Origin of the sequence: Halomonas urmiana (assembly GCF_005780185.1) — a bacterium.
Taxonomy (GTDB): Bacteria; Pseudomonadota; Gammaproteobacteria; order Pseudomonadales; family Halomonadaceae; genus Halomonas; species Halomonas urmiana.
Genome location: NZ_VBUI01000012.1, coordinates 56,571 through 113,725, shown reverse-complemented (window position 1 = coordinate 113,725; position 57,155 = coordinate 56,571). Strand labels below are relative to the sequence as shown.

The following is a 57,155-nucleotide window of genomic DNA, read 5'->3' as shown; positions in this document are numbered from 1 at the left end:
CCGACCAGCAGGACGCTACCGCTGCAGGGCCGCATGCCGATCGATGCCACTACGGCCAGGGCGCTGCGCCAGTCTTCGGCCTGCTGGGGCGTCAGGTGATGGGCGCAGTCACACTCGTGGTGGTCATGCTCATGGTCATGGGCCGCCGCCTGCCAAGGAAGACGCGAGCGGGCCAGCGCGCGCCAGCACAGCCAGAGCCCCAGCATCGCGACCAGCAGATAGCTGGCCTGCTCCAGCCAGACCACCGACCCCATGGCCTGGCGTGTCAGCCAGCCCAGGCCATGGACCAGCACCGTGACCAGGGCGATGGCCACCAGGGCCTGCAGCAGCGAGGCCAGGCAGGAGAGCAGCAGGGCCCGGCGCAGGGCGCCGCCCTGGCTGAGCAGATAGGTGCCGAGCACCGCCTTGCCGTGCCCGGGGCCGGCGGCATGGAAGACGCCGTAGCCGAAGCTGAGGCCGAGTAGGCTCAGCCAGGCGGTCGCGCTCGGAACGGCGGCGAGGGTGGTGACCGCCTCCGTCAGGGCGCGGTGGAGATCTCGCTGCCAGGCCACTAATTGCAGGCCTAAGCCCTGGCCGGATGCGATCCAGGCCAGGCCGAGCACCGCCAGCGATAGCAGGCCGAGCCCGATCAGCCAACGCCAGCGGGGACGGTGCGGGCTCGGGCTCCGGGACGCGGCGCTCCCGGAGGGCGTCAGGGGGACTCGCATCGCACCTCTCCGGTTTCGGCAAAGAAGCGTCCCAACCCTTCCGGCGCTTGCGCCTCGCGGTCTAGGCTCGCTGCCTCGGCGACCTTCGCCGGGTCGGGATCGGCGGCGATGATACGCGTATCGCAGTCGGCCCCGGTCACGCCAAGCGCGTCCGGCCGGGGCGTGTCGCCCTCTGCCTCATGCAGCACCTCGAGATAGTAGGTCGGGTCATAGATCCGGTAGCGCATCGGAGCCTGGCCGAGTGGCAGGGGCTCGGCCAGGGGAAGCCGGAACATGAGTTCGACGCGGCCGTCCCGCGCCAGGGTGGTGAAATGCTCCACCTCACCGAGCTCGACCGCTTCGCCGTCCTGGGTGACGTGGGTGAAATAGTGTTGCGGGGCGAGGTTGTGGCGGATCTCCACGCCGAGCTGGTCGAGGCGAGCCTCCATCGGGGCCTCGCCCTCGGCGGATTGCAGCTCCTCCAGCAGCAGGAGGCTGTAGAAGGGGTCCAGGCGCCAGCGTTGCTGCAGGGCCTCGACCCGGCCCTGCTCATCCATCAGCACGCGCACCGTGACATCCACCCAGCCGTGAGGATGGGCCGGGGCCAGCAGGGGCCAGAGTGACAGGGCGAAGGCGAGGCCGAGAGCAAGGAGGCGTCGCCCGGCCCGGCCCGTTGATGAGCGTGGAGACGGCATGGTCGCCATCCTATGGCAGCGGCGAAGGGGCGGCAATGCCGGGCGGAGGGTTTTCGGCTCGGCATCGTTCACAGTCGCCGCAGCCCCCACATGAAGTAGGCGCCGCCGAGCAGCGAGGCCACCAGGCCGGCGGGGATCTCCTCGGGGAACAGCAGCTGGCGGCCCAGCCCGTCGGCCAGCACCATCAGCAGGGCGCCGGTAAGCGCCGCCCCGGCAAGGTGCGCCCGGGCCCGGGTGAAGCCCATCAGTCGCGCCATGTGCGGGGCCAGCAGGCCGACGAAGGAGAGCGGCCCCACCACCAGGGTGGCCCCGGCGGTGAGCAGCGCCACCATCAGCAGCAGCACCAGCCGCGAACGCGCCAGGGGCAGCCCCAAGGCCGTGGCGGTGGCGCCGCCCAGCGGCAGGATGTCCAGCCAGCGAGCCAGCGGCGCGGCGACCAGGGCCAGCAACAGGGACAGCGTGGCGACCACCAGGGCGCTGGTCGGGTCGACGTAGTAGGTGGAGCCGGACAACCAGGCGATGACCTGCTGGCCGCGGGGATCGCCCCCGGCGAGCACCACGCCCTTGACCGCCTCGAACAGCGCGGTGATCGCCACGCCGGTCAGCAGCAGGCGTTCCGGCTGGAAGCCGCTACCGCGGTTGAGGCCCACCAGCACCGCCAGGCTGGCCAGCGCCCCCAGGGTGCCGGCGGCCACCAGGGTCAGGTTGCCGGGGGCAGGCAGCAGGAAGATGGCGCCCATCAGAGCGATGGCGCTGCCGCCGCTGATGCCCAGCACCTCGGGGCTGGCCATGGGGTTGGCGGTCAGGCGCTGGATCAGGGTGCCGGCGATGGCGAGCATGACCCCGCAGCTGGCGGCGGCCAGCGCTCGGGGGGCGCGCCACTGCAGCAGCGTCCAGTCGCCGGGCGAGGCCCACTGCCAGCCGTCGGGCCCCTGGCCGGCCAGCACCGCGACGGCGCCCACGCCCAGCAGGGCGAGGGCGAGCCCACCGGCCAGCCGCTCCGGGGCCGGATGGCGCCGGCCCAGGGCGCGGGCCTCGCGCGGGGGCGTCTCGCCGGTGAGGCGCAGCCGCGGAATCAACCACAGCAGCAGCGGCGCGCCCAGGGCGGCGGTGGTGGCGCCGGTGGGAATCAGGGTCGGCAGGTGGCCCGAGACGCGCTGCAGCGCCAGGTCGGTGGCGACCAGTAGCAGCGCACCGAGCAGCGTCGACCAGGCGAGCCGCGCACCCAGGCGCCGTGCGCCGACCAGGCGCACGATATTCGGCGCGGCCAGGCCGATGAAGCCGATGATCCCCACCACGCTCACCACGCAGCCGGTAAGAAAGACCGCGAGCCCCAGGCCGGCGAAGCGTAGATGCTTGAGCGAGACGCCGAGGCTCCTGGCCCCGGCCTCGTCGAGGGCGAGGACCGCCAGGGGGCGCAGCAGCAGCCAGGCGAGCAGGCCGCCGATCGCCAGACGCGGCGCCAGGAAGGCGACGTCCTGCCAGCCGTTCTGGGCCAGCGACCCGGCTCCCCAGATCAGCAGCCCCTTGAGCTCCTCCTGGTGGAAGAGCAGCAGCACCATGGAGAGCGCTCCGAAGTAGAGGTTGACCACCAGCCCGCCGAGCACTACCACCACCGGCGCCAGGCCGCGTCGCCAGGCCAGGGCGAAGACCAGGCCCATGGCCAGGCCACCGCCGGCCAGCGCCACCCACTCCCGTCCCAGCCCCAGCAGGCCCGGGGCCATCAGCGAGGCGGCCATCAGCGCCAGGTTGGCGCCGCTCGCCACGCCCAGGGTGGTGGGGGCCGCCAGCGGGTTGCGCAGCACCTGCTGCATCAGCACGCCGGCCAGCGCCAGGCCGCCGCCGGCGAGCAGCGCCATGGCGAGTCGCGGCCACCAGGCGTAGTGCAGCACCAGACTCGAGGTCGCATCGATCGGCGCCGCGGGGGCAAACAGCGCGGCCAGGCCTTCCCACAGGCCGGGGCCGTCAAGCAGGTGGCCAAGGGCGAGGGCCAGCACGCCGAGGGCGAGCGGCAGGCAGAGTGCGACCGGCGTCAGCCGGGGGCGCCAGGGATGGCGGGAGGCGAGGACGTCAGGCGGCATCGTCGGGCTCCAGGGCACTCACCAGCTGTTCGGCGAAACGCTCGGCCGAGGGCAGGGCGCCGAAGCTCCAGATCGGCGGCAGCACGAGGGGCGCCCCGCGGCTCGCCTCGACCAGGTGGCCCCAGAGGCCGGCGTCGTCCAGGCGCTCGCGGACCCCGGCGGGATAGGGCTCCACCACCACCAGGCGGGCGTCGAGGCCGGCCAGTGCCTCGATGCCCACCAGCGAGAAGCCCCAGGCGTTGGTGGGCCCGCGCCAGGCGTTCTCGAGCCCCAGGCGATCGAGCACCGCCTGGAAGAGCCCGTTGTCGCCGAAGACCCGCACGTGGCGGCGATCCATAAACTGCACCACCAACAGGGGAGGCACAGCGTCATTCAGCCGCCCCCGCAGGGCGTCGAGCCGTGCCTCGGTCTCCTCGATCAGTCGCGTCGCCGCCTCGGGACGCTCGACCAGGCGGCCGAGCGAGCGGGTCAGCTCGCGCATCTCGCGCCAGGTGTCGCGGTCGGGGGTGTAGAGCGGCAGGGACGCGACCGGGGCGATGCGCTCGAGACGCGGTGTCAGGTTGGCGAACATCGGCGAGATCAGGATGCGCTCCGGTGCCAGGCTCGCCAGCAGCTCGAGGTTGGGCTGGCTGCGCAGCCCCAGGTCGATCGTTGCGCCCGGCAGGGCCGGCTCGCCCACCCAGGCATGGTAGGCCTCGACCTGGGCGACCGCGGCGGGGGGCGCATCGAGCGCGACCAGTGTCTCGGCCAGGGTCCAGTCGAGGGTGGCCAGCCGCGGCGGGCTGGTCGCGGTCGAGGCGGCGACGGCCGAGGCGGCGACGGCCGAGGCGGCGACGGCCGAGGCGGCCACCAGGCCGGTCAGCAGGGCGACGAGCCAGCGCAGGCAGGGCCAACGATGAGCCGATCGGCGGGGCGATCCGAGAAACACGGCGAGCTCCAGGGTCGGATGAGAGCGATCAGTGGGCGATGGCGACGCGGTGCTCGCCGGAGGGGTGGGCCATGACGTGCATGGGGATGCCGTAGATGGCCTTCAGGGTGTCGCCGTTCATCATCTCCTCGGGCGTGCCCTGGGCCAGCAGCCGGCCGCCGTGCAGGGCCACCAGACGGTCACAGTAGCGCGCCGCCATGTTGATGTCGTGAAGCACGATGATCACGCCGAGGCCCAGCTCCCGGCACAGCCGGCGCGTGAGGGCCAGCACCTCCACCTGGTGGGCGACGTCGAGGGCCGCCAGGGGCTCGTCGAGCAGCAGGAAACGGCTGCCCTGGGCGAGCAGCATGGCTAGCCAGACGCGCTGGCGCTCACCGCCGGAGAGGGTATCCACCTGGCGGTCGGCGAAGGGCTCGGTGTGGGTCAGTGCCAGGGCCCGGTCGATGGCCGCCTCGTCGTCGCGTCCATGGCGGCCCAGCAGGCCGCGCCAGGGGTAGCGGCCGAAGCTCACCAGCTCGCGGCCCGTGAGGTTGTCGGCGGCGGGCAGGTGCTGGGACAGGTAGGCGACCCGACGAGCGAAGTCGCGATGGCCCCAGCTCGTCAGCGGCTCGCCGTCCAGCCTGAGCTCGCCCCGGCTGGCGACTTGCTGGCGGGCCAGCAGCTTGAGCAGGGTCGACTTGCCCGAGCCATTGTGGCCGATCAGGCCGTGGACCCGGCCCTCCGCGAAGGTCAGGTCGAGGGGGTGCAGCAGGCACTGGCCGTTGACCTCGAAGGAGGCGGCGCGCGTTTCGATCATGGGGGGCTCCGCTCGCGGAAGGCCGCCCCTGGGGGCGGTGGGAGTTTGCGCAAAGCGTAAGTCAAATAATAATACTTATCAATGCTATCGGTTGGTTCGCACGCCGTCATGGCGTAGGCTTGGCCTCCCGTTTGCCAGGACCCTCCCGATGTCTTCCACCGCTTCCAGCTTCCAGGCCCTGGGGCGCCTCTTGCGCTATGCCCGGGGCTATCGGCGTCGCATCATCGCCGCCACGCTCTGCTCGATCCTCAACAAGCTCTTCGATATCGCTCCGGAGATCCTCATCGGCGTGGCCATCGACGTGGTGGTCAACCAGGAGGAGAGCTTCGTCGCCGGGCTAGGCTTCACCACCGCCGAGCAGCAGATCCTGGTGCTCGGCGCGCTGACCTTCTTCATCTGGGCCGGCGAGTCGCTGTTCGAGTACCTCTTCCAGGTCCTGTGGCGCAACCTGGCCCAGCGACTGCAATCCGACCTGCGACAGGACGCCTACGAGCACGCTCAGCGTCTGGACATGGGCTTCTTCGAGTCGAAGAGCTCGGGGCAGCTGGTGGCGACCATGAACGATGACGTCAACCAGCTCGAGCGCTTCCTCGACGGCGGCGCCAACGCGATGATCCAGGTCGGCGTTACCGTGGTAGCGGTGGGCGCGGTATTCTTCGTGCTCTCGCCGCTGATCGCCCTGCTGGCCTTCACGCCGATCCCGCTGATCATCTGGGGCGCCTTCTACTTCCAGCGCCAGGCCGGACCGCTCTACGCCGATGTCCGCGAGCGAGTGGGTGAGCTCTCGAGCCGGCTGGCCAACAACCTGGCCGGCATCGCCACCATCAAGAGTTTCACCGCCGAGGCCCGCGAGGCCGAACGTCTCAGGGCCGCCAGCGAGGCCTACGTGGAGGCCAATCGGCGGGCGATTCGCTTGAGCTCCGCCTTCATCCCGGTGATCCGCATGGCGATCCTCGCCGGCTTCCTGGCGACCTTCACCGTGGGCGGCATGATGGCGCTGAAGGGGGAGCTGAACGTGGGCGCCTACGGCGTGCTGGTGTTCCTCACCCAGCGGCTGCTGTGGCCGCTCACCGGCCTGGCCCAGGTGATCGATCTCTTCGAGCGGGCCATGGCCAGCACAAGGCGCATCCTCGATCTGCTGGCCACGCCCATCCGGGTGCGTGACGACGCCGGCCAGGCGCTGGTCGCGCCGGTGCGCGGTGCGGTGCGCTTCGAGGGCGTGAGCTTCCAGTACGATGAGGGGGGCGCCGGCGTCCAGGGCATCGACCTGGCGGTGCCGGCGGGGCACACCCTGGCACTGGTCGGGGCCACCGGCTCCGGCAAGTCGACGCTGATCAAGCTGCTGCTGCGTTTCCATGACCCGGCCGCGGGACGGGTACTGATCGACGATCAGCCGATCCGCGAGGTCTCCCTGGCCTCATTGCGCGGGGCCATCGGCCTGGTCAGCCAGGACGTCTACCTGTTCGAGGGCTCGGTGCGTGACAACATCGCCTACGGCAAGCCGGACGCCCCCGAGGCCGAGATCGTCGAGGCGGCGCGCACCGCCGAGGCCTGGGACTTCATCCAGGCGCTGCCCCGGGGGCTCGATACCGCGGTGGGCGAGCGCGGCGTGCGCCTCTCCGGCGGCCAGCGCCAGCGCCTGTCGCTTGCCCGGGCGCTGCTCAAGGATCCGTCGATCCTGGTGCTCGACGAGGCCACCAGCGCCGTGGACAACGAGACCGAGGCGGCCATCCAGCGCTCGCTCAGACGCATCGGCCATGGCCGCACCGTGATCATGATCGCCCACCGGCTCTCGACCATCGTTCACGCCGACGAGATCGCCGTCGTCGAGGCCGGTCGCGTGGTCGAGCGGGGCAGCCACACCGAACTGCTCGCCCGGGATGGCCGCTACGCCGCTCAGTGGCGGGTACAGACCGGCGAGGTCGAGACCTCGACGATGCCACTGAGCTGACCGGCTGACCCGAGCCTCTTCATGTTTTCCCAGGCGGCGACCGCAGAGCCGCCGCCGCGGTGTCGACTGGCCGGCGTGGCACCGCACGACTCGCCAAACAAGAATAAGTTCCAATGCGGGTTGTTGTTATCAATGCGAGTCATTATCATGCGCGTTCCCGTGCATAAGACCCAGAGGCTTGCTCCCCCATGTTCCCAGCCGCTTCCCGACGCGTCGGGGTCGCCCCCCTCGCCCAGGCCGTGCGCCGTGCCCTCGGCCTGGCCACCGCCGGCTCGCTCGCGCTGATGTCCCCCGTTCTGCTGGCCGAAGAGGCCGAGTCCACCGAGGCCCTCGAGACGGTGACCGTCGAGGCCGAGGCGCTGTCGATCGTCACCGAGGGCTCCGACGACTATCGCGTCTCGCGCACCAGCACCGCGACCAAGCTCGACCTGGCGCCCCGCGAGACCCCGCAATCCGTCTCCACGGTGACTCGCGCCCAGATTGAGGACTTCAACCTCGATACCCTCAACGATGTGCTGGAAAGTACCCCGGGCGTGACGGTAGAGCGCGTCGAGACGGACCGCACCTACTACTCGTCCCGTGGCTTCGAGATCTCCAACCTGCAGGTCGACGGACTGCGCCTGCCCATGCCCTATAACAATGTGCATGGCGATATCGACACCGCCGTCTACGATCGTGTCGAGGTGGTCCGTGGCGCGACCGGCCTGATGTCCGGCTCGGGCAACCCGGCGGCCACCGTCAACTTCGTCCGCAAGCGTCCCACCGCGACGCCGCAGGCGTCCGTCACGGGGACCCTGGGCAGCGATGACCACCGCCGCCTGGCGCTGGATGTCTCCGGCCCCCTTGACGATGAAGGTCGGGTGCGCGGCCGCCTGATAGCCGCGGTGCAGGACAGCGACTCCTACCTGGATCGGCTGCATCGCGAGCGCGGCGTGCTCTACGGCGTGCTGGAAGCCGATGTGACGGACAGCACCCAGCTGGCGCTGGGGCATACCCGGCAGCGCAACGATACCGACAGCAACATGTGGGGCGCGCTGCCGCTCTACGACTCGGCCGGCAACCCCACCGACTATGATCGCTCGACGTCCCCGGCCCCCGACTGGTCCTACTGGAACGGCGAGACGCAGCGCAGCTTCGTCGAGCTGACCCAGCGGCTCTCCGATGACTGGTCGCTCAAGGGCACGGTGACCCACCTGGACATGGTCTCCGACACCGAGTTGTTCTACATCGGCACCGTGCCGGATGCCGTCACCGGGCGGATTCCGAACAGCTTCTATCTGAGCAAGTACGATCGGCACCTGGAGCAGTGGGTGGCGGACGTGCATGCCAAGGGCGATGTCGAGGCGTTCGGACGCACCCATCAGCTGGTGCTGGGCTCGGACTGGAGCCAGAGCCGCAACCAGCAGAGCTCCCTCTACGCGGCCGCCACGGAGGACCTACCCCCCCTGGACGAGTGGGACGGCGACTACCCGGAGCCCGACTTCGGCGATCCCGACTTCGTCAACGACGCCACCATCAAGGAGCGCAGCGTCTACGGCACCGGCAAGCTGGACCTGGCCGATCGCTGGACGGCAGTGGTCGGCGCGCGGATGAGCTGGCTGGATACCGTGGGTAAGCAGTACGGCAGTTCCCAGGACACCACCCTCGACAACGAGCTGACGCCCTATGCCGGCCTGATCTACGATGTGACCGACCGGGCCTCGCTCTACGCCAGTTATACCGAGATTTTCAATCCGCAGACCGAGATGGACCGCAGCGGGCAGTATCTCGACCCCATCGAGGGGGCCAGCTATGAGCTGGGGCTCAAAGCCGATGTCTTCGACGGTGGCGCCGATGCGGCCTTGGCCGTGTTCCGCACCGAGCAGAACCACGTGGCCCAGCCGGACGGTCGAGTGAACGGGCGCGAGGCCTACAAGGCGGCCGACGGCATCACTAGCGAGGGCGTGGAGCTGACCCTGGCCGGTGAGCTGACCCCGGGCTGGCAGGCCAGCGCCGGCTATACCTACCTGGAGGTCGAGGACGCCGAGGGCGAGGCGACCAACACCTACATCCCGCGCCACTTGGTGCGGGCGACCACCAGCTATCGGCCGGCGTCCCTGGCTGCGCTCAAGGTCGGCGCCAGGCTGCGCTGGCAGGACGATATCGAGCGTGACCGTGATCGCGACGATGGCAAGACCCGTCAGGACGCTTACGCCCTGGTCGACCTGATGGCGAGTTACGACTTCAGCGACAGCCTGACTGGTTCGTTGAACGTCAACAACGTCACCGACGAGAAATACCTGACCAGCCTGAAGTGGGATCAGGGCTTCTATGGCGCCCCGCGCCACGTCATGGCCAACCTGACCTGGAGCTACTGAGGCATCAGCTCTCCCGATCAGGCCAACAAGGGCCCATCCCGGCGACGGGGTGGGCCCTTGGCGTTTCTGCGGGGAAGGCAGGCGCTGCGGTCCAATCAGCACGAGCCCATCCACTGGACCGGTCCAAGCTCTCGAGAAGGCCTTCGAAGGCTCTTTTCCGTGTCCCGAGGAATCACCGATTGCTACCGGACATGAAAAAACCGGCAGCCCGAAGGCTGCCGGTGATCGTCGAAAGGACGGGGGCGAGGGTCAGAAGGCGTAGCTGACCGTCGCCTTGACGCTGCGCTCGGCGCCGAAGTAGCAGAAGTTGATACTGCTGCAGCCGGCGACGTACTCCTCGCCGAGCAGGTTGCTGACATTGAGTCGAGCCGAGACGCCTTCGAGGCCGATCTCGGCCAGGTCGTAGCCCAGAGTGGCATCGACCAGGGTGTAGTCGGGTACCTTCTCGGTATTGGCCTCGTCGGCGTAGATATCGGCGTAGTAGCGCACGCCGAGGCCAGTATCCAGGCCGGCGAGCCCGCCCTGCTGGAAGTGGTACTGTCCCCACACCGAGGCCTGGTGGCGTGGCACCCAGTTATCGGTGTTGCCCTCGTTGGCATCGCCGGTCTTCTCGAGGGTCACATCGGTGTAAGTATAGCCGGCCTGCAGGCGCAGGTTCTCGGTCAGCTGGGTATGACTCTCCAGCTCGACGCCCCGGGATTCGATCTCCCCGGTGGCGCGGAAGAAGCTCTCGCTGGCGCGCTTGGTGGCCAGATTTTCCTGGGTGATATGGAAGAGCGCCACGCTGTAGCGGTCCTGGGTGCCGGCCGGCTGGAACTTCAGGCCCGTTTCCACCTGCTCGCCCTGGGAAGGCTCGATCAGGTCGCCGTTTTGGTCGGTGGCCGCGTTGGGGCTAAAGGAGGTGGTATAGCTGGCGTAAGGCGCCAGGCCATTGTCGAACAGATAGAGCACCCCGGCGCGGCCGCTGAACTGGGTATCGTCCAGTTCACTGGCGTCGCCGTTTGCCAGGTCCGTGTTGGTGATGTCGACCCAATCGTGACGGCCGCCCAGGTTCAGTCGCCAGTTCCCCAGTGCCAACTGGTCCTGGAGGTAGAGGCCGGTTTGTTCCAGTTCGCGCCGGCGGGGCGTTCCCGGGAAGAGGCCGGTGGGCTCGGCGCCGTATTCGGGATCGAAGGCATCGATGGCGGGGAAGGTGCCTCTGCCGTAGGCGACATCGTTGTCGCGCTGCTGGTAGTCGACGCCGGCCAGCAGGGTGTGCTCGGCAGCCCCGGTGGTAAGGCGGGCCTCGAGCTGGTTGTCCAGTGCCAGGGCCTCGAGGGACTCATCGCCGCTGGAGAAGTAGCGGTTGAGCTCGGTGTCGTTGGCCCAGCCGAAGGCATAGACCTGCTCGAGCTCCACGTCCGACTCCGTATAGCGCAGCTTCTGACGGCCGGTCAGGGCATCGTTGAAGCGGTGCTCCAGTTCGTAGCCGACCATGGTCTGTTCGCGCTCGAACTTGTCGAAGTCCTCTTCGCCCTCGAAGAAGGTGTTGGCGATGCGACGCCCGGCATGATCGACCGCCGTGCCCTCGAAGGGCAGCCCCGAGTGATAGCCGCCTTCCGGGTCCTTGTGCAGGTAGGCGTGCAGGGTGAGGCTGGTGGCGTCGGTGACGTCCCAGCTCAGCTGGGGGGCGAAGGCGTAGCGTTCCTCTTCCACCGGGCCGAACTGGGTGTCGGCGGCCCGAGCCAGGCCGGTTAGCCGGAAGGCCACGCGGCGTTCGTCGTCCAGCGGGCCGGTCAGGTCGAAGGCGGCGCTGCGCTGGGCGTTGTTGCCGGCGCCCAGGCGCAACTCGCCGCTGTGCTCGAACTCGGGGCGCTTGCTGGTCTGGGCCACCAGGCCGCCGGGAGAGGCGCGGCCATAGAGCACCGAGGCCGGCCCCTTGACCACCTCGATGCGCTCGAGGAACCAGGGATCGATGACCAGCGAGCTGAAGGAGCCGCCGTCGCTCATCACCTTGAGGCCGTCGAGGAAAGTATTATTGACGCTACCGTCGGTAAATCCGCGTAGCACCAAGTAGTCGTATCGGTTTGAGGCGCCTACCTGGTTAGTAAAGACACCGGGAGTGTAGTCGGCGGCGCGCTGCACGGTCTCGGCGCCTCGGGCCTCCCATTCCTCATTTTCGACGACTGAGACCGACTGTGGCGTCTCGTTAAAGGGCGTCTCGGTCTTGGTGGCCGCCTGGGCGGTGACGGTCAGGGTGGAGAGCTGTTCGGCCTCTTCGGCGTGGGCCGTCAGGGCGATGCTGGCGGCGGCGAGCGACACCGCCAACGCCAGCGGACGTGGAGTCGGCATGCAGGAGATCCTTTCTGAGATCGTATGGCTTTAGGAAATGATAATTATTCCTTTTTGATCGCCCTGTAGGGTATGCCGAATGCTCACAGGGCTATGCACGATGCTCAGGTCGCCGGTGGCAGGGAACTCGGCGCATAGCCGAAGCGACGCCGGAAGGCGGTGGTGAAGTTGCTGGCGTGTCGATAGCCCGAGAAGTGGGCGGCCTGCTGCACGCTATGGCCCTGGCGCAGGTAGTCATGGGCGAGGGTCAGTCGGCACTCGCGCAGGTAGTCGAAGACGCTCTGACCAAAAGCCGCCTGGAACTTGCGCCTCAGGCTGGCGGGGCTCATGGCGGCAAGCTCGGCCAGGGCGGCCAGGCGATGCTTGCCGGCGGGGTCGTGGTGGAGGGCGTCGCGTACCCGCTCCAGGCGTCGACACTCCTGGGGAGCCAGCCGGGCGGTAGACGACGCCGGCGAGACGTCGAGGTCGGCGCCGTGGGCCAACAGCTGCAGGCTCAGCCCCTCGAGGAGCAAACGCTGGGCTGCCCCCGCAAGGGAGCCGGCGAGAGCCTGTTCGAGACCTTGGCTCAGCGCCTCGGGTAACCGCCAGGCCTGTAGCCGAGAGGCATCGGACACTGGCGACCGCATCCCGAGCCCGGCCAGGCACGTTTCGTCGAGGCTGAGGGTCAGGGCCCGCAGGCGTTGGCCTGCTGGTTGGCAAGCGGTGAGGCCACGGTGGCGCTCGAGCCTCACGCTCAACGCCATGCCGGGCGAGAGACGCAGGGGTGGCTCATCGCCCTGGGCGACCTCGGCCCGTCCCGCCAGCAGGACGATGATCGACAGCGGCGAGGCCGCCCGCGAGCGAGAGTCGTAGTCATGGATCACCTCCACGTCGGAGGCGACCAGCTGCATGCCCGGGCGCGGCGAGAACTCGCGCACCAGGCCGCGCATCACCGGGGTCTCGGCCCGGGACGAGAGGCCCGGGACCCGGTAGTCGAGGCCGTAGCGCCGGCCATAGGCGTGCAGATCCCGGGGCGTGTGCGGGCGCACCTGGACGCGTTGCGAGTTCATGTGCTCGCTTTCGCCACCCGCTTGCCCTTCGCCGTCGTGGCGCCGCGCCGACATTCCAGCGGGCAGTTGGCGCAGTAGCCCAGCTCGTCGATCAGGTAGCGGATACAGCACAGCCGGCGGATCCGGGTGGGGGCGTCGGCCTTTCCGGGGTCGACATAGCGCACCGGGCGGAAGAGCGGGTTGCGTCGGCCGTCGGGCAGGCTGCGGCTCTCCATCAGCGCCCGGGCGGGCTCGCCCACGTCCGGCCCGGCCATCGGGTGGTCGGCCAGGGCGCCGGCAAAGTACTCGAAGTAGTTGCCGGCATTGCTCCAGAACACCTTGGGCGAGGCCCCGGTGGCCATGGCCAGGGCCTCAACCAGCGGCACCAGGTGATCGTCGAGCAGGGTGGTGAACCGCGAGAGGGCGCCAAGCTCGCTCAGGGGGCGGCCGGCATGGCGAAGGACCAGGCCGGTGGTCTGTCCCTCGGGAGATTGCTGGAGGTGCAGGTCGTCGAGCCCCAGCGGCAGGTCGCGCTCGAGCAGCAGGTTGGCCGCCAGGCCGTGGGCCGCGAGCGCGCTGAAGTGCCACTTGGACCAGAGCGAGGCCACCGCCCGGCGGTCGCCGTGGCCGTACCGGGTACCGAAGCGCTCGAACAGCTCGGCGAGGTAGACCGGTTCGAGCAGGGTGCGGGCGGGCAGGGCGTCGGGGCCAGGCGTCGGCGTGACCCGGGGTGGCGCCAGACCCTCCAGGGGACCGATGTAGAGCGTCGACAGCGCTTGGGTCATGGGGCCTCCGCCGGGGATGTTGATGGCGAATGATAAGTAAAATGGGAATCGTTATCAAATTTGCCTTCTGCGTCAGGCGGCGCCCTCCAGCTGTGCTCGACACCGCTCGATGGCCTGGGTCACGTATCGCCCGGCCATGCGCTCGGAAACGTCGAGGCGGTGACCGATCTCCGCCTGGGTCAGCCCCTCTAGCCGGTGCCAGGTGAGCGCCTGCCGCAGTCGGTGCGGCAGGGCGTCCAGGGCCTCGCGCAGGCGCATCAGGCAGAGGCGGCGCTCGGTCGCCTCCTCGGGACAGGGGCGCGGACAGGCCAGGCACAGCGCAGGGTCGTCCAGGGGCTGGCTGGCGGGGCGTGAGCGGCAGCGTCGGTGATGGTCGATGACCAAGTTGCGGGCCATGCGGAACAGGTAGGCCCGGGGCTCCTCGAGCCGGCCGGGTGCGGGGTGTTGGCCAAAGCGCAGGAAGACCTCCTGGCAGAAGTCCTCGGCGAGGTGGGGGCACGGCAGCTGGCGCCGCAGGTAACCAGCGAGGTCCGTGGCGTGACGCTGGAAGAGGGCGTCGAGATCGGGATGGTCCGTCATGGGAGACTCCGTCCTGGGAATCGTAGCGTTGCGTTTCATGATCCTGAGGATCGTTATCACCGCTGGGGAGCCAGGCGCCGCCCGGGCGACGACGCCTGGCTCGTCGGCGTCAGGCCAGGGCGTCGTCGGTCGTCCTGGCTTCGACCGGGGTCGGCCGATAGGCGGCGATGGGGTTGACCAGGGTGCCGGCGAACTGGAGGTTCTTCGCCGGGTCGGCCAGGTCGATCATCTGCTGGTGGTCGTTGAGCTGCAGCCGGTTCAGGCAGGAACGGGTGAACTCCGGGGCGAAGAGGTCGTGCCGGGTGAACTTCTCGGCGAACTCGGGATGGTCCTGTTGGTAGTCGATGACGCAGTGGGCCACCCGCTCCCAGAACTCGCTCTCGGTGATGTCCCCCTGTTCGACGAGGATCGGGGCCATGAAACGCAGGAAGCAGTCGAAGACGTCGGTGAAGATCGACAGCACCTTGAGCGGCTCGGGCACCGCCACGGCGATGCGCGAGACGGCCTCGGGCAGTTCCACCTCGGTGTTCATGATGCCGATCTCCTCGGCGATGTCCTTCATGATGGCGCGCACCGGCACGCCGTCCTCGAGCTGCAGGATCAGGTTCTCGCCGTGGGGCATGAACACCAGGTCGTAGGCATAGAAGCAGTGCAGCAGCGGGCGGAAGTAGACCCGCAGGTAGCGGTCCAGCCAGTCGCGGGTGGCGAGCCCCGAGGCGGCGATGAGCCTGGGCAGCAGGGCGCGCTCCTCGGCGTCGACGTGGAGCAGGGCGGCCATGGTCATCAGTCGCTGACCGTCCTGCTGGTAGCGCACCGGGCTCTCCCGCCACAGGCAGGCCAGCATCTTCTTGTAGGCGCTGTAGCGGTCGAAGGCGGGCTCGATGGCGTCGCGGCGAAAGCCGATGGCCGCCTCCTCGCGCAGCACCGTGAAGCCCTGGGCACGCAACTCCGGGTCGTCGTCGACCAGGGCCTTGATCCAGTCGTTGATGGCCGGGGTGGCGCGCATGTAGTTGGGTGAGAGGCCGCGCATGAAGCCCATGTTGAGGATCGACAGCGCCGTCTTCACGTAGCGCCGGCTCGGCTGGCTGACGTTGAACCAGGTGCGGATCGACTGCTGGGCGCGGTACTGATCAAGGCCGTAGCCCAGGCAGACGATGCGGTTTCGGGCCACCTCGGCGGCGAAGGTGATGGCCAGCTTGTGGAACCACTGCCAGGGATGGGCGGGCATCAGCAGGTAGTCCGCGGGGTCGAGGCCGCGTGCCTCGAGCCGGCGGTGGAAGTCGGCGAGCGTCGCCGCGCCCAGCTCCTCATTCAGCAGCGCCGCGTAGTCCAGGCCCTCGATGGCGCTGAAGTGGGCGTCCTCGCGGTGCACGGCCAGCCATACCAGGGTGATGGGGGCGGCGGCCTCCGGCGCATAGGCGTGATAGTCCACGGCGTCGAACCCCATGCGACCGTTGTTGGCCACGAACACCGGGTGGCCCTCGGTCATGGCGGCCTCCAGGGTCTGGAAGTCGGCGTCGACCAGGCCATCGGCGTCGGGGCGGGTGCCGGCGAGCTTGTAGGTGCCGCCGAACAGGGTGCTGGCGACCTCCTCCAGGTAGACCGGCAGCATCTCGTCGCCGATGCCCAGGGGCCGGCGGAACTCGAGGATGAAGCGCTGGGCGTCGAGCGCCGCTGGAGCGCCGTCGACGCGCTTCTCCAGGGAGTCGAGGTCGATCACCCAGTGATCCAGGGCCAGGCGGCGGGCGCGGAAGCGGTACTCGGCCGCCTCGCCGGGGGCGACCAGCCGGTAGTCGCCAGGGCCGTTTGCGTCTACGGAGAGCGTCTCCGGTGTAAACAGCCGCTCGTGGCTGAACTCGGCGATGGCCTTGCGGATCAGCCAGCGGTTGGCCCGGGCCCAGCGCTCGGGCGTCAGGTGGGCGGCGGCGTCGGCTGGGTCGGCGGCCAGGGCCGGGTCCAGGCGCGGGTTCTCGGCGCTCACCGCCGCGGCGAAGGCCGCCCGATCGCAGAAGGCCAGGTGGGCGGTCTTCTCGAGAAGCGCGACCTCGCGGTCGTAGACGAAGCCGACCCGGCGGTTGAGCGGATGGATCTTGCGATTGTTGACGTCTGGCTCCACGACCACCCGTTGGGTGCCATCGTCTTCGAACATGAAGGCCAGGATGGTGGTGATCACCTGAGTGCTGAAGCCGGGCAGCGGCGTCTCGGCGGGGGCCACCAGGAAGTGCATGCCGCGGTCGCCCTCGGCCACAGCGTAGTGCTCGCCGATGGGATCATGGCGGGGGTCGTAGCACTCCACCAGGAAGGCCGGCTCGCCGTCGAACAGCCCCAGGTAGCCCTGGGCATTGTCGCTCTCCTGGAGGTCGCGGTAGAAGGCCTGGACGCGTTCTGGCGAGTGGCCCTGCATGCCCCAGAAACGGGCCCGGGGTGCACTCACCCAGGCGTGGATCCGTGCCAGATCCTCGGGCAGGTGCAGCGGGCGCAAGCTGAAGGTGCCCAGCCCCTGGGCATGGCGGCGGTAGGCGAGACGGGTGATCGGGGTCGGTTGGAAGAGGTTCATGGTCAGGTCCTTGCAGAAACGGGTTCGGTGGGTCGCGCCGGGGTCGCCTCGGCCGAGGCCAGCAGCAGGCGATGGGCCAGGGCGCAGAGCACGAAGCCCAGCGCGGCGACGAGGAAGGGGCTGGCCAGGCCCTGGGCGTCGACCAGGCCGCCGGCGCCCCAGGAGGCGACGAGCACGCCGAGCCCCTGGAAGACGTGGATCTTGCTGAAGTCGCTGGCGTAGCGCGCCGGCGTGCTCAACTGGAAGATGCGCACTTCCAGACGCACGGTGACTCGGAACAGCGCCCAGCCGAACAGCACCCGGCCGGCCAGGAGGGCGGCGATCTCGCCGCTGGCCTGCAGCAGCAGGCCGACCAGGCCGATGGCCAGTGGCAGGACGATGGCCTCGCCGCCCGAGCGGCGGCCCAGCAGGTCGAAGGCCAGCAGGGCCACGGCCACGCCACCGGGAATGGCGAAGACCGCGCCGGCCAGCACCTCGCCGGGCAGGCCCGAGGCCAGCTCCCAGAACCGGGCGAAGAAGGGCCGGGTCAGGGTGGCGCTGAAGGTGAACACCAGCATCACCACGCCCAGGCGCAGGATGGCGCCACTGGTGCCCGGGGCCGGCGGGGTGGTGGGGGCGGCGTGGGGCGCCCGGCCGCGCCGCAGGAGCAGCAGGCAGACCGCCACCTGCAGCGCGTCACTGACCGCCATCACCCGGAATACCTGGGCCGCCTGCCAGTGTTCCAGCACCAGGCCGCCGATCACGGCGCCGAGGATGCCGCCGGTATGCACCACCACCGAGAGGGTGCCGATCAGAGTGGCGTGGCGGTCCTGGGGTTCGAAGTGCATCAGGTAGGGATAGACCAGCAGGTAGCTGGCCTTGGCCACCAGCATGGCCATCGACAGGCCCCAGAACCACGGCAGCGAGGTGACCACTGCGCAGGACAGGCTCAGGCCGCCGGCCACCAGCTGGGTGCCGACCAGCAGGCGCAGGGTGCCGACCCGGCGCGCCAGGCGCGCCCAGACGGGCAGCGCCAGCATCACCACCAGGCAGCTCATGGCCAGGTAGCCGCCGATGTGCGACGGATCACTCACGGCGAAGCGTTCGGCGAAGAACTGCGGGTAGAAGGGCAGCAGCATGGCGTCGCTGACCACCGCCACGGCGGTTACGGCCACCAGCCAGGGGGTCGGGCTCATGCGGGCTCCGCATCCAGGGGTTCGAAGACGGCCTCGCTGGGGGCGCCGAAGCGCTGGTAGGCGATGCGCTCCTCGATGGGGTAGATCTCCCGGCCGGTCAGGGCACGGATGATGCAGGCGTTGCGGTAGGGGCCCATGCCGAGGTCCGGCGCCACCAGGCTGTGGGTATGCAGCTCGGCGTTCTGCACGAAGATCTCGCCGCGCCCGCCGTCGATGTCGTAGAAGCGGCCTACGGCGTAGCGCCCGGCGTCGTCGAAGGCGATCCGCGAGGTGATGGGCGCCAGGAATTCCGGCATGTGGTAGCGGTAGCCGGTGGCCATGATCAGCGCCGGGGTGCGGTGGCGGAAGTGACGCTGCTGCTCGGTGTGCCACAGGGTCAGCTCGTACTCGCCGCGCTCGACGTCATGGCGGCAGGTCTCGAGGCTCGCGTTGGTGAGCAGCTCGGAACGCACCTCGCCGCCGAGCTCCTTGGCATAGCGCAGGTCGTAGATGGCGTCGATCAGCTCCAGGTTAATGCCCTTGTAGAGGCTCTTCTGGCGCTGCATCAGAGTGTTGCGGGTGGCCTCCGGCAGGGCGTGGAAGTAGTCGATGTAGTCCGGCGAGGTCATCTCCAGGGTCAGCTTGCCGTACTCCAGGGGGAAGAAGCGCGGCGAGCGGGTGATCCAGTCGAGCCGGTAACCGAAGCGGTCGATGTCGACGAGCAGATCGTGGTAGATCTCGGCGGCGCTCTGGCCGCTGCCGATCAGGGTGATGGCCGCCTGGCGCTGCAGCTCGGCCTTGTGCTCCAGGTACTCGCTGGCGTGCAGCGGGCGCGGGTCCAGGTCGCGGCAGCCCTCCGGCAGGAAGGGCGTGGTGCCGGTGCCGAGCACCAGGTGCCGGGCCAGGTGGATCCGGGCCTCGCCGCTCACGGTGTCGCGGCAGCTCACCCGGTAGACGCCCGTGGCCTCGTCGTACTCCACCCGGGTCACCTCGGTGGCGAAGCGGATGCTGTCGAGCTGCGCCACCGCCCACTGGCAGTAGCGGTTGTACTCGTTGCGCAGCAGGAAGACGTTCTCGCGGATGTAGAAGTTATAGAGCCGGCCCTGCTGCTTCAGGTAGTTGAGCACGCTGAAGCGGCTGGTGGGGTCGGCCATGGTGACCAGGTCGGCCAGAAAAGGCGTCTGCAGGGTGGCGTCCTCCAGCAGCATGCCGGGATGCCAGTCGAAGCCGTCGCGGCGCTCCAGGAAGAGGCCGTCGAGTTCCTCGATGGGGTCGGTCAGGCAGGCCAGGCCGAGGTTAAACGGGCCCAGCCCGATGGCGATAAAGTCGTGGACGTGAACGTCGTGAAGGGGCGGTGTCATGGTCGTGTCTCGCAGGAATCAGGAAGCGGCGGCGCGGGTCGGGGCCTGGGCCTCGCACCAGGCACGGCCGTGGTGGACGATGCGCTCGACGATGGCGGTGAGGTCCTCGAGCCGGGTGTCGGGGTTGAGCAGGGTGAACTTGAGGTAGCGCTTGTCGTCGACCCTGGTGGCGGCGATCACCGCCTCGCCGTTGCGTGACAATGCCGCGCGCACGTAGGCGTTGAGCTCGTCGAGCTCGGTCTCACAGAGGTCCGCCGGGCGGTAGCGGAACACCAGGGTGCTCATCGGCGGGTCGAGCAGCACCTCGAACGCCGGGTGGCGGGCCAGCTCGTCGTGAGCCTCGCCGGCCAGGTCGATGACCCGCTCGAACATCTCGCCCAGGGCGTCGGCGCCCATGATGCGCAGGGTCAGCCACAGCTTGAGCGCGTCGAAGCGCTTGGTGGTCTGCAGGCTCTTGTTGACCTGGTCCGGGGTGCCGGCCTCGGCCTGGCACAGCGGGTTGAGGTAGTCGGCGTGGTGGGTGACGTGGCGCAGGTCACTGCGCCGGCGCACCAGGAAGGCGCTGCAGCTCACCGGCTGGAAGAAGGTCTTGTGGTAGTCGACGGTCACCGAGTCGGCGTGCTCGATGCCGGCCAGGCGGTGGCGATAGCGCCGCGAGCACAGCAGGCCCCCGCCGTAGGCGGCGTCCACGTGCAGCCAGATGCCGTGCGCCCGGCACAGCGCGGCGATCTCCTCGAGGGGGTCGATGCTGCCGAAGTCGGTGGTGCCGGCGGTGGCCACCACGGCGATGGGAATCAGGCTCATCGCCAGGCACTCTTCCAGGCGCGCCTTGAGCGCCGCGGGGTCCATGCGGAAGTGATCGTCACAGGCCACCGGCATCACCGCCTGGTAGCCGAGCCCGAGAATCGCCGCCGACTTCTGCAGGCTGAAGTGGCTGACCTCGGAGCCGAGGATGCGCAGCCGGCGATAGTCCGCGGGCAGGCCCTCGTGCTTGTTGTCGCCGTGATCCGCGAGAGCGGCGCCGTAATGGTCCCGGGCGATCATCAGCGCCATCAGGTTCGACTGGGTGCCACCGCTGGTGAAGACGCCGTCGGCGTCCTGGCCCAGGCCGATGCGGTTCGCCGTCCAGTCGATCAGCGACTGCTCGATGAAGGTGCCGCCGGCGCTCTGGTCGAAGGTGTCCAGCGAGGAGTTGATCGGCGCGAGGATCGCCTCGGCGAGGATGCCGGGCAGCACGATGGGGCAGTTGAGGTGTGCCACGTAGCGGGGATGATGGAAGTAGACGGCATCGTCCAGGTAGACCCGCTCCAGCTCCTCCAGGGCGGGGCGCAGCTCGCCGAGGGGCGCGTCCAGGTCGATGCCCTCGAAGAGCCTCTTGAGCTCCTCGGGGTGCGCCCCGGTGAAGGGGCGGTCGACGCTCGCCATCTTGCGCCGCACCAGGTCGATGCAGCGGGTCGCCTGCTGCCAGTAGTCCTCGGCATGCCGGGCATTCAAGAGGGGAGGGGCGTGGCGAGTGGGCCGCCCGAAGGCGCCGTCCGTCTGTATCATGATCTCTCCGATCGGGAGGGGGGGGGGGTGGGAATTTTATTGATAATCATTATCGATTATTATCTTGTCCTCATCACGACGGATTCGCCCTGCGGTTCTGAACCGGCGGAGCAAATTTTTCTCGGACACGCTGCGATGTTGACGGGCACACCTCGATGTTGAGGTGCATTGATAAGCATTCCCATTTGTGTCACTGTCTCGTCCCGTTCGAGATCTTTACCGGAGAGCCATCGTGAGGATGTTTCGCTTCCCCGCCGCGTTCGCTGTGGTCGTCGCCCTGTGGGGTGTCGGCCTGGCTCAGGCTCAGGAGTCGCTGATCGATCGATCGGCCGAGGCGCAGCGTCGCCAGGCCGAGCTGCAGACGCGCATCGACGCCGCCGATGACGAGACGCGCCGGCTGATCGGCGAGCTGCGCCAGGCCAGGGCCGAGGCGCAGCGGGTCGAGGCCTACAACGCCGAACTTGCGCGCGTGGTGGAGCGCCAGGACGAGACGTTGGCGCGCCGCGAGCGCGCCCTGGAGGGCGCCGTGACGACCCGCGAGGGGCTGCCGCCCCTGTTGCGCGGGATGGTCGAGCGCCTCGACGGGTGGATCGAGGCCGATTTGCCGTTTCTTGAAGACGAGCGCCGAGCTCGGGTCGCGAGCCTGGAGCGCGTGCTCTCCGATCCGGCGCTGTCGCCCGCCGAGCGGCTGGATCGCGTGCTCGCCGCCTGGCGCGGCGAGCTCGCCTACGGGCGCGAGCTGGATGCCTGGCGTGGCCTGCTGGACGGCGAGCGGGAGGTGGACTTCCTGCGGCTGGGGCGAGTCGGCTTCTACTACCTGACCCCGGACGGCCGCGAGGGTGGCGTGTGGAAGGTCGATGAGCAGGCCTGGCAGCCGCTCGGCAAGGCGTCGCGCCAGAGGCTCGAGAACGGCCTGCGCGTCGCCCGCGAGCAGCGCGCGCCCGAGCTGCTGACGCTGCCGGTCTCTCAGCCGATCTCCCAACAAGAGACGACTCACGAGAGCGGAGGAGAGGCCTCATGATGCTGTCACGCTGTGCAAGCCGCCTGCTGCTGTGCGGGGCCCTGGTGCTGCCGGCGGCGCTGCTTCAGGCCCAGACCGAAACACAAGCCCAGCAGGGCGCCGCCCCGGCCTCTTTCGCCGAGGCGCGCCAGGCCGAGCTCGAGCGGGACAGGGCGCGCCTGGCCGAGCTGGTCGACGATCGCGACGCCCTGCGTCGCGCCGTCGAGGCGGCCCGCGAACGCCGCGACGCGGCGGCCGAACGGCGCCGGGCCCTCGAGGCGCAGCGCGACGATCAGCAGGCCCGCCACGAGGCGCTGGCGGCGCGGCAGCAGGCGCAGGGCGGCGAGCTCTCGGCCGTCAAGCCGGTGCTGGAACGCCATGTCGGCGAGCTGCGCGACGCCCTCGGCCAGAGCTGGCTCACCCTCGACGGCCCCGAGCTGCCCGCGCGCGGCGACGCGGAGTCGCTGCCCGATCTCGCGCGGATCGAGTCGTTGGCCGATGCGTTGATGGCCTTCACCCGGGAGACCGGGCGCATCGAGCGGCTCACCCTGCCGGTGGCCTCGGTCGACGGCCGCGTCGTTCCCCGTGAGGTGCTGCGGCTGGGGGACCTGGCCATGATCGGCGACGGGCGCTGGCTGCGGCGCGACTCTCCGGACCTGCCGCCGGCGGCGCTGGCCGCGACGCCTGATGCGGCTGGCGAGACCCTGGCGGCCTTCGCGCGGGGCGAGAGCGACCGGGTCACCCTCGACCCCACCGGCGGCGAGCTGCTCAAGGCGCTGTCCCAGCGCCCCGATCTGCTGGCCCGCTTCCACCAGGGCGGCGCCGTGGGCTACGTGGTGGTGGCCCTTGGCGGGCTGGGGCTCTTGATCGCGCTGGGCCAGTACGGCTATCTGATGCTGGTGAGCGCGCGTCTGCGTCGCCAGCTTCGGGATGGTGCGAGCCTGCGCGACGACAACCCCCTGGGGCGCGTGCTGGCCAAGGTGCAGACGCTGCGCCAGGGCCTGGTGCCCGAGGCGCTGGAGGCGCGCCTCGACGAGGCCCTGCTCGCCGAGCTGCCGCGGCTCGAGCGTGGGCAGGCACTGGTCAAGCTGCTGGCGGCGGTGGCACCGCTGCTGGGGCTGCTCGGCACCGTGACCGGCATGATCGGCACCTTCCAGTCGATCACCGTGTTCGGCACCGGCGACCCGCAGCTGATGGCCGGCGGCATCAGCCAGGCGCTGGTCACCACGGTGCTGGGCCTGATCACGGCGGTGCCGCTGATGCTCGCCCACACCGCACTCGCAAGCCGCAGCCGCTGGCTCTCCGGGGTGATCGAGGGACGGGCCAGTGCCGAGCTGGCCGAGCACCTCGAGGCCCTGCCGGCCACCGCCCCGCATCGCGAGTCGCACCATGCCGCTGCCCTGGCCTGAGTTCATGGCGAGCGCCACCGCGCCGCTCGCCTGGCTGGGCCAGGCCGGGGGGCCGGTGCTGGTGGCCATCGGTGCGGTGGCCATGCTGCTCTTCTCCCTGGCGCTGGAGCGCTGGTGCTACTTCCGCTTCGTCTGGCGGCGTCAGCGTCAGGCCCTGGTGGCGCGCTGGGTACGGCGCGACGAGCATGCCAGTTGGAGTGCGCTGACGCTGCGCGAGGTCTGGACCCAGGAGCTGATCGCCCGGCTGCGCCGCCCGCTGCCATGGCTCAGGCTGCTGGTGGCGCTGTGCCCGCTGCTCGGCCTGCTGGGCACGGTGACCGGCATGATCACCGTCTTCGAGGGCCTGGCCGCTAGCGAGACCAGCCAGGCCCGCGCCATGGCCGACGGCGTTGCCCGGGCCACGCTGCCCACCCTCGCCGGCATGGCGGTGGCGGTGGCCGGGCTGCTGTTCACCACTCGTCTTGAACATATCATTCGGCGCGAGGATCAGCGGCTGCACGACCGCATGGCTCGCGCCGTGGAGGAGCACGATGCGTAGGCGTCGCCTGAGTGCCGACAGCGGCGAGTCCAGCGAGGTCAACCTGACTCCCATGCTGGATGTCGTCTTCATCATGCTGATCTTCTTCATCGTCACCACCAGCTTCGTCAAGGAGAGCGGCGTTGAGATCGAGCGTCCCTCGTCGAGCGGCGCGACGCCGCGGCCTGAGGCCCAGGTGATGGTGGCCCTGACCGCCGAGGGCGCTGTGTGGGTCGATGGTGAGCCGGTAGACGCGCATCGCGTCGGCGAGGCCGTGGCGCCGCTGGTGAGCGAGGCCGGTGGGGTGGTGATCCAAGCCGACCGTGCCTCCACCACCGGCCTGCTGGTCGAGGTGATGGATCGCCTGCGTGAGGCGGGCGTCGAGCAGATCGCGGTGGCGGCCTCGCGGGAGGGCGCGTGATTCGCTGGCCGCTGGCGGCGTTGGCCGGTGCGTCCCTGGCGCTGCTGCTGTTCTGGGGGCTGGCGCTGCTGGTGGCGCCGCCCGAGGCGGACATCGAGCGGCGCGAGATGGTCATGACGATGAGCATGGCCGACGCCATGGAGCGGCCGGCAGAAGCGGCCGAAGCGCCGGCGGCCGCCCCCCCCGTCAGCGCGCCGTTGGCGCCTCGGCCCGCTCCGCCTACTCCGCCGCCACCGGCGCCCATGCCTGATAGCACCTTGTCACTGCCGGAACCGACGCTTGCCGGTCCTCCGTCGGTGCAGCCCGAGGAGATCGCCGAGCTCGACACCGCGCTGCCCGAGCTGACGGAGGCGGCCCCCGAGCCCCCGCCTGAGCCGACGCCTGAGCCGGAACCCCAGCCGGCTCCGTCGACCGCGCCGCCGAGCCCGGCGCCTTCGGCTAACGAGGCGTCGGCGCAGGCCGCCGCCTCGGGGCAGGGCACGCCGAGCGCCGATGGCGAGGCCCGCCAGACGGTGCAGGATGTGGGGCAGGCGACGCCCACCCGTCGCGTGCCGCCGAGCTACCCGCGTCGCGCCCAGCGCCGCGGCCTCGAGGGGCACGTGGTGGTGGAGTTCCTGATCCGCCCCGACGGCCGGGTAAAGTCCGGCTCGGTCCAGGTGGTCGATGCCCGCCCGCGTCGCGTCTTCGACGAGGCGGCCACGCGTGCCGTGGCCGACTGGCGCTTCGCGGCCGATGGCCGACTGCGCCGCGCCCGACAACGACTCGAGTTTCAGCTGAGGTGAGCCCATGCCCCATGGTGTGATTCGATATCGCCCGAGCTTGAAAGGCCTGCTGACCGGCCTCTCGGTCTTGCTGCTGATGGCCTCTGCCTCGCTGCAGGCCCAGCCGGCCCTGCCCGGAAGCTTCATTCGCGATCTGAAGGGCCTCGAGGCCCGGCTCGAGCAGGCACCCGCCGAGGTGCTGGGCAAGGCGCGCCGCCAGGCTGAACGCCTGGCGGCGGGCAACGACGCCGATCGCTGGGCGCGGGCCCTCTACCTGCAGCTGGCGGCCGGTGCCGCGGCGCGTCAGGGGGAACACGGGCAAGCCGCCGAGTGGCTGGATGCCGCGGTGAAAAGCGAACCGGCCCCGGCGGCCTGGCGCCAGGCGCGCCGTCGCGAGGCGGCATTCCAGTATCGCGCCGCGGGGCGAACGCCCCTGGCCGTGGACCGCCTCGCCCGCTGGCTGGAGGCGACGTCGGCGCCTCCCGCCGACGAGTGCTGGCGGCTGATCGGCTGGCTGACCGAGCTGGAGCGCTGGGAGTCGGCCGCCACGCGGCTCGAGGCGCTGGATGAAGCGCCGCAGGGAGAGGATCGTCGGACACTGGCGCTCACTATCTATCGACAGGCGGGCCGCGACGGCGAGGCCCTGTCGCTGCTGCGCGAGGGCCTGGATCGCGAGGCGTCGCCCCAGGCGTGGCGCCGTGCCGCGGCGCTGGCGCAGCACCTGGGGGATCCGGCGCTCGCCGCGGCGCTCTGGGAGGCCGGCTGGCAGCGGGGAGCGCTGTCAGGCGAGGAGGACCTGCGCCGCATGGCGAGCCTGCATCTCGCCGGGGGTACCCCCGCACGGGCGGCCGAGCATCTGGAGAGAGGGCTTGAGGCCGGCGTGCTGGCGAGTGATGCGCGCCAGCGGCGACTGCTGGCCAGGGCCTGGGAGGCGGCCCGCGACCATGGCCGGGCGCTCTCGGCCTGGGAGGCGGTGGCCCGTGAAAGCGAGCAGGCGGATGACTGGCTGCGCCTGGGCCAGCTCGCCCACGGCTGGGGAGAGGCGGCGCTGGCGGGCCGCGCCCTGAGGCGGGCCCGCGCGCTGGGCGCCGAGGAGGCCGAGGCGTGGCTCGCCTCGCTGTCCGGTGGGGCGGAGCAGGGCGCCCCGCCGACGGGCGATCAGAGCGAGAGCTCGGTCCAGACCGGGGCGTGATCCGAGGGCTTCTCCATGGCGCGCAGCGCGTAGTCGATGCCGGCGTCCGCGACGCGCTCGGCGAGCGGCGCGCTGACCAGGATATGATCGATGCGTAGCCCGCGCCGTGGCTCGCGCTCGAAGCCGCGGGAGCGGTAGTCGAACCAGCTGAAGCGGTCGTCGACCTCCGGGTAGCGAATACGGTAGCTGTCGGTCAGGCCCCAGGCCTTGATGCCGGCCAGCCACTCGCGCTCCACCGGCTGGAAACTGGTCTTGCCCTCGCGCAGCCAGCGCTTGCGGTTGGCCTCGCCGATGCCGATGTCGAGGTCCTCGGGGGAGATGTTGAAGTCTCCCATCACCGCCAGGCGTTCTTCGGGGCGATGCTGTGTCTCCAGCAGGCGCTGGAGCTGGGCGTAGAACTCACGCTTGTGGGGAAACTTCACCGGGTGCTCGACGTTCTCGCCCTGGGGGAAGTAGCCGTTCCAGACCGTGATCGGCGTGCCGCCGCCCGGTGACAGCCGGGCGCCGATCATGCGGCTCTGGGCCTCGTCCCCGTCGTCGGGAAATCCCTTGAAGATTGCCTCGGGCTCGCCGCATTGGGCCGTGTCGATCATCAGGGCCACGCCGTAGTGGCCCTTCTGACCGTGAAACTCGACCCGGTAGCCCATCGCCTCCACGGCGGCCACGGGAAACTCGCTGTCCTGAACCTTGGTCTCCTGCAGGCCGATCACGGCCGGGCGATGCGCCTCGATCAAGGCCTCGAGCTGGTGCAGGCGGGCACGAATGCCGTTGATGTTGAATGACACCAGGCGCATCGGTCAGTCGTCCTTGTGCTCGGTCGTGTCGGGGTGAATCTCGATGGACGGCCCCGCTTCCTGGCGGGCCTGCTTGCGAGCCGCCTGCAGCTTGCGCTGCTGGCGCTTCTTCTGGGAAAAGCGGGTCGACGAGGTCACCTGATCGGGATTCTCGTGGCGCCACTTCTTGAAATCCTTGCGCTTGCCGGTGCGAATCTTCACCTTGTCGGCCAGCGAGCGGGTCTTCTTTTGGCGTGTCATGGTGCAACTCCTGCATGTCAGGGCGCCATTCTAGCAGCCGCGACCCACCTGCCGACAGCAATCAACCGCCGACAGGCGTCCGGGGGCGCCCTCGCCGCCGGAGGCTGTTACAATGCCGGTTTGCGTCACGCACCCCATCCACTGAAACGGACAAGACAGCACAGCCTATGAGCGAGTCGGAACAGACCCCAGCACCGGCCCAGAACCGCAAGCCCAAGCGTCGGCGGCGCAAGCCGCGGCGGCGTCAGTCGAACTGGGATCTGCGCCAGTTCCAGGTCCCTGCCGTGGCGGGCAAGTGGCGCTTCCACGACTTCGATCTGCCGCTGCCGCTGATGCGGGCGATCCATGCCCTGGGGTTTGAATACTGCACGCCGATCCAGGCCGAGGCCCTGGCTCAGACCCTGCTGGGCGGCGACGTGGTCGGCAAGGCCCAGACCGGCACCGGCAAGACCGCGGCCTTCCTGATCTCGATCCTGACCTACTTCCTCGAGGAGGAAGCGCCCAACGCCCAGAAGCCGGGCGCGCCGCGCGCGCTGATCGTGGCCCCGACCCGCGAGCTGGCGCTGCAGATCGAGAAGGACGCCAAGGCTCTGGCCCGCTTCACCGACCTCAAGGTGGCGAGCGTGGTGGGCGGCATGGACTACCAGAAGCAGCGCGAGGCGCTGGGCGACAAGCTCGACCTCCTGGTCGCCACTCCCGGCCGGCTGCTGGACTTCCATGAGAAGCGCGATGTCGACCTGACCCAGGTGGAAGTGCTGGTGCTCGATGAGGCCGACCGCATGCTGTCGATGGGCTTCATTCCCGACGTCAAGCGCATCATCCGCCATACGCCCAGCACCGAGCAGCGCCAGACCTTCCTGTTCTCGGCGACCTTCAGCCAGGACATCCTCAACCTGGCTAGCCAGTGGACCCATCAGCCGGCCCACGTGGAAATCGCGGTCACCGTCGACAACGCCGCCGATATCGACCAGCGCGTCTACCTGGTCGGCGACGAGGACAAGCAGCGTCTGCTGGTCAACCTGCTCAAGCAGGAGAGCTTCGATCGCGTGATGGTCTTCGGCAACCGCCGCGACCTGGTGCGCAAGCTCGACGACCTGCTCGAGAAGGCCGGCATCAACGCCGCCATGCTCTCCGGCGACGTGCCCCAGAACCAGCGCATCGAGACCCTCGAGAAGTTCCGCGAGGGCAAGATCCAGGTGCTGGTGGCCACCGACGTGGCGGGGCGCGGCATCCACATCGAGGATGTCAGCCACGTGATCAACTACACCCTGCCGGAGGATCCGGAGGACTACGTCCACCGCATCGGCCGCACCGGCCGTGCCGGCGCCAAGGGCGTATCGATCAGCTTCGTCGGCGAGGAGGACGCCTTCTCCCTGCCGGAGATCGAGCGCTACATCAACGACAAGCTGCCGTGCGAACACCCGCCGGAAGGGCTGCTTTAACGGCAGCTGTTAGCTATAAGCTGTAAGCCTTAAGTAATAAAGGGCTTGCAGCTTTGGCGGAGCCGCCCATAGAGCCAGGTTAGGCGCAGCTGGAATGTTTTTCTCTCACAGCTTACGGCTTAAGGTTTACCGCTAGGACGGATATGCTTGACGAGGCGCTGAAGGGCGAGATCCAGGAGGCCTATCGCCACGTGCTCGAGGGCCTGGGGCTCACCCCGCGCTACGGGCAGCGGCTGATGATCGCCGAGATCGCCCGCACCCTGGCGGGCATCGAGGCGGATGAGGCCGGCCGACGCCTAAGCGACGAACACGTCTGCGTGCTGGAGGCCGGCACCGGCACCGGCAAGACGCTGGCTTACCTGCTGGCCGCGCTGCCGGTGGCTAAGGCCCGCGGCAAGCGGCTCGTCATCGCCACCGCTACCGTGGCCCTGCAGGAGCAGGTGCTCCATCAGGACCTGCCCTCGCTCAAGGCCCACAGCGGGCTCTCCTTCGACTACGCCCTGGCCAAGGGGCGCGGCCGCTACGTCTGCGTGGCGCGCCTCGATCAGGCGCTGGACGGCGGCGAGGAGAACCCGACGCTGTCGCTCTTCGAGCAGTCGCTGGCCAGCGGCGGCGACGACTTCCAGGCGCTGGTCAAGGAGCTCGGTGATGCCTACGGCAACGGGCGCTGGGAGGGTGATCGTGACAGCTGGCCCGAGGCCATCGACGACGGCCACTGGCGCCGCCTGACCGTGGATCATCGCCAGTGCACCAATCGCCGCTGCGGCCACTTCGCCTCCTGCGCCTTCTTCCGCTCCCGCCGCCACCTCGACAGCGCCGACATCATCGTCGCCAACCACGACCTGGTGCTGGCCGACCTGGCGCTGGGCGGTGGCGTGGTGCTGCCCGACCCCGGCGACTGCATCCACGTCTTCGACGAGGGGCATCACCTTCCCGACAAGGCGCTGCAGCACTTCACCCATCGCATCGCCATCGGCGGGGCGCTGCGCTGGCTGCGCACCCTGAAGAGCTCGCTCACCGAGCTCAACCAGGCGCTGGCCGTGCAGCCGACCCTGGCCCGCCTGCTGGCCGGGCTGCCCGAGGCGATCAACGTGCTGGAGCCGCGCCTCGGTGAGGCGTTCGCGCTGGGTCACCAGCTCGCCGGCCGACCCCAGGGGCTTGGCGAGGGCGAGGAGAGCCGGCACCATCGCTTCGAGATGGGGCGCGTGCCGGACGCGCTGCGCGAGCATGCCGACGGCCTGGTGACGCTGTTCGCCGAACTCTCGCGGACCCTGGAGTCCATGGCGGACATCCTGCGCGAGAGCCTCGACCCGGAGAAGCACACCGGCCTGCCCCGAGAGCAGGCCGAGGCCTGGCTGCCGCTGGTGGCGCTGCTGCACGGTCGGGCCCTGGAGGCCCATGTCCTCTGGGTGGCCTTCGCCGAGACGGACCCCGAGGGCGAGCCGCCCCGGGCCCGCTGGCTGACCCTGGAGCGTTTCAATGGCGAGCCGGAGTTGAACTTTTCGGCGAGCCCGGTCTCGGCGGCGCACACCCTGGCGCGCAACCTCTGGGGCCGCACCTATGGCGCCGTGATCACCTCGGCGACCCTCACCGCACTGGGCCGCTTCGAGCGTCTCCAGGAGCGGGCCGGGCTGGCCAATCGCTATCGCTACCAGCGCCTGCCGAGCCCCTTCGACTACTCCCGGGCGGTACTCAGCGTGCCCCGCGAGGCGGTCGATCCCGCCAACCGCGAGGGTCATGAGCGGGCCATCGTCGACTTCGTCGAGGCCCTCGGCGAGCGGGAGGCGGTGTTGATGCTCTTCTCGTCCCGGGCGCAGCTGCGCGGCGTGGAGAAGGCGCTCTCCCGGGCGCGCCGCGAGCGGGTGCTGGCCCAGGACCGGCTGCCCAAGCGCGAGCTGATCACCCGCCATCGGGCGCGGGTCGATGCGGGGGAGGGCAGCATCATCTTCGGCCTGGCGAGCTTCGCCGAGGGCATCGACCTGCCCGGCGACTACCTGACCCACGTGGTGATCACTCGGCTGCCCTTCTCGGTGCCGGATGATCCGGTGGGGGCGACCCTGGCCGAGTGGATCGAGAGCCGGGGCGGCAACCCCTTCATGCGCATCAGCGTACCCGACGCCTCGATCAAGCTGGTGCAGGCCTGCGGTCGACTGATCCGCAAGGAGGCCGACCAGGGGCGCATTACCTTGCTCGACCGTCGGGTGCTGACGCGTCGCTACGGCCGTGCGCTGCTCGACGCCCTGCCGCCCTTCGTGCGCGAGATCGACGGGGTGGTGCAGGACGCCGGATGAAGCTGATCCTCAGCCGCAAGGGCTTCGACAGCGCCGCCGGTGGTGTGCCGAGCCCGATCCTGCCCGACGGGCGGCTGATCGTGCTGCCCATTCCCGACGACCACTCCCTCACGACCTACGGCGAGCTCGCCCAGGACGGCGAGCCGCTGGCCCCCCTGGTCAGTGACCTGACCCGGGGCCGGCTCACTGCTCGAGATCGGGTGCATCTCGACCCCGATCTGCTGGAAGCGAGCCTGTCTCGCCACCCGGGCTGGCGCCCGCTGTTCGGCCAGATGGGACAGGCCCAGGGCCACCTGCGCAATCAGGGTGTCGGGCCGGGGGATCTGTTCCTATTCTTCGGGCTCTTCCGCCGGGTCGCGCCAGGCCGCGACGGCTGGGCCTTCGTGCCGGAGGCGCGGCCTCGCCACCTGCTCTGGGGCTGGATGCAGGTGGAGCGCGTACTGTCCCTGGACGGTCCGCTGCCGGCGGAAATGGCGTGGGCGAGCGGCCATCCGCACTGCCAGCGTCGGGCGAGCAACAACGTGCTCTATGTCGCCCGCCGTCATCTGGCTCTCGACGGACTCGCCGACACCCTGCCGGGCGCCGGCGTCTTCTCCCATGACGCGCCGTCCCTGCGGCTCACCGCGCCGAGCGCCGCGAGGGTCTCCGACTGGTGGCTGCCGGCCTGGTGGTATCCGCGCCGCGGTCGTCCGCCGCTCTCCTACCACGCCGACCCCGGCCGCTGGCGGCAGCGGGCGGAGCACACCGAGCTCCGGGCCGTGGCTCGGGGCCAGGAGTTCGTGCTGGACGCCGCGGCCTATCCCGAGGCGCTGCCCTGGGCGGGCGAGCTGATCCGGGATCGTGCGGCGAGATAGGCCTGGTACGAGGCAGGTCGTTCCATGAGGCGGGGCTATCCCTGAGACGGGGCTATCCGCGAATTATCTCCGCCAACGAGACGGGCCCGCCATTTGGCGGGCCCGTCTCATGTCGTGACCGCGACTCACGCGGGGCAGGGCGCTCAGGCAGCCTGGCGACGCTTGGCCAGCACCGGGGCGAGCTTCTCGTTCATGCGCTTGAACGCCTCGACGGTGGTGTCCCAGTCGATGCAGGCGTCGGTGATCGACACCCCGTACGTGAGCTCGCTGGGATCCTCGGTCATCTTCTGATTGCCCCAGCCGAGGTTGGATTCCACCATCAGCCCGATGATCGAGTGATTGCCCTCGAGGATCTGGTTGGTGACGTTCTCCAGTACCAGCGGCTGAAGGGCCGCGTCCTTGTTGGAGTTGGCGTGGGAGCAGTCGATCATGATGTTGGGCTTCAGCTTGGCCTGGTTCAGCTCCTGCTCGGCCAGCGCCACGCTGACGCTATCGTAGTTGGGCTTGCCGTTACCGCCGCGCAGGACCACGTGGCCGTAGGCGTTGCCACGCGTACGGATGATCGCCACCCGGCCGGCCTGGTCGATGCCCAGGAAGTTGTGCGGGTGGGCCACCGACTGCAGGGCGTTGACGGCGACATCGAGGCTGCCGTCGGTGCCGTTCTTGAAGCCCACCGGGCAGGAGAGACCGGAGGACATCTCGCGGTGGGTCTGAGATTCGGTGGTGCGCGCCCCGATGGCCGACCAGCTGATGCAGTCCTGGAGGTACTGTGGCGAGATCGGGTCCAGTGCCTCGGTGGCCAGTGGCAGGCCCATCTCGGCCAGTTCCACTAGCAGCTTGCGGGCGATATGCAGTCCCTCCTCGATCTCGAAGGAGCCGTTGAGGTGCGGGTCGTTGATCAGGCCCTTCCAGCCCACCGTGGTGCGCGGCTTCTCGAAGTAGACGCGCATCACGATGTAGAGGCTGTCCTTGACCTCGTCGGCCAGGCGGCGAAGCTGGCGCGCGTAGTCAAGTGCGGCGTCCACGTCGTGGATGGAGCACGGGCCCACCACCATCAGCAGGCGGGGGTCGCGGCCGTCGAGGATGGCCTGGATGGTCTCACGGCCCTCGATCACCGTGCGCTCGGCGGCCTCGGTCAGGGGAATCTCCCGCTTCAGGGCCTCGGGGGTGATCAGAACGTCCTGGGCGAGAACGTTGAGGTTGTTGACCTGCTGTTCTGACATGGTGCTTCCTGTGTCGTGTCTGCGCTAATGGCGAAATTATTTGGCATCTACTATCGCGCGCGGGGCCGGCAAATTCAATCCAATCGTCGCGGCTGTCCGTATCATCGCGTCATCGCGCGCGGGGCCAGCAAATTCCATCGTCACGGCTGCCCGTCGGGCTGGTCGCCATGGCCGTGACGGTGGTGCGGTGAGTCGATCGGCTTGATGGACGTTCAAGAAACAGGAACACTTGTACCCTTCGAGATCGAGATTCACGACCCCGACCCTTCAGCGGCGACATGCCCCAGGTTGACACTATGCTAGCGACATCACAGCTTTCGCGACCCGAGCTCGGGTCGTCATCCACGCCTTTCCGTTCAGGGAGGGCCTGAATGGGCACCCGGGAAACCGATCAGCAACTCGTCGAGCGAGCCCAGCAAGGGGATAACCGCGCCTTCGATCTCCTGGTGAAGAAGTACCAGCACAAGATCATCGGACTGATCGGCCGCTACGTGCACGATCATGCGGAGGTGCAGGACGTCGCCCAGGAAGCCTTCATCAAGGCCTATCGGGCGCTGGGGAAGTTTCGCGCCGAGAGCGCCTTCTATACCTGGATGTACCGCATCGCCATCAACACCGCCAAGAACTATCTGGTCTCCAAGGGGCGCCGGCCACCGGGCAGCGATCTCGATATCGTCGATGCGGAGATCGTCGATCACAGCGGACGGCTAGCCGATGCCGAGACGCCCGAGGCGGCCATGGCGCGCGACCAGCTGCAATCGGCCATCTTCGAGGCGATCGAGGCGCTGCCCGACGACCTGCGCACGGCGATCACCCTGCGTGAGCTCGATGGGCTCTCCTACGAGGACATCGCGGCCATCATGCAGTGCCCCGTGGGCACCGTTCGCTCGCGGATCTTCCGGGCCCGGGAGGCGGTGGATCAGCATATTCGCCCGCTGGTCACCACCGCGCGTAACCAGGAGTCGGTGACCGAGTAATCCGGCCGGGCCGAGAAACTGCATGTTTTTTGACGATTTGCTGAACTGTCCGCGGTCTGCGGCGTCATATGCGGTGACCGGCCCGCCACCCGCGGGAGCGTACATGCCGACATGGCCAGGGCGACACGCGCCGATGTCGGAAATTACAGGCAGTCAAAGGGCCCGGAGCGGGTCGCCTTGTCGAGTGTGAGGTGTGAAGAATGAGTCAGAACGCACGGGAATCGCTTTCTGCCCTGATGGACAACGAAGGGGATGAGCTAGAACTGCGTCGCGTCCTCAAGTCACTGGATGAATCCCCGGACGCGGCCGATACCTGGCGGCGTTATCATCTCATGCGCAGCCTGATGCGCCGGGAAAATGAGGTCGATGTCGCCACCGACCTCTCCGCCGGCATCATGGCGCGGCTCGAGGACGAGCCGCTGCCGCAGGTCGAGGCCGATGACAACGGCGGCGATGGCGCGGGACGCTCCATGACCCTGATGCGCGGTGCCGGCATCGCCGCCGCGGTGTCGCTGATGGTGATCACCGGCGTGCAGTTCTATCACGGCGGCATCGGCTCCGGGCAGGTGCCCGCCGACGTGGCCGCCCAGTCGCCGTCGCAGGTGCCGTCGGGAGTGGAGCTGCAGGCGAGCCCCGCCGCCCTCGGTGGGTCTGAGCTGGCCGCGTCGCGTACCGCCGATCGTCCCTCGCTTGCCGACCTGCCGCTGTTCCAGACCCCCTCCGGCGATGGTCGGGGGCTGATGACGGTGGGCGCCGGCGTCGATTCTCCGCTGGTGCTCTCCCCGCGCCAGTCCGCGCGCATCAACCAGCAGCAGGCCCAGTTGCTGCAGTCCTACCTGGATCGTCACGCCGAGGGCGCGGCCTACGGCAGCAGTGATACCTGGATGCCACTGCTGCGTGCCTCCGGCAGCGAGTCGCTGGGTCAGCGCTGATGCGTTCGGGTCGCCCGACCCGCGGGGTCACGAGATCTCTTCCGGTGTTCCTGTTGAGCGGCCTGCTCGCGGTGTTGCCGCTGGCGGGCCTGGCGCAGGCCGCGTCCGCTCAGGGCGATGACGCCGCCGCCGAAGAGGCGAAATCTGGCCCTGCTGACAACGCTCGCGCCGGCAGCGGCGAGGCCGCGCGTTTCGACTGCCAGGCGCTGACCGACCAGCCGGCTCCCGAGGGCGCCCGGGCCTGGCTCGAGCGAAGCCTCTGGGCCAACCACTGCTACGCCTTCCAGGCCCGCGCCGTGCGCATCGGCAGCGACGGAGTCCGCTCACTGGCGCTCTCCCACGACATCGTGGAGGGGGTCGAACGCGAGGTGGCCCGGTTCCTCGACGGTCCAGCGGTGGTCTTCGAGCGGCGCGGGCGCATCGGTCGCCTGAGCTGGGCAGACGGCGACGGGGCGGTGGCCGCCTCGCCGGCCGGCATCGTCGCCCATCTCGAGGGGCTCTATCGCCTGCGGCTCAGCGGTGAGGAGCGTCTCGCCAACCGCAATGCCGTGCGCCTCGACATCGAGCCCCTAGACGATCTGCGCTATGGCCACCGCTTCTGGCTCGACAAGGCCACGGGGCTTCCCCTCAAGCAGATCCTGCTGGACGAGCAGGGGCGCGTGGTGGAAACCTTCCAGATCACCCAGCTGAATCGGCCTCGCCTCCATCGGGGGACGATCGATCTCGATCGCCTGCGTTCCGCCCCCAACGACCCCTGGTGGCCGACCTGGCTGCCCGACGGATTCATCGCCAAGCCGGTCGAGACCCGCAGCCCACGCCATAACGAGGCCATCGGGCATCGCGTCTACAGCGATGGCCTGGCCACCCTCAGCCTGTTCGTGGAGCCCGTCACCGGCAAGGATCAGCTGATGCCCGGCCTGCATCGTCTCGGGGTGTCCCATGCGGCCGTTCGCCACCGCGAGCTGGGCGGTCAGGCTCGCCAGGTGGTGGTGATGGGCGAGCTGCCGCCGCGGGTGTTGATCCGCGTGGCCGACTCGGTGACGTGGCGAACGTCGGCGGATGATGCCTCGCCCTGATCGGAACCTTTTGGCGCGAGTGCGGTAGGAACAGACACGCGCTTTTCTTCCTTCCCAGTCGACCCAGGAGTGCTGCATGAAACGCATGACGCGACATTTTCCCCTCTGGATGCTGCTTGCCACGGCATTGCTGGCCTGGCAATCGGCCATGGCCCGGGAGCTGCCGGACTTCACCGAGCTGGTCGAGGAGGCCGCTCCCGGGGTGGTCAATATCTCCACCACGCGCACGGTGGAGGGGCGCGGGCCATCCTTCCACGACTTCGGCGGGCGGGAGATTCCCGAGATCTTTCGACACTTCTTCGGCGATCGCTTCGGCGAGCAGTTCCAGATGCCGCCCGGGCAAGATCAGCGCCCCCGCGAGGAGCGCCAGTCGCTGGGCTCGGGGTTCATCATCGACGAGGACGGCTACGTCATGACCAACGCCCACGTCGTCGACGGGGCCGATGAGATCGTGGTGCGCCTCAACGATCGCCGTGAGCTGCAGGCCGAGCTGATCGGCGCCGATGCCAAGACCGACGTGGCCGTGCTCAAGGTCGATGCCGACAATCTACCCACCCTGGAACTCGGCGACTCCGACGGGCTGCGCGTGGGACAGTGGGTGGCGGCCATCGGCTCGCCCTTCGGCTTCGATCACTCGGTGACCGCCGGCATCATCAGCGCCATCGACCGCACGCTGCCGCGCGACGCCTACGTGCCCTTCATCCAGACCGACGTGGCCATCAACCCGGGCAACTCCGGCGGCCCGCTCTTCAACCTCGACGGCGAGGTGATCGGGGTGAACTCGCAGATCCTCACCCGCAGTGGCGGCTACATGGGGCTCTCCTTCGCGATCCCGATCAATGTCGCCATGGACGTGGCCGATCAGCTGCGCGACGACGGTCAGGTCAGCCGCGGCTGGCTTGGCGTGATGATCCAGCCGGTCTCCCGTGATCTGGCCGAGTCCTTCGGCATGGACGCCGCCGAGGGTGCGCTGATTGCCGACCTGGATCCCGAGGGGCCGGCCGCCCGCGGGGGGCTCGAGGCCGGCGATGTGATCCTCTCGGTGAACGGCAACGAGGTGGATCAGTCCAGCACCCTGCCGCGACTGATCGGCCAGGTGCTACCGGGCAGCGAGGTCGAGCTGACCCTGCTGCGTGACGGTGAACGCCGCGAGGAGACCGTGACCCTCGGCGAGTGGCCGGACGCCCAGGGCGGGGTCACCGCTTCCGCTGCGGATGAGGGGCCGGGCCGACTCGGCATCGCCGTGCAGCCGCTGCCGGAAGACAAGCGCGATGAGCTCGGCATCGTCCACGGCGTGCGCGTCGTCGAGGTCGATCCGAGCGGCGCCGCCGCGGCGGCGGGGCTGCGCGTCGGCGACGTGCTGGTCAGCATCGACCACCGCGCCGTCGAGGATCCCGACCAGCTCGCGAGCCTGGTGGCCGAGCTGCCCGAGGATCGTGCGGTGCCGGTGCGCCTCTTCCGCGATGGCCGCTCGATGTTCGTGGCCATGCGGCTGTCCCGCGACTGATCCGGTCTCGGTTCGGCCTCTCTTTGGCCCACCCGGGGCCGCTTGTGGCCCCTGATCCAGGCCTTGCGTGATCGCGACCCGACGGCTACCACCGTCGGGTCGCTGTATCTGGCAGGCGCATCCCGCTACAATGGCGGCCATTCCATCAGAGCCCGCCAGCCGACCGCCTCGCGATCCGTCGGGTCGGCCGTGGCCCGACACCCACAAGGCAGAATCGACTCGATGTCCCAAGACGCTACCTCCGATCCCCTCAAGCACATCCGCAACTTCTCGATCATCGCCCACATCGACCACGGCAAGTCGACCCTGGCTGACCGGCTGATCCAGACCTGCGGTGGCCTGACCGAGCGCGAGCTCAAGGAGCAGGTGCTCGACTCCATGGACCTCGAGCGCGAGCGCGGGATCACCATCAAGGCCCAGTCGGTGACGCTGGACTATCACGCCGATGACGGCAACGTCTATCAGCTCAACTTCATCGATACCCCGGGGCATGTGGACTTCTCCTACGAAGTGTCCCGCTCGCTCTACGCCTGCGAGGGCGCGCTGCTGGTGGTGGATGCCGGCCAGGGCGTCGAGGCCCAGTCGGTGGCCAACTGCTATACCGCCATCGAGCAGGGACTCGAGGTGCTGCCGGTGCTCAACAAGATGGACCTGCCCCAGGCCGACCCAGACAAGGTGGCCCACGAGATCGAGGAGATCATCGGGCTGGACGCCACCGATGCCTGTCAGGTCTCGGCCAAGAGCGGGCTCGGCATCGACGCGCTGCTCGAGCGCCTGGTGCGCGACATTCCGCCACCCAAAGGCGATCCCAGCGCGCCGCTGCAGGCGCTGATCATCGACTCCTGGTTCGACAACTACCTGGGCGTGGTCTCGCTGGTGCGGATCTTCGACGGCACCCTGAAGAAGGGTGATAAGATTCGCATGACCTCCACCGGTCGTGACTGGCCCGCAAGCGAGGTGGGCATCTTCACGCCCCTGCGCAAGGAAACCGGTGTCCTGCGCGCCGGCGAGGTCGGCTTCGTGGTCGCCGGCATCAAGGACATCCATGGTGCGCCGGTGGGCGATACCATCACCCATACCAAGACTCCGGACGTGGCGCGCCTGCCCGGCTTCCAGAAGGTCAAGCCCCAGGTCTACGCCGGCATGTTCCCGGTCAGCGCCGACGACTACGAGGACTTCCGCGACGCCCTGGAGAAGCTGGCGCTCAACGATGCCTCGCTGGACTACGAGCCCGAGAACTCCGACGCCCTGGGCTTCGGCTTCCGGGTCGGCTTCCTCGGCACCCTGCACATGGAGATCGTCCAGGAGCGCCTGGAGCGTGAATATGACCTGGACCTGCTCACCACCGCGCCCACGGTAGTCTACGAGCTCGCCATGAAGAACGGCGAGATCGTCTACGTCGCCAATCCCTCCAAGCTGCCCGACATGGCCGACGTGGAGGAGATGCGCGAGCCCATCGTGCGCGCCAGCATCCTGGTCCCCCAGGAGTTCGTCGGCAACGTCATCACCGAGTGCGAGCAGCGCCGAGGCACCCAGCTCGATATGCTGTTCCTCGGCAGCCAGATTCAGCTCACCTACGAGCTGCCGATGTCCGAGGTAGTGATGGACTTCTTCGATCGCCTGAAGTCGATCTCCAAGGGCTACGCCTCCCTGGAGTACAACTTCGAGCGCTTCCAGGAGGCTAAGCTGGTGCGCCTGGACGTGCTGATCAACGGCGACCGCGTCGATGCCCTGGCGGTGATCATCCATCGTGATCACGCCCACAGCCGGGGTCGGCTGCTGGTCGAGAAGATGAAGGAGCTGATCCCGCGCCAGATGTTCGACGTGGCCATTCAAGCTGCCGTCGGCGGACAGGTGGTGGCGCGCTCCACCGTCAAGGCGCTGCGCAAGAACGTCACCGCCAAGTGCTACGGCGGCGACGTCAGCCGCAAGAAGAAGCTGCTCGAGAAGCAGAAGGCGGGCAAGAAACGCATGAAGCAGGTCGGCCGGGTGGAGATTCCCCAGGATGCCTTCCTTGCCGTGCTCAGGGTCAATGACTAGGGACGGATAACCGCATGGACTTCTCTTTGATGCTGGTGGTGGCCGTGGCCGTCACCGGAGTGATCTGGCTGCTCGATCTGCTCTGGTGGCGCCCCGCTCGCCGGCAGCGGCTGGCCACGGTGGAGGCCGGCACCACCGAGGGGCTCGGGGAACGGGCGCGCGAACAGGCGATCAAGGAGCCCTGGCCGGTCGACTATGCCCGCTCCTTCTTCCCGGTACTGCTGGTGGTGCTGGTGCTCAGGAGCTTCGTGGTCGAGCCGTTCCAGATTCCCTCGGGCTCCATGCGCCCGACCTTGGAAATCGGCGACTTCATCCTGGTCAACAAGTTCGCCTACGGCCTGCGGCTGCCGGTGATCAATACCCGCTTCGTCGAGGTCGACGACCCCGAACGAGGCGACGTCATGGTGTTCCGCTTCCCCGACGAGCCTTCGGTGAACTTCATCAAGCGCGTCGTAGGGCTTCCGGGCGACCGGATTCGCTACGAGGACAAGCAGCTCTTCGTCAACGGCGAGGCGGTCCCCAAGCGGCTGCTCCAGGCGGGCCCCGTCAAGGCGCCCACCGAGCTGCTGATGGCCGAGCGGCTGGGCGAGCTTGAGCACCGTATCTACAATAATCCTCGGGATCCCGGTCCCCAGGTGCGTGAGCTGGTGGTGCCGGAAGGCCGCTACTTCACCATGGGCGATAACCGCGATCACTCCAACGACAGCCGCTACTGGGGCTTTGTGCCGGAGGAGAACATCGTCGGCAAGGCTTTCGCCGTCTGGATGCATTGGGATGGCGGCCTGCCGAGTTTCACCAGCGTGCGCCGCATCCAGTAGCCCATAGACATCAGGCCGGCCCGCCTGCCGGGCCCGACCGATCGTCGGGCCCGGCGCGAGAACACCCCCTTATTGATATCGACGTATTCAGGAGCTCCGTGAGCAACTCCCTCAACGCCTTCAGCCGCCGCATCGGTCATGCGTTCACCGATCCCGGTCTGCTCGAGCTGGCCATGACGCACCGCAGTTACGGCGGTCAGAACAACGAACGCCTCGAGTTTCTCGGTGACTCGATCGTCAACTTCGTCATCGCGGAGGCGCTCTTTCGGCGCTTTCCCCAGGCGCGGGAGGGGCAGCTGTCGCGGCTGCGCGCGCGCCTGGTCAAGGGCAAGACCCTGGCCGAACTGGCCCGCGAGATGGCCTTCGGCGAGTGCCTGCGGCTCGGCTCCGGCGAGATGAAGAGCGGGGGACACCGCCGCGACTCGATCCTCGCCGATGCCGTCGAGGCGGTGCTCGGGGCAATCTATCTGGATGCGGGCATGGAGACGGCCCGCACGCGCGTGCTCTCCTGGTACGCCGAGCGCCTGGAGGCCATCAGCCTCGAGGACACCCAGAAGGATCCCAAGACCCGCCTGCAGGAGTTCCTGCAGTCGCGCCAGGTGGCCCTGCCGCGCTACGAGGTGACCTCGGTGGAAGGCGAGGCGCATGCCCAGACCTTCACCGTCGAGTGTCATGTCGAGGTGCTCGACGAGCACACCCGAGGCGTCGGCTCGAGCCGACGTCATGCCGAGCAGCAGGCCGCCGAACAGGCTCTGTCCCAGCTCGAACCGACCAAGACCCACGGCACCGGGAGCCTGTCATGACCACCACCTGCGGTTTCGTGGCCATCGTCGGCCGCCCCAACGTCGGCAAGTCGACGCTGATGAACCGGATCCTCGGCCAGAAGATCTCCATTACCTCGCGCCGCCCCCAGACCACGCGCCACCAGGTGATGGGCATCAAGACCGAAGAGGAGGCGCAGTTCATCTACGTCGACACGCCGGGCATTCACATCCTGGCGAAGGATCGCAACAAGGCGATCAACCGCTTCATGAACCAGGCCGCCGTGCAGGCCCTGCGCGACGTCGACTGCGTGGTCTTCATCATCGATCGCACCCGCTGGAGCGATGAGGATCAGGTGGTGCTGCAGCGCCTGGAGCACGTCGAGGCGCCGGTGATCCTGGCCGTCAACAAGGTCGATCGCCTGCAGGACAAGGCCAGCCTGCTGCCGTGGCTGGAGCAGGTCGGCGCGCGCCGCGACTTCGCCGCTATCGTGCCGATCTCCGCCAAGCACGGCACCAACGTGCCCGAACTCGAGGCCGAGGTCGCCAAGCACCTGCCCGAGAGCGTGCACTACTTCCCCGAGGACCAGGTCACCGACAAGAGCCAGCGCTTCCTGGCCGCCGAGATGGTGCGTGAGAAGGTGATGCGCCAGCTCGGCGACGAGCTGCCCTACCAGATGACGGTCGAGATCGAGGAGTACCGCGACGAGGGGCGGGTGGTGCACATCAGCGCCCTGATCCTCGTCGAGCGGGCGGGTCAGAAGAAGATCCTGATCGGCGAGAAGGGCGATCGGATCAAGAACATCGGTCGCGAGGCGCGCCTCGACATGGAGCGTGCGCTGGGCGCCAAGGTGATGCTCAACCTCTGGGTCAAGGTCAAGAGTGGCTGGTCCGACGACGAGCGGGCCCTGAAGAGCCTGGGCTACAACCTGGACTGATTGGTAAGCGCCAAGCTACAAGCGCCGAGCAGCCAAGAAAGGAGTCGCAAGGAGCGGCGAACGCCTTGCCCTTGCGACTTGGCACTTACCCCTCGCTTGGCCGCTTGTCCGAAGGATCGATCATGCAACCCCAGCCAGCCTTCCTGCTGCACAAGCGTCCCTATCGCGAGACCAGCGCCCTGGTCGAGCTTCTTACCCTCCAGCATGGCCGGGTGCGGGCCGTCGCCCAGGGCGTGCAGCGCCCGGGCAGCCGCGCCCGCAGCCGCCTGCAGCCCTTTGCCCCGATGCACGTCACCTGGGCCGGGGAGGGCGAGCTCAAGCGCCTGCGGCTGATGGAAGGGCGCGGCAGTGCGGCGCTGCTGGCCGGCGAGGGGCTGATCTGCGGGCTCTATGCCAACGAGCTGCTGACCCGGCTGCTGCCGGTGGAGCTGCCCGTTGCCGAGACCTTCGCCTACTACACCGCCATGCTGGAGGCGCTGCCGCGCCCCGATGGCCGGGCCGCCTCGCTGCGTCGCCTCGAAGTGGCGGTGCTCGAGGCACTGGATGCCCTGCCGCGCTTCACCGACCCCGAGGGGGGCGAGCTCGACCCCCAGGGCCGCTACGACCTGGACCACGCCTCGCGGGCCTTCGTGACCGCCGAGCGCGGCATCGACGGGCGCACTCTCAGGTTGCTGGCCCGGGGGGGCTGGGATGAGCCGGGCCTCGCCGGGCCGGCCAAGGCGGTGACGCGACGAGCCCTGGCGCCGCTGCTCGGCTCGCGCCCGCTGCGTTCCCGGGAGCTGATGGTCCAGTTGGCCGGGCGCCGTACCCGGCTGCGCCAGGAGCTGTAAGCTGTAAGCTGTAAGTTATAAGATGCCATTCTATCTTACGGCTTACAGCTTAAGGCTTACGGCTCACCGAAGGAGACCTCATGCATCCCCCCCGTATTCTGCTCGGCGTCAACATCGACCATATCGCCACCCTTCGCCAGGCTCGGGGGACGCGCTACCCCGATCCCGTCCAGGCGGCCCTGCTCGCCGAGGAGGCCGGCGCCGACGGCATCACCGTGCACCTGCGCGAGGACCGTCGCCATATCCAGGAGCGCGACGTGCGTCTGCTGGCCGAGGTGCTCAACACCCGCATGAACCTCGAGATGGCCCTCACCGAGGAGATGCTGCGCCTGGCCGAGGAGCTGCGCCCCGCCCACGTCTGCCTGGTGCCGGAGAAGCGCGAGGAGCTGACCACCGAGGGGGGGCTCGACGTGGCCGGCGGCCGCGAGGCGATCGGCGAGGCCTGTCGGCGCCTGGCGGCGGCGGGTTGTGAGGTGTCGCTGTTCATCGATCCGGAGCCCGAGCAGATCGCCGCCGCCGCCGAGGTCGGTGCGCCGGTGATCGAGCTGCATACCGGCGCCTACGCCGAGGCCGCGGGGGCGGCCGCGCGCCATGAACACGCCCGACTCGCCGCCGCCGCCGAGATGGCCGCCGAGCTCGGCCTCACCGTCAACGCCGGCCACGGCCTGCACTACCACAACGTCGAGGCGGTGGCCGCGCTGCCCGGCGTGCACGAGCTCAATATCGGCCACGCGATCATCGCCCGGTCGCTCTTCGTCGGCCTCAAGGAGGCGGTGAGCGAGATGAAGCGGCTGACGATCGCCGGCCAGGAGGCCGGCCTGCTGGCGGCGCTCGATGAGCATGATCACGAGCATGGCCACGACGACGAGGCGAGCTGCTGCCGATGATCATCGGCATCGGCACCGATATTGCCCGGGTAGCCCGCTTCGAGCGGGCCATGGCGCGTCACGGCGAGCGCTTCGCCCAGCGGCTGCTCGGCGAGCTCGAACGGGAGCGGTTACGCGACCATGCCCTGCCGGCGGCCTTCCTGGCCAAGCGCTTCGCCGCCAAGGAGGCCTTCGTCAAGGCGCTGGGCACGGGGCTGCGCCGCGGCATGCGCTGGACCGAGATCCAGGTGGTCAACGATGCCCTGGGGCGCCCCTCGCTGGTGCTCTCCGGCAAGGCGCAGGCGCTGGCCGAGGCGGCCGGCGTGCGCGCCCTTCACCTGTCGCTCTCCGATGAGGAGGCACTGGCCACCGCCTTCGTGGTGCTGGAGGGCTGATCCGCCTGCCAGCGGCGCAGCTCGGCCATGGCAGCATAGAGGTCGGGCAACAGCGCCGCCATGGCTTCCCGGCCGCGTGATCTCAGGCGGGTCTCGAGAGTCTCCGCCAGCAGTCCCAGGCGCGGCGTGCCGCAGTAGCGGCAGGCGCCGTTCAAGGCGTGCAGGGCATCCAGCAGGGCCTCGTCATCGTGGCCCGCGTTGGCCTCCCGGATGGCCCGTTCGCTCTCCGGCAGCGAGTCGGCCAGTTTCTCGAGCAGCTCCCGCGCCAGCGCCTCGCGCCCGCCGGCGAGCCGCGTGCCGATCTCCAGGTCGACCACGGCCAGCTCCTGTCCGGCGTCCTGCCGAGCGTCGTCGTGCGTCGTCGCTGCCTCGGCGGTGTGACGCGACGGCATCGTGAGCCCAAGGGTCTCCTCGAGCAGTCGGACGAGCCGCTGGGGCTCCAGCGGCTTGATCAGCATCTCGTCGAGTCCGCTTTCCAGCAGCGTACGGCGCTGCTCACCCTGCACGTGAGCGGTGACGGCGACGATCGGCACCCGCCGCCACTCCCCGCCGAGCTGGCGGAGCGCCCGGGTCGTCTCCAGGCCATCCATGCCGGCCATGCGGATATCCATCAGCACCAGATCGAAGCGCTGTTGACGTGCCAGCGACAGCGCCTCGGCCCCGCTCGCCGCCAGGGTCACCGCGACCCCGACATCGCTCAGCAGTTCGCGCATCAGCAGACGGTTGGATTCAGTGTCGTCGACCACCAGCAGGCGGGCGACGGCCGTGGACGTCGTGGTGACCGGCGGGGCGGGCAGGGCATGAGGCGTGTGTGCCAGGTGACGGCGCATCGCCTGCGTCAGCGTCGTGCGCGAGATCGGCTTGGCCAGGATTTCGCCGCCATGCGGCAGCGGCAGGGCGGGGAGGTCGGGTGGGCTGGCGTTGACCAGCAGCAGGGCGGGGCAGGCGAGCCGCTCCAGTCGCCGTCGCCACGTCTCCATAGCGACGGCCTCGAGGTCCTCGGCGTCCAGTGCCACCACGGCCAGCGCGACCCCGGGCTCGGCGGCGGCCTGGGTCGCCGTGACGACCCGCGCGCCCCAGCGCCGCATCAGGTGCTCGAGGGCGCGTCGCGTGGGCAGATGGGGTTCGTCGAGCGCGATGGTATCGCCCGGTAGCTGGAGCTCGGGGGGGCGTTCGGCCTCGGCGTCGCCCGCCAGAGGCAGGGTGAAGGAGAAGGTCGAGCCCTCGCCGGGGGTACTCTCCACGGTCAACTCGCCGCCCATCTGTTCGACCAGCTGGCGACTGATGGCCAGTCCCAGGCCGGTGCCGCCGAACTGCCGGGAGTGGCTGGCATCCGTCTGATGGAAGGCCTGGAACAGGCGACGGCGCGCCTCCTCGCCGAGGCCCATGCCGGTGTCGCTGACGCCGATGCCCAGAGTCACCCGGCCCGGCTCGGCCTCTTCCAGCATGACGCGCACGATCACCTCGCCCCGGTCGGTGAACTTCACGGCGTTGTTGATGAGGTTGGTGATTACCTGACGGATGCGCAGCGGGTCGCCCTTGAGGTCGGCGGGCACGTCGTCGTAGACCAGGCCGAGCAGCTGCAGGTGCTTGTGCTGAGCGAGCGGCGCCTGCAGGCCCAGCACCTCGTCGACCAGGGCGACCATGTCCAGCGGTAGCGTCTCCAGCTCGACCCGTCCGGCCTCCAGCTTGGAGAAATCCAGTACGTCGTTGACCAGCATCAGCAGGTTGTCGCAGGCGCGCTGCACGTGGTCCAGCCACTCACGCTGGCGCGGTTCCAGTCGTGAGCGACCCAGCAGGCGGCAGAAACCGACGATGCCGTTGAGAGGGGTGCGGATCTCGTGGCTCATGTTGGCCAGGAACTCCGACTTGACCCGGTTGGCCTCCACGGCGCGGCGGTGAGCCATGTCCAGCTCGATGTTCTGGACCTCGATGGTCTCCATCGACTCCTGGAGCTCGTTGGTGGCCTGCTCGATCTGCGCCTGCAGGTCGTCCCGGGACGCGGCCAGGTGGTCGGCGAGGTCGTTGACGCGCCGGGTCAGCGAGCCCAGCTCCGGCGAGGCCGGCGGGGCCAGGCGCGCCGGCTCCATGCCGAAGGCGAGGCGCTCGAGGGCCCGCTCGGCATCCTCCAGGGGCTGGGTCACCCGCCGTGTGACGGCGAACCCGGTCAGCAACAGTAGCAGTCCGGCGAGCATCAGCACCAGCCCGGCACTGGCCATGAGGCGATAGCGGGACAGCAGCAGCGGCGTGGTGTCGACGTTCAGGGTCAGCCAGGCCGCTGCCGGCCCCGCGCTCGGCAGGGGCGTCTGCCACCGCCAACGCAGCCCCTGCTCGAGCAGTCGCGGGCTTGCGTCCGTCGGCGGTGCCGCCGGCTGGCCGAGTGGGCCGAGGGTGAAGCGAGGCTGTCCCTGGCCATCCCGAACGCTCAGCGCCTGGACATGGGGCAGGGCCATCAGGCGCTCGGCCAGGCGTGCCAGCGCCTGGTCGTCGCCCGCCGCCAGCGCCTCGCCCAGGCTCGGGGCAAGCAGCGCGGTGCCCCGGGTCAGGGTCTCGCGCAGCGCCGCCTGGCCCTGGCGGTCCTCGAGGACCACGGCCACCCCGGCCAGCAGCGTCAGCAGCAGCATCGGCAGGCCGAGGATCGACAGCATCAGGCGCGTCTTCAGGGACATGGCGGGCTCGTCGGACGGTGGATCGGTCCCCAGTATGCCACAGCGCAGGGGGATGCCTGTCCAGCATGGGGTGGCACGGATATAATGCCGAAAAGACGTGTTCATCAGGAAGGTTACATGCATTTTCCCACTCTCGAGGAGACCGTCGGCCATACGCCGCTGGTCCGCCTCAAGCGCATCACCGCCGGGCGCGGCAACACCCTGCTGGCCAAGCTGGAGGGCAACAACCCGGCCGGGTCGGTCAAGGATCGTCCGGCCCTTTCCATGATCCGGGAGGCCGAGGCCCGGGGCGAGATCGTCCCCGGCGACACCCTGATCGAGGCGACTTCCGGCAACACCGGCATCGCCTTGGCGATGGCGGCCGCGATCATGGGCTATCGCATGGTCATGATCATGCCCGAGAGCGCCTCCGCCGAGCGCAAGCAGGCCATGGCCGCTTATGGGGCCGAGCTGATCGAGGTGAGCGAGACGGGGGGCATGGAGGAGGCTCGTGACCTCGCCGAGACCATGGTCGCCCGCGGCGAGGGCAAGCCGTTGAACCAGTTCGCCAATCCCGACAACCCGTTGGCCCACTATCGCACCACCGGGCCGGAGCTGTGGGAGCAGACCGGCGGCACCATCACGCACTTCGTCTGCTCCATGGGCACCACCGGCACCATCATGGGCGTGTCGCGCTATCTCAAGGAGCGCAATCCCGAGGTGCAGATCATCGGCCTGCAGCCCGAGGACGGGGCGAGTATCGCCGGCATTCGCCGCTGGCCGCCGCAGTACCTGCCGAGCATCTTCGACGCCAGTCGCGTCGACCGGGTCCTCGACATCGGCCAGCAGGAGGCCGAGGAGCACATGCGTCGCCTGGCCCGGGAAGAGGGCATCCTGGCCGGGGTCTCCTCCGGCGGCGCACTCGCCGGCGCGCTGCGCATTGCCGCCGAGGTGGAGAACGCGGTGATCGCCTTCATCGTCTGCGACCGCGGCGACCGCTACCTGTCCACCGGCCTGTTCGCCCCGGAGCGCTGATATGGCCATGCTGGGCAAGCGCCGACCGAAACGGGCCCCGTCGGGCGTCTCGGGGCTGCAGGGGCGAAAGTCCGAGGACCGCCACGCGCCCGCCGCCCCCCGGGAGCGGGAACCCGACCTGCTGGAGATCCAGGGCCTGGCCCACGACGGTCGGGGCGTCGCCCGCTCTCCAGAGGGCAAGACGGTGTTCGTCGAGGGCGCGTTGCCGGGGGAGCGGGTGAGGGTCGCCGTGCATCGCACCCGTCAGCGCTTCGACGAGGCCCACGTCCGGGAGCTCGAGACCCCATCGGCAGAGCGCGTCGTGCCGCCGTGTCCCCATTTTGGTCGCTGCGGCGGCTGCGACCTTCAGCACCTCGCCCTGCCGGCCCAGCGCCGCCACAAGCAGGCGGTCCTCATGGAGCTGCTGGGGCGCCAGGGCATCTCGCTGGATGACGCTCCCGAGCTGCTGGTCGGGGCGGGCGAGGACTACCGCCGGCGAGCCCGACTGGGTGTCAAGGTCGATGCCGATGGACGGGTGCATCTCGGCTTTCGCGCGCGCCATACCCATCGCCTCGTCGATATCGCCAGCTGCACCGTTCTGGTGCCGTCCCTGGAGGCGCTGCTGGCGCCCCTGCACCAGCAGCTTTCGGCGCTCGAGGCGCCACGCCAGGTCGGGCACCTCGAGCTGCTCGAGAGCGACCGCGGGGTGGTGCTGATAGTGCGTCAGCTGCGCGATCATGCGGGTGACACCCACCGCTGGCAGGCCTTCGCCGAGGCCCAGGGCGTGCACCTCGCCCGCTGGCTGGGCCGCGAGGCGCCGGCCTTCGAATGGCTGACGCCGGTGCCGGCACTCGAGTGCCGGGTGCCGGGGCCGTCCGGTGAGATCCCGCTTCGCGTCGAGCCGGGGGACTTCCTCCAGGCCAATGCCGAGGTCAATCGCCTGATGGTCGGCGCCGCGCTCGCCTGGCTCTCGCCGCTCGTCGGCCAGGCTCGGCTGCTCGACCTGTTCGCCGGCATCGGCAACTTCAGCCTGCCGCTGGCCGCGGCCGGCGCCCGGGTCACCACGGCGGAGGGCAGCCCGGCGATGGTCGAGCGGCTGGCCGGCAACGCGAAAGCCAACGGCCTGGACATCGAGGCGTACCAGGCCGACCTTAACGACCCGGCCGCGGTACGCGAGCTGCTCACGGCGACGCGGCCCGAGGTGGTGGTGCTGGACCCGCCGCGGGAGGGTGCCGAGGCGGTGAGTCAGGCGCTGAAGGCGACCCCGGTACCCCGGCTACTGTATGTCTCCTGCGATCCGGCGACGCTGTCGCGGGATGCGGCGCACCTCTTGCAAGGGGGGTACCGGATCGTGCGCGCGGCGGTCGCCGACATGTTCGTGCACACTTCCCACCTGGAATCCATGCTGATGTTCGAGTACACGGGCTCGACTCGCGACCCCCAAGGAGCGCCGAGCGATGGTTAAAGTGCGTGAAGATCAGCCGTTGACCCGGGACGGGTCGGTCAATATCGACCTGTGGCTGACGCGCCTGCAGGACGACGTGAAGCTGCGTGACGTCGCGGAGATGGATCAAGCCTGCCGGCTCGCCCAGCACCTGGAGCAGACCTCCGAGCGCCCCCACAAGAGCTGGCTCATCGACGGCTCGAGCTTTCGCATGGGGCTCGAGATGGCCGATATCCTCGGCGAGCTCAAGCTCGACCAGCCGGCCCTGGAGGCCGCGGTGCTCTATCGGGCGGTGCGCGAGGAGCTGATCGGCCTCGCCGAGGTCGAGAAACGCTTCGGCGGCGAGGTGGCCGGGCTGATCGACGGCGTGCTGCAGATGGCCGCCATCAGCACCTTTCAGGCGCCCAGCCAGGGCCTGACCCAGCACGATCAACAGGACAACCTGCGCAAGATGCTGGTCAACCTGATCGACGACGTGCGCGTCGCCCTGATCAAGATCGCCGAGCGCACCTGCGCGCTGCGCCAGGTGCGCGACGCCCCGCGGGAGAAGCGCCTGCAGGTGGCCCGCGAGGTGTTCGATATCTATGCGCCGTTGGCCCATCGCCTGGGCATCGGCCATCTCAAGTGGGAGCTCGAGGATCTCTCCTTTCGCTACCTGCACGAGGACGACTACAAGGCCATCGCGCGGCAGCTGGCCGAGCGACGCCAGGACCGCGATCGCTACATCAGCGAGGTGGTGGAGACCCTCAAGACGCTGATGTCGGCCCAGGGCATCCGTCGCTATCAGGTCGACGGCCGCGCCAAGCATATCTACTCGATCTGGCGGAAGATGAAGCGCAAGCACATCGACTTCTCCCAGGTCCACGATATCCGCGCGGTGCGCATCCTGGTGCCCGAGGTGAGCGACTGCTATACGGTGCTGGGCATCGTCCACTCGCGCTGGCACCACGTGCCCAACGAGTTCGACGACTACATCGCCAACCCCAAGAAGAACGGCTACCAGTCGCTGCACACCGCGGTCCTTGGCCCGGAGCACAAGGTGCTGGAGATCCAGATCCGCACCTTCGCCATGCACGAGGAGGCCGAGCTCGGGGTCTGCGCGCACTGGCGCTACAAGGGGCACGACACCAGCGCCCGCAGCGCCAGCTACGAGGAGAAGATCGCCTGGCTGCGCCAGGTGCTCGAGTGGCACGAGGAGGTCGGCGACTTCGGCGACCTGCGCGAGGGGCTGACCAGCGACGTGGCGCCGGATCGCATCTACGTCTTTACTCCCGACGGCCACGTCATCGACCTGCCGCGGGTCGCCACGCCCATCGATTTCGCCTACCGGGTGCACACCGAGGTGGGCCATCGCTGTCGCGGCGCCAAGGTCGACGGGCGCATCGTGCCGCTCACCTATCGCCTCAAGACCGGCCAGCAGGTCGAGATCCTCACCGCCAGCAAGAGCGGGCCGAGTCGCGACTGGCTCAACCCCAACCTGGGCTACGTGCGCACCTCCCGGGCCCGCGCCAAGATCCAGGCCTGGTTCAAGCTGCAGGCGCGCGACCGTAACCTCGAGGAGGGGCGGGCGCTGTTCGAGCGCGAGATGAAGCGGCTCGACGTGGAGGGCATGGATCTCACCCGCCTGGCCAACAAGGTCAACTACCCGACCCCGGAGGACATGTACGCGGCCCTGGGGGCCGGTGACCTGCGCATCGGCCAGGTGCTGCACCAGGCGCAGCAGCTGTTCGGCGAGAGCGACGACCAGGAGCAGCTCGACCGCCTGCTGGCCAAGCCGCGCAAGGCCACCGGCAAGGGCGCCGGCGGCGACATCACCGTGCTCGGCGTGGGCAACCTCAAGACCAGCATGGCCAACTGCTGTCATCCGGTGCCCGGCGAGTCTATCGTCGGCTTCATCACCCAGGGGCGCGGCGTCACCGTGCATCGCCAGGACTGCCCCAACATCCTGCAGTTGCGTCTCGATGAGCCGCAACGCATCATCGAGGTGGAGTGGGGGGAGCGGGCCCGCACCCAGTACCCGGTGGACATCGAGATCCAGGCCTGGGACCGTTCGGGGCTGCTGCGCGACGTCACCGGCGTACTCAGCAACGACCGCGTCAACGTGCTCTCCGTCAACACCCTCACCGACACCGACGACGGCATCGCCCGCCTGTCCATCACCGTCGAGGTCGACGGCCTGGAGACCCTGGGGCGGCTCTTCTCGCGTATCCAGCAGCTGCCCAACGTCATCGAGGTGCGCCGCCTGCGCGACGGCGGCAAGAAGGGCAAGGGCAAGGGCAAGGGCAAGAGGAAGGCCACATGAGCGACACCCGCCACGATCTGCATCACCTGCTGGAGCTGATGGCCGTGCTGCGAGACCCCCAGCAGGGCTGCCCCTGGGACGTCCAGCAGGACTGGGACTCCATCGTCCCGCATACCCTCGAGGAGGCCTATGAGGTCGCCGATGCCATCGAGCGTCGCGCCTGGGACGAGCTGCCCGGGGAGCTCGGCGACCTGCTCTTCCAGGTGATCTACTACAGCCAGTTCGCGGCGGAAGAGGGGCGCTTCGACTTCCACGACGTGGTCGACACCCTGACCGCCAAGATGCTGTATCGCCATCCCCACGTCTTCCCCGACGGCACCCTTGCCTCGCGCCGCGAGGGGGTGAGTGCGGCCGAGGTCCAGGCCCGGCAGGTGCATTCGCGCTGGGAGTCGCTGAAGGCCGAGGAGCGCGCCGAGCGGGCGCGGGCCGAAACGCATTCGGTGCTCGACGACGTGCCGCGCACCCTGCCGGCGCTCGCCCGCGCCGCCAAGCTCTCCAAGCGGGCGGCCCGGGTCGGCTTCGACTGGCCCGACGCCCGCGGCGTGCTGGCGAAGATTCGCGAGGAGCTCGACGAGGTCGAGCAGGCGCTGGCCGAGGAGGAGCGTGACCATGCCGCCGAGGAGGTGGGGGACCTGCTGTTCGCCGTCACCAACCTGGCGCGCACCCTCAAGGCCGATCCCGAGCAGTGCCTGCGCCACACCAATGCCAAGTTCGAGCGGCGCTTTCGCTACCTGGAGGCGGCCCTGGCTGCCGAGGACGTGCCGCTGCCCGAGGCGGGGCTCGCGGCGATGGAGCGGCACTGGCAGGCGGCCAAGCGACACGACGTCCCCCTCACGGAATCGCCGCAAGGAGAGACCCGGCCATGAGCCATGATCTGCATGAATCGCTACGTGACAACGTTCGTATCCTGGGCGACAGCCTCGGGCGCACCATCGCCGATGACCTCGGGCCGAGTTTCGTCGATCGCATCGAGACCATTCGCGGCTTCGCCAAGTGTGGTCGCCAGGGTGAGCACGGCAGCCAGCGCGAGCTGATCGAGTACCTGCGCCAGCTGCCCGACCGCGACCTGCTGCCGGTCACTCGCGCCTTCAACCAGTTCCTCAACCTCGCCAACATTGCCGAGCAGCACTATCGGGCGCGCTTCCGTCGGGTCGAGGACTACCGGCCCGGCACCCAGCCGGTGCTCTCCGAGCTGCTCGAGCGCGCCCGGGGCGCCGGCCACTCGCCGCGCAAGCTGGTCGAGAGCCTCGCCGGCATGCGCGTCGAGCTGGTACTCACCGCGCATCCCACCGAGGTCATCCGGCGCACCCTGATTCAGAAGTACGACGCCATCGACGACTGCCTGACCGCCATCGAGTCCTCCGGCGACTACCCGGAGCGCGGCGTGCGCGCCCAAGGGCGCCTGGAGGAGCTGATCAGCCAGGCCTGGCACACCGACGAGATCCGCCACGAGCGGCCGACCCCGGTTGACGAGGCCAAGTGGGGCTTCGCGGTGATCGAGAACTCGCTGTGGCAGGCGGTGCCCGATTTCCATCGCGACCTCGACAACCTGCTGCTGGAGACCGCCGGCGAGCGCCTGCCGCTGGATGCCGCGCCGATTCGCTTCGCCTCCTGGATGGGCGGCGACCGCGACGGCAACCCCAACGTGACGGCCAAGGTCACCCGCGAGGTGCTGCTGCTGGGCCGCTGGATGGCCGCCGATCTCTACCTGCGCGACCTCGAGCAGCTCAAGGCCGAGCTCTCCATGTGGAAGGCCAACAGCGCGCTGCGGGCCGAGGTGGGCGAGGTGGCCGAGCCCTACCGCGAGCTGCTCAAGCGGCTGGTGACCCGGGTCGAGGCAACGCGAGAGTGGGCCAAGGCCGAGCTCGATGGGCGCAGCGTCGACGACGCCCCCATCATCGAGACCCGCGATCAGCTCTATGCCCCGCTGCTGGCCTGCTACCGGTCGCTGTGCGACGTGGGCCTGGACACCATCGCCAACGGCGTGCTGCTCGACACCCTGCGCCGCGTCGCCGTGTTCGGCGTGACCCTGACCAAGCTCGACCTGCGCCAGGAGGCCAGCCGCCACGCCCAGGTGATGGAGGAGCTCACCGACGGCCTGGCCCTCGGCCACTATCGCGACTGGGACGAGGCCAAGCGCCAGGAGTTCCTGCTCGCCGAGCTGGCGTCCCGGCGTCCGCTGATCCCGCGCCGCTGGGAGTGCTCGGCGGAGTCCCGTGAGGTCATCGACACCTTCCGCGTGATCGCCTCCGAGCACCGCGAGGCGCTCGGCACCTACATCATCTCCATGGCCGGGGAGCCCTCCGACGTGCTGGCCGTGGCGCTGCTGATGAAGGAGGTAGGCGGCACGGTCAGCCTGCCCATCGCGCCGTTGTTCGAGACCCTCGACGATCTCGATCATGCCGGCGAGGTCATCGACCACCTGCTGGCGCTGCCGGGCTATCGCGCCCTGGCCGGCGACAGCCAGGAGGTGATGATCGGCTACTCGGACTCCGCCAAGGATGCCGGCCAGCTGGCCGCCGCCTGGGCGCAGTACCGCGCCCAGGAGACGCTGGTGGAGGTGTGCGATCGCCACGGCGTCGACCTGACGCTGTTCCACGGTCGCGGCGGCACCGTGGGGCGCGGCGGCGGCCCGGCCCACGCGGCCATCCTCTCCCAGCCGCCGGGATCGGTGAACGGCAGCCTGCGGGTGACCGAGCAGGGCGAGATGATCCGCTTCAAGTTCGGCCAGCCCGAGATCGCCCTGCGCTCCATGGAGATCTATGCCTGCGCGGTGCTCGAGGCGAGCCTGCTGCCGCCACCGTCGCCGCGAGCGGAGTGGCGCGACGAGATGGACCATCTGGCCAAGGTGGCCCACGGCGCCTACGTGAGCGTGGTGCGTGAGGATCCCGACTTCGTGCCCTACTTCCGCTCGGTGACACCGGAGGGAGCGCTGGGCCGCCTGCCGCTGGGCTCGCGGCCGACCAAGCGCCGCCAGGATGGCGGGGTGGAGACCCTGCGGGCCATCCCCTGGATCTTCGCCTGGACTCAGACCCGCCTGATGCTGCCGGCGTGGTTGGGCAGCGGCGAGGCCTTCAGCGAGCGCCTCGAAACGCCGGGCGGCCTCGAACTGCTGCGCGAGATGCGCAAGGAGTGGCCCTTCTTCGGCACCTATCTGGACATGCTGGAGATGCTGCTGGCCAAGGCGGATGTCGACATCGCCGCCTACTACGAGCATCGCCTGGTCGACGAGCCGGCCCTCAAGGCGCTGGGGGAGCGGTTGAGGACGCGCTTCGGTCGTCTCCAGGACGCGGTACTTCAGGTGCTCGACCAGCAGGAGCTGCTGGAGGATACGCCGCTGATTCGCCAGGCCATCGACGTGCGAAACCCCTACATCGACCCGCTGCACGGCCTCCAGGCCGAACTCCTGCAGCGCAACCGCGACGCCGACGGCGCCATCAGCGCGGATCTCTCGCGGGCCCTGATGGTCACCATGGCGGGCATCGCGGCGGGGCTTCGCAATACGGGTTAGGCCTTCGGCCAGCGACAAGTGTCAAGGGGCAAGCTTCAAGGAACACCATTGCAGCCTGAGATAGGGGAGTGCCATCGTGTTTCCTTGCTCCTTGCTCCTTGCTCCTTGCTCCTTGCTCCTTGCTCCTTGCTCCTTGCTCCTAGAAGGGAAAGTGAATCGAGGCGCTTATCAGGTTGAGGTGCTCCAGGGCCGGGGCATCGATCTGCTCGAACTCGAGGCGGCTGACCATCTGGCGAAACTGCAGGCGAGCCCCGAAGCCCTGGATCCTCGCCGTGCCGCGACTCCCCTCGGCGCGATCGTCGCTGCCGACGGGGTCGCCCTGCCACTCCGCCAATCCCGCCTTGGCGTAGAGGCCGAGGGCGCCGACGCGCACGCCGGCCATCAGGCTGCCGCCCAGGCTGGTGGTGTCGTGGAGCCGCGAGCCATCTTCTCCGGCGATCGGCACGTCGTCGCTGCGCCGGTAGCTGACCTCGGCGCCCAGGTCGAGCCGGGGAAGGTTCTGCGGGGTGAAGCCGGCGGTGAGGCGAAAGCCGGAAGTGGCGCCGTCGGGGGTGGCGACGTCGTCACCCTGGACGAGCATGCCGTTGTCGAGCAGCACGAGGGGCTGGGCGATGCCGCCGTAGGCGGGCACCTCGGCCTCGATCTCCTTGTCTTCGTCGAGCTCGAGCGCGAGGTCGGCCTGGCAGGGTAGGGCGACGATCGCCAGCAGCGCCGCCAGGGCGATGAGGGTGCGCGAATCCGGATGCATGATCTCCGACCTTGAGTCGGCAGTGGGGGTGCCGGCCCGGAATTACCACTCCCTCACTCTAGCAACCGCCGGTGGGTTGCGCCAATGCGTCGGCTCGAGCGCGCAGGGCGGCCAGGTGATCGGCCAGGCCGGGCGCCGCCAGGCCGTGCCGCTTGGCCGCGGCGAGTAGCGGCGCGAGGATCGCCTCGTGCTCGGTGAGGCGCCCGGCCTGAACGTCCTGCAGCATGGAGGCGCGATTGGCGGCCGTTGCCTCGACGACCTGCCACACCAGGCGCCGCCAGCCGGTGATCCCCTCGCCGTGGGGCGGCGCGATGCCCTCGGCGGAGAGGATCGGGGCGAGCTCGGCGAGCAGGGCCTCGACCCGGGGACGGAAGGGCGCATCGCGAAGCTCGCCGTTACGGATGCCGAAGCGTGCCACCAGCGGATTGATGGCCGCGTTAACGGCGAGCTTGCGCCACAGCCGCCGGCGAATGTCGTCGACTGCCTCGGCGGGCAGGCCCGCGGACGAGAGAACGTCGGCCAGTTGCGCGGCGAGCGCGCGATGACGGTCATCCAGGCTGCCCAGGAAGGTGTGGCCGTGCCCGGCATGGGTCACCCGGGCATCGTCCTGAACGTGCGCCCCCTCGGTGGTGGTGGCGCACAGCACCGGTCCGGCGTGGCGTTCGCTGAGCCGCGGCTGGCAGGCGAAGCCGTTCTGCCACAGCACCAGCGGCACCCCGTCGGGTAGATGGTCGGCCAGGGCATCGTGGGCCGCCTCGGCGCCGTGCGCCTTGGTAGTCAGGTGCACCGCGTCGGGGATCGTCGACGGCAGGGCGTCGATCCGGGCCACGCCGACCCGGAACACGAGCGCGGCATGCGCCGGGGTGATCAGCGTTTGCTCGGCGGGCAGCGTGCGGCGGGCGATCAGGGTCACCTCGGCCGTGCCGGCCAGCCGCAGGGCGACCAGTCGACCCAGCGCCCCGGGCCCGACGATCCAGTGTCGCATGAGGGTCATGGCGGCTCTCCTCGTGAGTGCATGGCGGTCAGCAGCGGCGGCAGGGAGTGCCGCCGTGATGCGTCATTGTCGCCGGGGACGTCGGGTCGCGGTGCCGGTCCGGCGGCGCGGGCCGCCGCGTTTCTTGCCGCCCTTACCGCGGGGCGTCGGCGCCTGCTCGCCCTGGGCGCCGGCGAGCGCGGCGCGTATCCGGTCGGCGTCCGCGGCGGTGAGCAGGCCCTGCAGGTCCTCGATCAGCGCCGCCAGGAAGGGGGCGGGGTCGTCGTCCTGCTCGGCGATGGCGCCCAGTCGCTGCTCCCACAGGGCGGTGCGTTCGGGGCGGCCCACCGCCTCGGGCAACGAGGCGATCAGCGCACTGCCCAGCCGGCTGGCG

The 57,155-nt window shown here is 69.3% G+C and carries 47 protein-coding genes (2 of these 47 cut by a window edge); 27 read left to right on the top strand and 20 right to left on the bottom strand.

Annotation, left to right across the window (positions count from 1 at the left end; translation table 11 throughout):
* The 5 genes from FEI13_RS09380 to FEI13_RS09360 all read right to left on the bottom strand — a co-directional run.
* A protein-coding gene (locus FEI13_RS09380) for a nickel/cobalt transporter (RefSeq protein WP_138181272.1) crosses the window boundary here: on the bottom strand, nt 1–707 show its 5' portion. 310 nt of this gene lie to the left of the window's left edge; 707 of the gene's 1,017 nt are visible here — the first part of the coding sequence; it begins with the start codon at nt 705–707; the stop codon falls past the left edge of the window.
* Nucleotides 692–1,381, bottom strand: coding sequence for a DUF1007 family protein (locus FEI13_RS09375; protein ID WP_138181271.1), 690 nt, complete (start codon nt 1,379–1,381; stop codon nt 692–694). Before FEI13_RS09375 ends, FEI13_RS09380 begins: the two co-directional genes overlap by 16 nt.
* A 68-nt stretch (nt 1,382–1,449) precedes the next feature.
* On the bottom strand, nt 1,450–3,462 hold the full coding sequence (gene fhuB, locus FEI13_RS09370; protein ID WP_138181270.1) for a Fe(3+)-hydroxamate ABC transporter permease FhuB: 2,013 nt from the start codon (nt 3,460–3,462) through the stop codon (nt 1,450–1,452).
* Entirely contained in the window at nt 3,452–4,390 is a 939-nt protein-coding gene (locus FEI13_RS09365) for an iron-siderophore ABC transporter substrate-binding protein (protein ID WP_240036486.1), read from the bottom strand. Before FEI13_RS09365 ends, fhuB begins: the two co-directional genes overlap by 11 nt.
* Before the next feature lie 28 nt (nt 4,391–4,418).
* A complete protein-coding gene (locus FEI13_RS09360; RefSeq protein ID WP_138181269.1) occupies nt 4,419–5,186 on the bottom strand; it encodes an ATP-binding cassette domain-containing protein in 768 nt (255 codons plus the stop codon).
* Nucleotides 5,187–5,334: 148 nt separating this feature from the next.
* Here FEI13_RS09360 and FEI13_RS09355 point away from each other — a divergent pair, with 148 nt between their 5' ends.
* Together FEI13_RS09355 and FEI13_RS09350 are read left to right on the top strand one after the other, a co-directional pair.
* On the top strand, nt 5,335–7,137 hold the full coding sequence (locus FEI13_RS09355) for an ABC transporter ATP-binding protein (RefSeq protein WP_138181268.1): 1,803 nt from the start codon (nt 5,335–5,337) through the stop codon (nt 7,135–7,137).
* A 188-nt stretch (nt 7,138–7,325) separates the two neighbouring features.
* Entirely contained in the window at nt 7,326–9,494 is a 2,169-nt protein-coding gene (locus FEI13_RS09350) for a TonB-dependent siderophore receptor (protein WP_138181267.1), read from the top strand.
* Between the two features lie 249 nt (nt 9,495–9,743).
* Here FEI13_RS09350 and FEI13_RS09345 read toward each other — a convergent pair whose 3' ends face one another.
* From FEI13_RS09345 to FEI13_RS09310, 8 genes are all read right to left on the bottom strand, one after another.
* Nucleotides 9,744–11,825 (bottom strand): TonB-dependent siderophore receptor, encoded by a 2,082-nt coding sequence (locus FEI13_RS09345; protein WP_138181266.1) that lies wholly within the window; start codon nt 11,823–11,825, stop codon nt 9,744–9,746.
* A gap of 104 nt (nt 11,826–11,929) precedes the next feature.
* Nucleotides 11,930–12,874 (bottom strand): helix-turn-helix transcriptional regulator, encoded by a 945-nt coding sequence (locus FEI13_RS09340; protein ID WP_138181265.1) that lies wholly within the window; start codon nt 12,872–12,874, stop codon nt 11,930–11,932.
* A complete protein-coding gene (fhuF, locus tag FEI13_RS09335; RefSeq protein ID WP_138181264.1) occupies nt 12,871–13,638 on the bottom strand; it encodes a siderophore-iron reductase FhuF in 768 nt (255 codons plus the stop codon). The genes FEI13_RS09340 and fhuF overlap by 4 nt, the downstream gene beginning before the upstream one ends.
* Before the next feature lie 72 nt (nt 13,639–13,710).
* Nucleotides 13,711–14,217, bottom strand: a complete 507-nt coding sequence (locus FEI13_RS09330; protein WP_138181263.1) for an RNA polymerase sigma factor — start codon at nt 14,215–14,217, stop codon at nt 13,711–13,713.
* Nucleotides 14,218–14,326: 109 nt separating this feature from the next.
* Nucleotides 14,327–16,774 carry a GNAT family N-acetyltransferase gene (locus tag FEI13_RS09325; RefSeq protein ID WP_138181262.1) on the bottom strand — a complete coding sequence of 816 codons (2,448 nt, stop codon included), beginning with the start codon at nt 16,772–16,774 and terminating at the stop codon, nt 14,327–14,329.
* A gap of 2 nt (nt 16,775–16,776) precedes the next feature.
* The gene (locus FEI13_RS09320; RefSeq protein ID WP_138181261.1) at nt 16,777–17,949 is read right to left on the bottom strand and encodes an MFS transporter; all 1,173 of its coding nucleotides are present in this window, start codon (nt 17,947–17,949) and stop codon (nt 16,777–16,779) included.
* Complete coding sequence (locus FEI13_RS09315; protein WP_138181260.1) at nt 17,946–19,289, bottom strand: lysine N(6)-hydroxylase/L-ornithine N(5)-oxygenase family protein; 1,344 nt, start codon at nt 19,287–19,289, stop codon at nt 17,946–17,948. The genes FEI13_RS09320 and FEI13_RS09315 overlap by 4 nt, the downstream gene beginning before the upstream one ends.
* A gap of 18 nt (nt 19,290–19,307) precedes the next feature.
* A complete protein-coding gene (locus FEI13_RS09310; protein ID WP_138181259.1) occupies nt 19,308–20,837 on the bottom strand; it encodes a pyridoxal phosphate-dependent decarboxylase family protein in 1,530 nt (509 codons plus the stop codon).
* Between the two features lie 238 nt (nt 20,838–21,075).
* Here FEI13_RS09310 and FEI13_RS09305 point away from each other — a divergent pair, with 238 nt between their 5' ends.
* From FEI13_RS09305 to FEI13_RS09280, 6 genes are read left to right on the top strand one after another with little or no spacing between them, the layout of a single operon-like run.
* Nucleotides 21,076–21,858 carry a DUF3450 domain-containing protein gene (locus FEI13_RS09305; RefSeq protein WP_138181288.1) on the top strand — a complete coding sequence of 261 codons (783 nt, stop codon included), beginning with the start codon at nt 21,076–21,078 and terminating at the stop codon, nt 21,856–21,858.
* Entirely contained in the window at nt 21,855–23,246 is a 1,392-nt protein-coding gene (locus FEI13_RS09300) for a MotA/TolQ/ExbB proton channel family protein (protein WP_338035082.1), read from the top strand. The genes FEI13_RS09305 and FEI13_RS09300 overlap by 4 nt, the downstream gene beginning before the upstream one ends.
* On the top strand, nt 23,227–23,784 hold the full coding sequence (locus FEI13_RS09295; protein WP_138181258.1) for a MotA/TolQ/ExbB proton channel family protein: 558 nt from the start codon (nt 23,227–23,229) through the stop codon (nt 23,782–23,784). Before FEI13_RS09300 ends, FEI13_RS09295 begins: the two co-directional genes overlap by 20 nt.
* On the top strand, nt 23,777–24,184 hold the full coding sequence (locus FEI13_RS09290) for an ExbD/TolR family protein (protein WP_138181257.1): 408 nt from the start codon (nt 23,777–23,779) through the stop codon (nt 24,182–24,184). Before FEI13_RS09295 ends, FEI13_RS09290 begins: the two co-directional genes overlap by 8 nt.
* Nucleotides 24,181–24,966 (top strand): energy transducer TonB, encoded by a 786-nt coding sequence (locus tag FEI13_RS09285; protein WP_138181256.1) that lies wholly within the window; start codon nt 24,181–24,183, stop codon nt 24,964–24,966. Before FEI13_RS09290 ends, FEI13_RS09285 begins: the two co-directional genes overlap by 4 nt.
* Nucleotides 24,967–24,970: 4 nt before the next feature.
* Nucleotides 24,971–26,137, top strand: coding sequence for a hypothetical protein (locus FEI13_RS09280; RefSeq protein WP_240036485.1), 1,167 nt, complete (start codon nt 24,971–24,973; stop codon nt 26,135–26,137).
* Here the strand turns inward: FEI13_RS09280 and xthA are convergent.
* Together xthA and FEI13_RS09270 are read right to left on the bottom strand one after the other, a co-directional pair.
* Nucleotides 26,104–26,931 (bottom strand): exodeoxyribonuclease III, encoded by an 828-nt coding sequence (gene xthA / locus FEI13_RS09275; RefSeq protein WP_138181255.1) that lies wholly within the window; start codon nt 26,929–26,931, stop codon nt 26,104–26,106. The genes FEI13_RS09280 and xthA overlap by 34 nt on opposite strands.
* Nucleotides 26,932–26,934: 3 nt before the next feature.
* Complete coding sequence (locus FEI13_RS09270) at nt 26,935–27,171, bottom strand: hypothetical protein (protein WP_138181254.1); 237 nt, start codon at nt 27,169–27,171, stop codon at nt 26,935–26,937.
* 167 nt (nt 27,172–27,338) lie between these two features.
* Here FEI13_RS09270 and rhlB point away from each other — a divergent pair, with 167 nt between their 5' ends.
* The 3 genes from rhlB to FEI13_RS09255 all read left to right on the top strand — a co-directional run bounded on the left by rhlB (nt 27,339) and on the right by FEI13_RS09255 (nt 31,758).
* Nucleotides 27,339–28,613 carry an ATP-dependent RNA helicase RhlB gene (gene rhlB, locus FEI13_RS09265; RefSeq protein WP_138181253.1) on the top strand — a complete coding sequence of 425 codons (1,275 nt, stop codon included), beginning with the start codon at nt 27,339–27,341 and terminating at the stop codon, nt 28,611–28,613.
* A 143-nt stretch (nt 28,614–28,756) separates the two neighbouring features.
* Nucleotides 28,757–30,904 (top strand): ATP-dependent DNA helicase DinG, encoded by a 2,148-nt coding sequence (gene dinG / locus FEI13_RS09260; RefSeq protein ID WP_138181252.1) that lies wholly within the window; start codon nt 28,757–28,759, stop codon nt 30,902–30,904.
* On the top strand, nt 30,901–31,758 hold the full coding sequence (locus FEI13_RS09255; protein WP_138181251.1) for an Nmad3 family putative nucleotide modification protein: 858 nt from the start codon (nt 30,901–30,903) through the stop codon (nt 31,756–31,758). Before dinG ends, FEI13_RS09255 begins: the two co-directional genes overlap by 4 nt.
* 143 nt (nt 31,759–31,901) lie before the next feature.
* On the opposite strand, the gene FEI13_RS09250 is transcribed toward FEI13_RS09255, so the two are convergent.
* Nucleotides 31,902–32,981 carry a 3-deoxy-7-phosphoheptulonate synthase gene (locus FEI13_RS09250; RefSeq protein ID WP_138181250.1) on the bottom strand — a complete coding sequence of 360 codons (1,080 nt, stop codon included), beginning with the start codon at nt 32,979–32,981 and terminating at the stop codon, nt 31,902–31,904.
* 371 nt (nt 32,982–33,352) lie between these two features.
* Between FEI13_RS09250 and rpoE the strand changes: the two genes are divergently transcribed.
* From rpoE to FEI13_RS09195, 11 genes are all read left to right on the top strand, one after another.
* Nucleotides 33,353–33,958, top strand: a complete 606-nt coding sequence (gene rpoE, locus FEI13_RS09245; protein WP_138181249.1) for an RNA polymerase sigma factor RpoE — start codon at nt 33,353–33,355, stop codon at nt 33,956–33,958.
* 200 nt (nt 33,959–34,158) lie between these two features.
* Complete coding sequence (locus FEI13_RS09240) at nt 34,159–34,890, top strand: sigma-E factor negative regulatory protein (RefSeq protein ID WP_138181248.1); 732 nt, start codon at nt 34,159–34,161, stop codon at nt 34,888–34,890.
* Nucleotides 34,891–34,934: 44 nt separating this feature from the next.
* On the top strand, nt 34,935–35,966 hold the full coding sequence (locus FEI13_RS09235; RefSeq protein WP_240036484.1) for a MucB/RseB C-terminal domain-containing protein: 1,032 nt from the start codon (nt 34,935–34,937) through the stop codon (nt 35,964–35,966).
* Nucleotides 35,967–36,042: 76 nt separating this feature from the next.
* Nucleotides 36,043–37,473, top strand: coding sequence for a DegQ family serine endoprotease (locus tag FEI13_RS09230; RefSeq protein ID WP_138181246.1), 1,431 nt, complete (start codon nt 36,043–36,045; stop codon nt 37,471–37,473).
* A gap of 222 nt (nt 37,474–37,695) precedes the next feature.
* Nucleotides 37,696–39,513 carry a translation elongation factor 4 gene (lepA, locus tag FEI13_RS09225; RefSeq protein WP_138181245.1) on the top strand — a complete coding sequence of 606 codons (1,818 nt, stop codon included), beginning with the start codon at nt 37,696–37,698 and terminating at the stop codon, nt 39,511–39,513.
* Nucleotides 39,514–39,527: 14 nt separating this feature from the next.
* A complete protein-coding gene (gene lepB / locus FEI13_RS09220; RefSeq protein WP_138181244.1) occupies nt 39,528–40,331 on the top strand; it encodes a signal peptidase I in 804 nt (267 codons plus the stop codon).
* 98 nt (nt 40,332–40,429) lie between these two features.
* Nucleotides 40,430–41,134 carry a ribonuclease III gene (gene rnc / locus FEI13_RS09215; RefSeq protein WP_138181243.1) on the top strand — a complete coding sequence of 235 codons (705 nt, stop codon included), beginning with the start codon at nt 40,430–40,432 and terminating at the stop codon, nt 41,132–41,134.
* Entirely contained in the window at nt 41,131–42,030 is a 900-nt protein-coding gene (gene era, locus FEI13_RS09210; RefSeq protein WP_138181242.1) for a GTPase Era, read from the top strand. Before rnc ends, era begins: the two co-directional genes overlap by 4 nt.
* Before the next feature lie 122 nt (nt 42,031–42,152).
* A complete protein-coding gene (gene recO / locus FEI13_RS09205) occupies nt 42,153–42,860 on the top strand; it encodes a DNA repair protein RecO (protein WP_138181241.1) in 708 nt (235 codons plus the stop codon).
* An 80-nt stretch (nt 42,861–42,940) separates the two neighbouring features.
* A complete protein-coding gene (gene pdxJ, locus FEI13_RS09200; RefSeq protein WP_138181240.1) occupies nt 42,941–43,747 on the top strand; it encodes a pyridoxine 5'-phosphate synthase in 807 nt (268 codons plus the stop codon).
* A complete protein-coding gene (locus tag FEI13_RS09195) occupies nt 43,744–44,121 on the top strand; it encodes a holo-ACP synthase (RefSeq protein WP_138181239.1) in 378 nt (125 codons plus the stop codon). Before pdxJ ends, FEI13_RS09195 begins: the two co-directional genes overlap by 4 nt.
* Here FEI13_RS09195 and FEI13_RS09190 read toward each other — a convergent pair.
* Complete coding sequence (locus FEI13_RS09190) at nt 44,061–46,790, bottom strand: ATP-binding protein (protein WP_138181238.1); 2,730 nt, start codon at nt 46,788–46,790, stop codon at nt 44,061–44,063. The two genes, FEI13_RS09195 and FEI13_RS09190, sit on opposite strands and share 61 nt — an antisense overlap.
* A gap of 117 nt (nt 46,791–46,907) precedes the next feature.
* Here FEI13_RS09190 and cysM point away from each other — a divergent pair, with 117 nt between their 5' ends.
* From cysM to ppc, 5 genes are read left to right on the top strand one after another with little or no spacing between them, the layout of a single operon-like run.
* A complete protein-coding gene (cysM, locus tag FEI13_RS09185) occupies nt 46,908–47,804 on the top strand; it encodes a cysteine synthase CysM (RefSeq protein WP_138181237.1) in 897 nt (298 codons plus the stop codon).
* A gap of 1 nt (nt 47,805) precedes the next feature.
* Complete coding sequence (locus FEI13_RS09180; protein WP_138181236.1) at nt 47,806–49,248, top strand: TRAM domain-containing protein; 1,443 nt, start codon at nt 47,806–47,808, stop codon at nt 49,246–49,248.
* Entirely contained in the window at nt 49,241–51,529 is a 2,289-nt protein-coding gene (gene relA / locus FEI13_RS09175) for a GTP diphosphokinase (RefSeq protein ID WP_138181235.1), read from the top strand. Before FEI13_RS09180 ends, relA begins: the two co-directional genes overlap by 8 nt.
* On the top strand, nt 51,526–52,395 hold the full coding sequence (mazG, locus tag FEI13_RS09170) for a nucleoside triphosphate pyrophosphohydrolase (protein ID WP_138181234.1): 870 nt from the start codon (nt 51,526–51,528) through the stop codon (nt 52,393–52,395). The genes relA and mazG overlap by 4 nt, the downstream gene beginning before the upstream one ends.
* Nucleotides 52,392–55,040: a phosphoenolpyruvate carboxylase gene (gene ppc, locus FEI13_RS09165; RefSeq protein ID WP_138181233.1), complete on the top strand. Its 2,649-nt coding sequence runs from the start codon at nt 52,392–52,394 to the stop codon at nt 55,038–55,040. The genes mazG and ppc overlap by 4 nt, the downstream gene beginning before the upstream one ends.
* A 139-nt stretch (nt 55,041–55,179) precedes the next feature.
* On the opposite strand, the gene FEI13_RS09160 is transcribed toward ppc, so the two are convergent.
* The 3 genes from FEI13_RS09160 to FEI13_RS09150 form a co-directional block, all read right to left on the bottom strand.
* The gene (locus tag FEI13_RS09160) at nt 55,180–55,788 is read right to left on the bottom strand and encodes a hypothetical protein (RefSeq protein ID WP_138181232.1); all 609 of its coding nucleotides are present in this window, start codon (nt 55,786–55,788) and stop codon (nt 55,180–55,182) included.
* 58 nt (nt 55,789–55,846) lie between these two features.
* The gene (locus FEI13_RS09155; protein ID WP_240036483.1) at nt 55,847–56,782 is read right to left on the bottom strand and encodes a ketopantoate reductase family protein; all 936 of its coding nucleotides are present in this window, start codon (nt 56,780–56,782) and stop codon (nt 55,847–55,849) included.
* Nucleotides 56,783–56,845: 63 nt separating this feature from the next.
* Nucleotides 56,846–57,155, bottom strand: partial view of a DNA topoisomerase III gene (locus FEI13_RS09150; protein ID WP_138181231.1) — the final stretch only. Its footprint extends 1,613 nt past the window's final position; the window shows 310 of its 1,923 coding nt (coding positions 1,614–1,923); its start codon lies off the right edge, out of view — the gene reads right to left on this strand; its stop codon occupies nt 56,846–56,848.

Excerpts from the sequence above, each read along its gene's own strand:
- FEI13_RS09375 (WP_138181271.1), bottom strand. The coding sequence starts at position 1,381 with ATGCCGTCTCCACGCTCATCAACGGGCCGGGCCGGGCGACGCCTCCTT.
- fhuB (WP_138181270.1), bottom strand. The coding sequence starts at position 3,462 with ATGCCGCCTGACGTCCTCGCCTCCCGCCATCCCTGGCGCCCCCGGCTG.
- FEI13_RS09360 (WP_138181269.1), bottom strand. The coding sequence starts at position 5,186 with ATGATCGAAACGCGCGCCGCCTCCTTCGAGGTCAACGGCCAGTGCCTG.
- FEI13_RS09355 (WP_138181268.1), top strand. The coding sequence starts at position 5,335 with ATGTCTTCCACCGCTTCCAGCTTCCAGGCCCTGGGGCGCCTCTTGCGC.
- FEI13_RS09350 (WP_138181267.1), top strand. The coding sequence starts at position 7,326 with ATGTTCCCAGCCGCTTCCCGACGCGTCGGGGTCGCCCCCCTCGCCCAG.
- FEI13_RS09345 (WP_138181266.1), bottom strand. The coding sequence starts at position 11,825 with ATGCCGACTCCACGTCCGCTGGCGTTGGCGGTGTCGCTCGCCGCCGCC.
- FEI13_RS09340 (WP_138181265.1), bottom strand. The coding sequence starts at position 12,874 with ATGAACTCGCAACGCGTCCAGGTGCGCCCGCACACGCCCCGGGATCTG.
- fhuF (WP_138181264.1), bottom strand. The coding sequence starts at position 13,638 with ATGACCCAAGCGCTGTCGACGCTCTACATCGGTCCCCTGGAGGGTCTG.
- FEI13_RS09330 (WP_138181263.1), bottom strand. The coding sequence starts at position 14,217 with ATGACGGACCATCCCGATCTCGACGCCCTCTTCCAGCGTCACGCCACG.
- FEI13_RS09325 (WP_138181262.1), bottom strand. The coding sequence starts at position 16,774 with ATGAACCTCTTCCAACCGACCCCGATCACCCGTCTCGCCTACCGCCGC.
- FEI13_RS09320 (WP_138181261.1), bottom strand. The coding sequence starts at position 17,949 with ATGAGCCCGACCCCCTGGCTGGTGGCCGTAACCGCCGTGGCGGTGGTC.
- FEI13_RS09315 (WP_138181260.1), bottom strand. The coding sequence starts at position 19,289 with ATGACACCGCCCCTTCACGACGTTCACGTCCACGACTTTATCGCCATC.
- FEI13_RS09310 (WP_138181259.1), bottom strand. The coding sequence starts at position 20,837 with ATGATACAGACGGACGGCGCCTTCGGGCGGCCCACTCGCCACGCCCCT.
- FEI13_RS09305 (WP_138181288.1), top strand. The coding sequence starts at position 21,076 with ATGTTTCGCTTCCCCGCCGCGTTCGCTGTGGTCGTCGCCCTGTGGGGT.
- FEI13_RS09300 (WP_338035082.1), top strand. The coding sequence starts at position 21,855 with ATGATGCTGTCACGCTGTGCAAGCCGCCTGCTGCTGTGCGGGGCCCTG.
- FEI13_RS09295 (WP_138181258.1), top strand. The coding sequence starts at position 23,227 with ATGCCGCTGCCCTGGCCTGAGTTCATGGCGAGCGCCACCGCGCCGCTC.
- FEI13_RS09290 (WP_138181257.1), top strand. The coding sequence starts at position 23,777 with ATGCGTAGGCGTCGCCTGAGTGCCGACAGCGGCGAGTCCAGCGAGGTC.
- FEI13_RS09280 (WP_240036485.1), top strand. The coding sequence starts at position 24,971 with ATGCCCCATGGTGTGATTCGATATCGCCCGAGCTTGAAAGGCCTGCTG.
- xthA (WP_138181255.1), bottom strand. The coding sequence starts at position 26,931 with ATGCGCCTGGTGTCATTCAACATCAACGGCATTCGTGCCCGCCTGCAC.
- FEI13_RS09270 (WP_138181254.1), bottom strand. The coding sequence starts at position 27,171 with ATGACACGCCAAAAGAAGACCCGCTCGCTGGCCGACAAGGTGAAGATT.
- rhlB (WP_138181253.1), top strand. The coding sequence starts at position 27,339 with ATGAGCGAGTCGGAACAGACCCCAGCACCGGCCCAGAACCGCAAGCCC.
- dinG (WP_138181252.1), top strand. The coding sequence starts at position 28,757 with ATGCTTGACGAGGCGCTGAAGGGCGAGATCCAGGAGGCCTATCGCCAC.
- FEI13_RS09255 (WP_138181251.1), top strand. The coding sequence starts at position 30,901 with ATGAAGCTGATCCTCAGCCGCAAGGGCTTCGACAGCGCCGCCGGTGGT.
- FEI13_RS09250 (WP_138181250.1), bottom strand. The coding sequence starts at position 32,981 with ATGTCAGAACAGCAGGTCAACAACCTCAACGTTCTCGCCCAGGACGTT.
- rpoE (WP_138181249.1), top strand. The coding sequence starts at position 33,353 with ATGGGCACCCGGGAAACCGATCAGCAACTCGTCGAGCGAGCCCAGCAA.
- FEI13_RS09240 (WP_138181248.1), top strand. The coding sequence starts at position 34,159 with ATGAGTCAGAACGCACGGGAATCGCTTTCTGCCCTGATGGACAACGAA.
- FEI13_RS09230 (WP_138181246.1), top strand. The coding sequence starts at position 36,043 with ATGAAACGCATGACGCGACATTTTCCCCTCTGGATGCTGCTTGCCACG.
- lepA (WP_138181245.1), top strand. The coding sequence starts at position 37,696 with ATGTCCCAAGACGCTACCTCCGATCCCCTCAAGCACATCCGCAACTTC.
- lepB (WP_138181244.1), top strand. The coding sequence starts at position 39,528 with ATGGACTTCTCTTTGATGCTGGTGGTGGCCGTGGCCGTCACCGGAGTG.
- era (WP_138181242.1), top strand. The coding sequence starts at position 41,131 with ATGACCACCACCTGCGGTTTCGTGGCCATCGTCGGCCGCCCCAACGTC.
- recO (WP_138181241.1), top strand. The coding sequence starts at position 42,153 with ATGCAACCCCAGCCAGCCTTCCTGCTGCACAAGCGTCCCTATCGCGAG.
- pdxJ (WP_138181240.1), top strand. The coding sequence starts at position 42,941 with ATGCATCCCCCCCGTATTCTGCTCGGCGTCAACATCGACCATATCGCC.
- FEI13_RS09195 (WP_138181239.1), top strand. The coding sequence starts at position 43,744 with ATGATCATCGGCATCGGCACCGATATTGCCCGGGTAGCCCGCTTCGAG.
- FEI13_RS09190 (WP_138181238.1), bottom strand. The coding sequence starts at position 46,790 with ATGTCCCTGAAGACGCGCCTGATGCTGTCGATCCTCGGCCTGCCGATG.
- cysM (WP_138181237.1), top strand. The coding sequence starts at position 46,908 with ATGCATTTTCCCACTCTCGAGGAGACCGTCGGCCATACGCCGCTGGTC.
- FEI13_RS09180 (WP_138181236.1), top strand. The coding sequence starts at position 47,806 with ATGGCCATGCTGGGCAAGCGCCGACCGAAACGGGCCCCGTCGGGCGTC.
- relA (WP_138181235.1), top strand. The coding sequence starts at position 49,241 with ATGGTTAAAGTGCGTGAAGATCAGCCGTTGACCCGGGACGGGTCGGTC.
- mazG (WP_138181234.1), top strand. The coding sequence starts at position 51,526 with ATGAGCGACACCCGCCACGATCTGCATCACCTGCTGGAGCTGATGGCC.
- ppc (WP_138181233.1), top strand. The coding sequence starts at position 52,392 with ATGAGCCATGATCTGCATGAATCGCTACGTGACAACGTTCGTATCCTG.
- FEI13_RS09160 (WP_138181232.1), bottom strand. The coding sequence starts at position 55,788 with ATGCATCCGGATTCGCGCACCCTCATCGCCCTGGCGGCGCTGCTGGCG.
- FEI13_RS09155 (WP_240036483.1), bottom strand. The coding sequence starts at position 56,782 with ATGACCCTCATGCGACACTGGATCGTCGGGCCCGGGGCGCTGGGTCGA.